This is a genomic window from Variovorax raffinosi, assembly GCF_051216615.1.
Classification (GTDB): domain Bacteria; phylum Pseudomonadota; class Gammaproteobacteria; order Burkholderiales; family Burkholderiaceae_C; genus Variovorax.
Genome location: NZ_JBPJZR010000021.1, coordinates 54491 through 95829, shown reverse-complemented (window position 1 = coordinate 95829; position 41339 = coordinate 54491). Strand labels below are relative to the sequence as shown.

39 protein-coding genes (1 of these 39 cut by a window edge) are annotated in these 41339 nt (G+C 66.1%); 28 read left to right on the top strand and 11 right to left on the bottom strand.

Annotated elements, in window-relative coordinates:
* Window positions 1–522 precede the first annotated feature (522 nt).
* The gene (locus ACSFB7_RS36325; RefSeq protein ID WP_435477181.1) at window positions 523–1065 is read right to left on the bottom strand and encodes a hypothetical protein; all 543 of its coding nucleotides are present in this window, start codon (window positions 1063–1065) and stop codon (window positions 523–525) included.
* 122 nt (window positions 1066–1187) lie between these two features.
* On the opposite strand from ACSFB7_RS36325, the gene ACSFB7_RS36320 reads away from it, so the two are divergent.
* Window positions 1188–2168 (top strand): LysR family transcriptional regulator, encoded by a 981-nt coding sequence (locus tag ACSFB7_RS36320; protein WP_435477180.1) that lies wholly within the window; start codon window positions 1188–1190, stop codon window positions 2166–2168.
* Between the two features lie 114 nt (window positions 2169–2282).
* Here the strand turns inward: ACSFB7_RS36320 and ACSFB7_RS36315 are convergent, their stop codons facing one another.
* Complete coding sequence (locus tag ACSFB7_RS36315) at window positions 2283–2456, bottom strand: hypothetical protein (RefSeq protein WP_185546153.1); 174 nt, start codon at window positions 2454–2456, stop codon at window positions 2283–2285.
* A 125-nt stretch (window positions 2457–2581) separates the two neighbouring features.
* On the opposite strand from ACSFB7_RS36315, the gene ACSFB7_RS36310 reads away from it, so the two are divergent.
* Window positions 2582–3388, top strand: a complete 807-nt coding sequence (locus tag ACSFB7_RS36310; protein WP_435477179.1) for a metallophosphoesterase — start codon at window positions 2582–2584, stop codon at window positions 3386–3388.
* Window positions 3389–3603: 215 nt separating this feature from the next.
* Entirely contained in the window at window positions 3604–4974 is a 1371-nt protein-coding gene (locus tag ACSFB7_RS36305; protein WP_435477184.1) for an amidase, read from the top strand.
* Window positions 4975–4984: 10 nt separating this feature from the next.
* Here ACSFB7_RS36305 and ACSFB7_RS36300 read toward each other — a convergent pair whose 3' ends face one another.
* The gene (locus tag ACSFB7_RS36300) at window positions 4985–5602 is read right to left on the bottom strand and encodes a TetR/AcrR family transcriptional regulator (RefSeq protein ID WP_435477178.1); all 618 of its coding nucleotides are present in this window, start codon (window positions 5600–5602) and stop codon (window positions 4985–4987) included.
* Between the two features lie 96 nt (window positions 5603–5698).
* Window positions 5699–6433 (bottom strand): GntR family transcriptional regulator, encoded by a 735-nt coding sequence (locus ACSFB7_RS36295; RefSeq protein ID WP_435477177.1) that lies wholly within the window; start codon window positions 6431–6433, stop codon window positions 5699–5701.
* Between the two features lie 262 nt (window positions 6434–6695).
* Between ACSFB7_RS36295 and ACSFB7_RS36290 the strand changes: the two genes are divergently transcribed.
* From ACSFB7_RS36290 to ACSFB7_RS36255, 8 genes are all read left to right on the top strand, one after another.
* On the top strand, window positions 6696–8027 hold the full coding sequence (locus tag ACSFB7_RS36290) for an aromatic ring-hydroxylating dioxygenase subunit alpha (RefSeq protein ID WP_435477176.1): 1332 nt from the start codon (window positions 6696–6698) through the stop codon (window positions 8025–8027).
* Between the two features lie 11 nt (window positions 8028–8038).
* Complete coding sequence (locus tag ACSFB7_RS36285) at window positions 8039–9508, top strand: glutamine synthetase family protein (protein ID WP_435477175.1); 1470 nt, start codon at window positions 8039–8041, stop codon at window positions 9506–9508.
* 25 nt (window positions 9509–9533) lie between these two features.
* The gene (locus tag ACSFB7_RS36280) at window positions 9534–9857 is read left to right on the top strand and encodes a 2Fe-2S iron-sulfur cluster-binding protein (protein ID WP_435477174.1); all 324 of its coding nucleotides are present in this window, start codon (window positions 9534–9536) and stop codon (window positions 9855–9857) included.
* Between the two features lie 106 nt (window positions 9858–9963).
* A complete protein-coding gene (locus tag ACSFB7_RS36275; RefSeq protein ID WP_435477173.1) occupies window positions 9964–11160 on the top strand; it encodes an ABC transporter substrate-binding protein in 1197 nt (398 codons plus the stop codon).
* Between the two features lie 62 nt (window positions 11161–11222).
* Window positions 11223–12083, top strand: a complete 861-nt coding sequence (locus ACSFB7_RS36270; RefSeq protein ID WP_435477172.1) for a branched-chain amino acid ABC transporter permease — start codon at window positions 11223–11225, stop codon at window positions 12081–12083.
* Window positions 12080–13045, top strand: coding sequence for a branched-chain amino acid ABC transporter permease (locus tag ACSFB7_RS36265; RefSeq protein WP_435477171.1), 966 nt, complete (start codon window positions 12080–12082; stop codon window positions 13043–13045). Before ACSFB7_RS36270 ends, ACSFB7_RS36265 begins: the two co-directional genes overlap by 4 nt.
* Complete coding sequence (locus ACSFB7_RS36260) at window positions 13045–13812, top strand: ABC transporter ATP-binding protein (RefSeq protein WP_435477170.1); 768 nt, start codon at window positions 13045–13047, stop codon at window positions 13810–13812. The genes ACSFB7_RS36265 and ACSFB7_RS36260 overlap by 1 nt, the downstream gene beginning before the upstream one ends.
* Window positions 13805–14530 carry an ABC transporter ATP-binding protein gene (locus ACSFB7_RS36255; RefSeq protein ID WP_435477169.1) on the top strand — a complete coding sequence of 242 codons (726 nt, stop codon included), beginning with the start codon at window positions 13805–13807 and terminating at the stop codon, window positions 14528–14530. Before ACSFB7_RS36260 ends, ACSFB7_RS36255 begins: the two co-directional genes overlap by 8 nt.
* A gap of 342 nt (window positions 14531–14872) precedes the next feature.
* On the opposite strand, the gene ACSFB7_RS36250 is transcribed toward ACSFB7_RS36255, so the two are convergent.
* The 4 genes from ACSFB7_RS36250 to ACSFB7_RS36235 form a co-directional block, all read right to left on the bottom strand.
* Complete coding sequence (locus ACSFB7_RS36250) at window positions 14873–16030, bottom strand: ABC transporter substrate-binding protein (RefSeq protein ID WP_435477168.1); 1158 nt, start codon at window positions 16028–16030, stop codon at window positions 14873–14875.
* A 120-nt stretch (window positions 16031–16150) separates the two neighbouring features.
* Complete coding sequence (locus ACSFB7_RS36245; RefSeq protein WP_435477167.1) at window positions 16151–17512, bottom strand: cytochrome-c peroxidase; 1362 nt, start codon at window positions 17510–17512, stop codon at window positions 16151–16153.
* Window positions 17512–19080: a metallophosphoesterase gene (locus ACSFB7_RS36240; RefSeq protein ID WP_435477166.1), complete on the bottom strand. Its 1569-nt coding sequence runs from the start codon at window positions 19078–19080 to the stop codon at window positions 17512–17514. The genes ACSFB7_RS36245 and ACSFB7_RS36240 overlap by 1 nt, the downstream gene beginning before the upstream one ends.
* A 124-nt stretch (window positions 19081–19204) precedes the next feature.
* A complete protein-coding gene (locus ACSFB7_RS36235; protein WP_435477165.1) occupies window positions 19205–20782 on the bottom strand; it encodes a phospholipase D family protein in 1578 nt (525 codons plus the stop codon).
* Between the two features lie 76 nt (window positions 20783–20858).
* Here ACSFB7_RS36235 and ACSFB7_RS36230 point away from each other — a divergent pair, with 76 nt between their 5' ends.
* The 3 genes from ACSFB7_RS36230 (at window position 20859) to ACSFB7_RS36220 (ending at window position 25389) form a co-directional block, all read left to right on the top strand.
* The gene (locus ACSFB7_RS36230) at window positions 20859–22088 is read left to right on the top strand and encodes a nucleoside recognition domain-containing protein (protein WP_435477164.1); all 1230 of its coding nucleotides are present in this window, start codon (window positions 20859–20861) and stop codon (window positions 22086–22088) included.
* Window positions 22089–22564: 476 nt separating this feature from the next.
* Window positions 22565–22834, top strand: coding sequence for a hypothetical protein (locus ACSFB7_RS36225; protein ID WP_435477163.1), 270 nt, complete (start codon window positions 22565–22567; stop codon window positions 22832–22834).
* 503 nt (window positions 22835–23337) lie between these two features.
* Window positions 23338–25389, top strand: coding sequence for a hypothetical protein (locus ACSFB7_RS36220; RefSeq protein ID WP_435477162.1), 2052 nt, complete (start codon window positions 23338–23340; stop codon window positions 25387–25389).
* Window positions 25390–25892: 503 nt separating this feature from the next.
* Here ACSFB7_RS36220 and ACSFB7_RS36215 read toward each other — a convergent pair.
* Window positions 25893–27902, bottom strand: coding sequence for an alkyl/aryl-sulfatase (locus ACSFB7_RS36215; protein ID WP_435477161.1), 2010 nt, complete (start codon window positions 27900–27902; stop codon window positions 25893–25895).
* 110 nt (window positions 27903–28012) lie between these two features.
* On the opposite strand from ACSFB7_RS36215, the gene ACSFB7_RS36210 reads away from it, so the two are divergent.
* The 3 genes from ACSFB7_RS36210 to ACSFB7_RS36200 are packed head-to-tail and all read left to right on the top strand — an operon-like array spanning window position 28013 to window position 29969.
* Window positions 28013–28924 (top strand): LysR family transcriptional regulator, encoded by a 912-nt coding sequence (locus tag ACSFB7_RS36210; protein WP_435477160.1) that lies wholly within the window; start codon window positions 28013–28015, stop codon window positions 28922–28924.
* A gap of 41 nt (window positions 28925–28965) precedes the next feature.
* A complete protein-coding gene (locus ACSFB7_RS36205; RefSeq protein ID WP_187113213.1) occupies window positions 28966–29475 on the top strand; it encodes a flavin reductase family protein in 510 nt (169 codons plus the stop codon).
* A 14-nt stretch (window positions 29476–29489) separates the two neighbouring features.
* Window positions 29490–29969, top strand: a complete 480-nt coding sequence (locus tag ACSFB7_RS36200) for a BON domain-containing protein (protein ID WP_435477159.1) — start codon at window positions 29490–29492, stop codon at window positions 29967–29969.
* A 36-nt stretch (window positions 29970–30005) separates the two neighbouring features.
* On the opposite strand, the gene ACSFB7_RS36195 is transcribed toward ACSFB7_RS36200, so the two are convergent.
* Window positions 30006–30344, bottom strand: coding sequence for a DMT family transporter (locus tag ACSFB7_RS36195; protein WP_435477158.1), 339 nt, complete (start codon window positions 30342–30344; stop codon window positions 30006–30008).
* Window positions 30345–30532: 188 nt separating this feature from the next.
* On the opposite strand from ACSFB7_RS36195, the gene ACSFB7_RS36190 reads away from it, so the two are divergent.
* Both ACSFB7_RS36190 and ACSFB7_RS36185 read left to right on the top strand, forming a co-directional pair.
* A complete protein-coding gene (locus ACSFB7_RS36190; RefSeq protein WP_435477157.1) occupies window positions 30533–31441 on the top strand; it encodes a DMT family transporter in 909 nt (302 codons plus the stop codon).
* An 8-nt stretch (window positions 31442–31449) separates the two neighbouring features.
* On the top strand, window positions 31450–32379 hold the full coding sequence (locus ACSFB7_RS36185) for a glutaminase (protein WP_435477156.1): 930 nt from the start codon (window positions 31450–31452) through the stop codon (window positions 32377–32379).
* 3 nt (window positions 32380–32382) lie between these two features.
* On the opposite strand, the gene ACSFB7_RS36180 is transcribed toward ACSFB7_RS36185, so the two are convergent.
* Entirely contained in the window at window positions 32383–33375 is a 993-nt protein-coding gene (locus ACSFB7_RS36180) for an SDR family oxidoreductase (RefSeq protein ID WP_435477155.1), read from the bottom strand.
* Between the two features lie 95 nt (window positions 33376–33470).
* On the opposite strand from ACSFB7_RS36180, the gene ACSFB7_RS36175 reads away from it, so the two are divergent.
* The 9 genes from ACSFB7_RS36175 to ACSFB7_RS36135 all read left to right on the top strand — a co-directional run.
* Window positions 33471–34418: a LysR family transcriptional regulator gene (locus ACSFB7_RS36175; RefSeq protein WP_435477154.1), complete on the top strand. Its 948-nt coding sequence runs from the start codon at window positions 33471–33473 to the stop codon at window positions 34416–34418.
* Window positions 34415–34903: a hypothetical protein gene (locus ACSFB7_RS36170; protein WP_435477153.1), complete on the top strand. Its 489-nt coding sequence runs from the start codon at window positions 34415–34417 to the stop codon at window positions 34901–34903. Before ACSFB7_RS36175 ends, ACSFB7_RS36170 begins: the two co-directional genes overlap by 4 nt.
* Window positions 34904–35308: 405 nt before the next feature.
* A complete protein-coding gene (gene urtA / locus ACSFB7_RS36165; RefSeq protein WP_435477152.1) occupies window positions 35309–36502 on the top strand; it encodes an urea ABC transporter substrate-binding protein in 1194 nt (397 codons plus the stop codon).
* A 13-nt stretch (window positions 36503–36515) separates the two neighbouring features.
* Entirely contained in the window at window positions 36516–37418 is a 903-nt protein-coding gene (gene urtB / locus ACSFB7_RS36160) for an urea ABC transporter permease subunit UrtB (RefSeq protein ID WP_435477151.1), read from the top strand.
* Window positions 37419–37422: 4 nt separating this feature from the next.
* Entirely contained in the window at window positions 37423–38484 is a 1062-nt protein-coding gene (urtC, locus tag ACSFB7_RS36155) for an urea ABC transporter permease subunit UrtC (RefSeq protein WP_435477150.1), read from the top strand.
* A gap of 29 nt (window positions 38485–38513) precedes the next feature.
* Entirely contained in the window at window positions 38514–39281 is a 768-nt protein-coding gene (gene urtD / locus ACSFB7_RS36150; RefSeq protein WP_435477183.1) for an urea ABC transporter ATP-binding protein UrtD, read from the top strand.
* A gap of 17 nt (window positions 39282–39298) precedes the next feature.
* On the top strand, window positions 39299–39988 hold the full coding sequence (urtE, locus tag ACSFB7_RS36145; RefSeq protein WP_435477149.1) for an urea ABC transporter ATP-binding subunit UrtE: 690 nt from the start codon (window positions 39299–39301) through the stop codon (window positions 39986–39988).
* Window positions 39989–40034: 46 nt separating this feature from the next.
* Window positions 40035–41072, top strand: coding sequence for an aliphatic amidase (locus ACSFB7_RS36140; RefSeq protein WP_187113202.1), 1038 nt, complete (start codon window positions 40035–40037; stop codon window positions 41070–41072).
* A 20-nt stretch (window positions 41073–41092) separates the two neighbouring features.
* Window positions 41093–41339: the 5' end (the start) of an alpha/beta fold hydrolase gene (locus tag ACSFB7_RS36135; RefSeq protein WP_435477148.1), read on the top strand. The gene runs 764 nt beyond the window's last position; the window shows 247 of its 1011 coding nt (coding positions 1–247); it begins with the start codon at window positions 41093–41095; its stop codon lies off the right edge, out of view.

Sequence of the window (41339 nt, the reverse complement as noted above, 5' to 3'; positions counted from 1 at the left end):
CGTCAACTTTCGAAGACTTTTTTCTCAACCGCCTAGCCGCTCGCTCCGAAGAGACTTGAACCACCAGACACGCTTTGCAGCGCGATCAGCTGAGCCCACGAGTATATGACAGTTTTTCGAATCAGGTCAACTTTCGACGACTTTTTGCATTCAGGCGACCGAAGCCCAGAGATCCCGCCTGGAAGCCGCTCCGGAATGGCGTCCAAACGGGCAACTTCGTCGCTCCACATGCATCCGCCCGTCCCGCCGCAGATTTGCGTTCATCGGGAAGTGAATCCAACGAGGTCGAGCAAGCGCCCCAACGCAAGTCCGCCGGCCAACTGAGCTGAGGTGGCGACTGACGACGCCTCTACAGCGACAGCCCTGCCCTACTCACCCCGCAATGTCTCTATATATAGAGGACTCGCATGCGCTCCCAGCATCTCCCGAAACGAAAGAGAGATTCCCCTTATCCAGTACAACGTAGCAAACAACAAAAAAGCCGCCCGAAGGCGGCTTTCTATTGAGCGCATCACTGCTTGCTTAGTAATAGCGCGAGTTGTTCATACGGCGCATCGCTTCATACAGCGTGGGCATGCGCACTTCCTGCGAACGGCTGCTCATGCGGGCCAGTGCGTCAACCTTGGCAACCTCAGCAGCAGATACAGTGCCGTCCGATTGCTGGCGCCACACAGCGGCCTGCAGTTCTTGCATCACGCGCGGATCGCTTTGCGCGGTTTCCAGGAAACGGGCGTCAGCGCGGGCCGAAGCACGACGCTGGGCGGCGGCGCGCCAGGAAGCGGCAAGACCGGTCTTGCGCACCGAACCTGCGAACAACACGAACATGGCGATGGCCGCGACGCAGAACACGGTCCAGGCAGCGAGCAAACCGCCTTCGTTCCAGTTCGTCACGAGCGAATCGGTCACCACCAGCACAGCCGCGGCAATGGCGACGATGAACAGGGCGATGAGCGGACGTGCGCCGTTGGCGCCGGCGCGTGCGGCCTGGATCTGGCCGAAGAGCACTTCGGCGCGACGCACGCCGGGGTGGACAGTAGGTTGGTCAACGTGAACGAAGCTGGTCATGGTGCATCCCTCCTGGGAGAGTGAAAAATCAGTGGTGGCAAAGAGTGCCGATGGGGTGATATTAGGGGTTACCCTAGTGTTTTTCCACTTTATCTTTCTGATGTTTATCATTCACAGCACTGATGGATGTCAATTTCCGCACACTCGACCTCAACCTGCTTCGCGTCTTCGACGAGGTGATGGCAGAGCGCAATCTCACGCGCGCCGCCCGCAACCTGTCGATCACCCAGCCGGCCGTGAGCAACGCACTGCGGCGCCTGCGCGAAGTCCTGGGCGATGAGCTGGTGCGCCGCTCCGGTGCCGGCGTGGAGCCCACCCCGCGAGCGCTGGCCCTCTGGCCGACCGTGCGCGACGCCCTGCGCCAGCTCCAGCACACGCTGGCGCCCGGTGAGTTCGATGCAGCCATCGCCGACACCACCTTCCTGCTGGCCATGGCCGACGCCACCGCAGCCGAGCTGATGCCCGGCCTGGTGCAGATTGCCGAAAAGGAAGCGCCCGCCATTTCCCTGCGCGTGCTGCCCCTGACCACGCGCGACCCACGCCGCATGCTGGAACTGGAAGAAGTGGACATGGCCGTCGGCTACTTCCCCGCGGTGATCGCCAGTCTGGCTGCGCGCGGGCAGTCCGGCGTGGGGGTGGCGTTCGAGACCCAGCGGCTCTATCTGGGCCAATATGTATGTGTGATGCGCCGAGACCATCCGCTGGCGAGTGCGCCGCTGACGCTCGACAGCTACTGCGCCGCGCGACATCTGCTGGTGAGTTTTTCCGGACGGCCCTATGGCTTCATCGACCAGACGCTGGGCGCCATGGGGCGCGAACGACGCATCGTGGTGACGGTGAACCAGTTCTTCACGGCCGGCCGGGTGGTGGCCAATTCAGACCTGCTGACCGTGCTGCCACGCCACTTCGTGACCGTAACCGGCATCGACGACCGGTTGGTGCTGCGCGACCTGCCCTTCGACCAGCCGCCGGTGCATGTGGATGCCGTCTGGCACCGGCGCGCCCAGCACGGGCATGCGCATGAGTGGTTGCGCACCGCGCTGTTGCGCTCGGCGGCAGCGGCTTTCGCCGGCTCAGTGCTTGGGCAGAAAATCCCGCAATAGACCGGTCTCTATTCGTGAAACACCGAGGAACCGGCTTCGCCGGGCCTCAGGTGTTGCCCCCGGTAGGGGTTGGCGCGCGCGACACGAAGTGCGCGCAGCCTGGGGGCGAGTCAGTTACCTGACGACGCTGAGCCAGGCGCTGGCTGCGGCGCGCAGTTCCTGCGCGTGGTGAGCTCCGCGGCCGGCGCGAACGTCGGCGCTTTCCATCAGGGCGGCCGCGTGGCTGGCGGGGGCGTTGACGGGCGTGGAGCGGAAGAAACGGGCCACTTGGGCGATGAGGCTGAACATGACAGTGCGCGGCTTTTGGCTGCGCTGGAGTGGTTGATGCTCCAAGATTAAGGGTTATCCCTAACAAAACAAGCCCCACCTTATGCACTTGATGCATGGGGCAATTCACCTAGACTGGCCCGACGATGAAGCTGCAACTGCTCTCCGACCTGCACCTGGAGTCCCACCCCCACTTCCGTGCCGAGCCTGTTCCGGGCGCCGACATGCTGATCCTGGCGGGCGACATCGGCTCCTACCAGCAAGGCTCCCGCCTGACCGATACCGACTTCGGCCTGGGCCGCTTTTCACCCCGCAACGGCTGGCCGGTGCCCGTCGTCTACGTGCCGGGCAACCACGAGTACGACAACGTCGACTTCGACGAAACCCACGAGCGGCTGCGCACGCTCTGCGAAGAGCTGGACATCCTCTGGCTGGAGCGCGAAACCCGGGTGATCGACGGCATCCGCTTCGTCGGCACCACGCTCTGGGCCGACTTCGACGCGCTGGTCGAGCCCACCGACGGCCTCGCCGATGCGCTCAAGAAGCGCGGCAAGGCGATGCGGGCGGCCGATTTCTATCTTGAAAAAGCGGCCACCATGCGTAACGGTGAGCTCTTCCTGGCGGCACAGCTTCGCGAACAGGCGCTCGCCTGCCAGGCCTGGCTGGAGCAAGCGCTGGCCGAGCCCTTCGACGGCACCACGGTCGCCATCACCCATTTCGCGCCCAGCCTTGCGAGTGCCGATCCGCGCTACGGACTGACGCCCGGCACGGCCGGTTTCTGCAATGCACTCGACGAACTGCTGCCCCACGCCAAGCTGTGGCTGCACGGCCATCTGCACAGCCCCTTCGACTACATGAAGAACGGCTGCCGCGTGGTGGCCAACCCGCTGGGCTACAAGCGCAATGGCGAGCAGGAAGGCTTTCGCCCCGACCTGCTGATCGACGTGCGCTGAACCACGCCGTAACCGGCCGCAACCCACGCGCCATGCCGGCTGTGTAGACTGCCGCGAGCCCATCCATCCCCGGGGAGAGCGCCATGACACAGCAGCAGCAACAACAACGCCGCACCTTCCTGCAACACACGGCCGGCGCAGCCGCGGCGGCCGGCATGCTGTCGCTGCTGCCCAAGGCGCTGGCGCAGCAAACGCCCGACGCCGCCGGCAAGGCGATGGGCCAGTTATCGATGGCCGAAATGTCGCGCCGCCTCGCGGCCGGCACGCTCAGCAGCAGCCAGTTGGTGGAAGAAGCACTGGCCGCGATCCAGAACCCCGCCGGCGAAGGCGCGCGCACCTTCATCCAGGTGCACGCCGAATCGGCCCGCGCCGCCGCCGCCCGGCTCGACACCGAGCGCAAGAGCGGCCGCCCCGCCGCCTCGCCGATCGCGGGCATCCCCGTCTCGCTGAAAGACCTGTTCGACGAAGCCGGCATCACCACGCTCGGCGGCTCGACAGTGCTGGTCGGCCAACCACCGGCAGCGCGCGATGCGGTGGTGGTCGAGCGGTTGCGGCGGGCCGGCGCGATCATCATCGGGCGCACCAACACGGTCGAGTTCGCCTACACAGGCCTCGGCATCAACCCGCACTACGGCACGCCGAAGAACGTCTACGACCGCGCGACCGGCCGCATCCCCGGCGGCTCGACCTCGGGCGGCGCCATCTCGGTGGCCGACGGCATGGCGGCCGGCGCCATCGGCACCGACACCGGCGGCTCGCTGCGCATTCCTTCCGCACTGAATGGCCTGGTGGGCTTCAAGCCCACGCAGCGCCGCATTCCGCTCGACGGCGTGATGCCGCTGTCGACCTCCTTCGACTCCGCCGGGCCGATGGCCTGGACGGTGGAAGACTGCGCCCTGCTCGACGCGGTGCTGGCCGGCGAGCTGCAGCGTCCGCTCAAGGTGCCGCCGCTGCGCGGCCTGCGCTTCGCAGTGCCCAAGACCTTCTTCCAGGACGACCTGTCGCCCCAGGTGGCCACGGCCTTTGCCGCCGCGCTGTCCAAGCTCTCGGCAGCCGGCGCCACGATCACCGAGCTGCCCATGGCCGAGTTCGCGAAGGCCCCGACCATCAACCCGCGCGGCATGATCACCGCCGCCGAGGCCTTCACCTGGCATCGCGAGTTCATCAAGACCGGCGCGGCCAAGTACGACCCACGCGTGCTGGCCCGTATCAAGACCGGCGAAACCATCACCGCGCCCGACTACCTGCAACTGCAGGCGCTGCGCCGCCAGTTCATCCGCTCGATCAACACGGCCGCCGCCGGCTACGACGCGATGCTGATGCCCACCACGCCCGACATCGCACCGCCCATCGCCGAAGTGCTGAAAGACGACGACACCTATTACCGGATCAACGGCCGCATGCTGCGCAACCCGTCGGTGGTGAACCTGTTCGATGGCTGCGCGCTGTCGGTGCCCTGCCATGAAGTGGGCGCGGCGCCGGTCGGCCTGATGGTCGCCGGCATCGGGAACACCGATCACCGGTTGCTGGCGGTAGGCGCGGCGGTGGAAGCCGTGGTGACGCCGCGGCGCGCTCTCAGCAGCTGAAGCGCTTCATTCAGCGCGTGGCCAGGCCGTCGAAGCAGGTCGCGAGCACCAGTTCGACGATCTGCTCGTCGCTCTGCAGGCCGCCCGCCTTGAGAAAACCGAGCACCGGATCGCAGGCGCGCGCGAACAGCGTGTAGAGCACGGCAATCGCCGGCAGCTTCGGGTTCAGCGTGCCATCGGCCTGCGCGGCCTGGATCCAGCCGCCGAGCTGGTCGCTGATCGTCACGAGGCGGTCGATGTAGCCCCGGTTGTTCATGAGCGCGGCGCGCAGGGTCGAGTTCTGGTGCGGCAGCGAAGGCATCTCGCCGGCCAGTTGCACCTGCATGGCCCACTGCACCACGGCGCGCAGCTTGGCGATCGGCTTGTCGCCGGCCGGCACCGAGGCCAGGAAGTCCAGCGTGCGCTGCATGATCCGCACCATCGCGGCGGCGGCCAGGTCTTCCTTGCTCGGGAAGTGCTTGTAGAGGCTGGCCTTGGCGATGCCGACCGAGGCGGCGACCTCGTCGACCGTCATCGACTCGAAGCCCTTTTCGGCCAGCAGGCGGTTCGCGGTCTGAACGATGGCCTCCTCGCGGGCCAGCAGCATCTGTTCCTTGAACGAGGTCTTGGCGGGGGCGGCGGCATTCATGCCGGAAATTCTAGTCTTGGGCGTCGCCGACCAGACGGGGCGGATGCCGAAATACCTTCCGGTCTTTTACAGACCGACCAGTTGCACCCGATGAACTCAGGCGTTGCGGCCCTTGGAGACGAGCCGGATGCCCGGCATCAACTCCGCCGCCAGCTCCGGCCGCTCCAGCGCGTAGTCGAGGTTCATGCGCGCGATTTCCACGTGCTCCTCGCCCAGCGCCTGCGCACGCGAACCCTGGCCGCGCTCGATGGCCTGCACCATCGCGTGGTGCGTGCGGTGCGCCTGCCGCATCCATTGCTGGCCCTCTTCCATCGACGACTGCATCGGCAGCATCGCGCTCGGCGCGGCGAAAGGCTGGCCGCCCAGCATGTCCATCACCCGCTTGAGCGCGAGATTGCCGCAGCCCTCGAGGATCAGCTTGTGGAAGCGGTCGTTCATCTCGACGTAGGCCGCGTAGTCATCCAGCTCCATGCTGGGCTTGTTGACCGCCCGGTCGCCGTCTTCCAGGCATTCCTTCAGATCGCGCAGCAACTGGCGCGAGGCGCCGTCTTCGGCCAGCAGGCGCGCGGCAAAGCCTTCGATCACGCCGCGCACGCGGATGGCGTCGGCCACTTCCTGCGAGGTGAATCGGCGCATCTGGTAGCCGCCGCTGGGCGATTGCTCGATCAGCCCTTCGTGTTCGAGGCTGGCCAGCGCCAGGCGCACCGGCGTGCGCGAAGCCTCGAGTTTCTCGGCGAGCGGGATCTCGGCCAGCCGCTCTCCGGGCACGAATCCGCCCTTGAGAATCAGGTCGCGCAACTGCACGAGCACGCGGGATTGTTGGGAGTCCATCGGCGGATTCTAGGAGACGCGCCCGACACTGCACGCAGCATATTTACTCTGGCTCGGTTGTTGCATGCACTCCATCGCAACAAGTGTCAAAAACACACGCTACGCTCAGCGTTTACCCGTATTTATACGTTTCCCCGCCCCGATTCGGGGCAAAAACGCCGATGAAAGTTTGACCCGGATCGAGGATCACCAAGACAATGCATACAGTTGCATGCAATGCCTGCAAGCCTCTTTCCAAAGAACCCACGATGGAGCCCGCACGATGATCAGCGCAGAGCAGAACGATTTCATCACCCGCGTCGGACGCGACGCCCCGGCCGGCAAGCTGCTGCGCCGCTACTGGCAGCCGGTGGCCCTGGTCGACGAGCTGGCCGGCCCGCGCCCGGTCAAGCCGGTGAAGCTCATGGGCCAGGACTTCGTCCTGTTCCGCGATGAAAGCGGCCAGCTCGGCATGCTCGATCGCGACTGCCCGCACCGCGGCGCCGACCTCGCCTTCGGCCGACTGGAGAACGGCGGCATCCGCTGCGCCTTCCACGGCTGGCTGTTCGACGCCAAAGGCAACTGCCTTGAAACGCCCGCCGAACCGCCCACCAGCAAGCTGTGCAGCCGCATCAAGCAGTCGGCCTATCCGGTGGTCGAGAAAGCCGGCGTGGTCTTCGCCTACATCGGCGAGGGCGAGCCCCCGGCCTTCCCCGACTTCGACTGCTTCGTTGCGCCCGACAGCCACACCTTCGCGTTCAAGGGCCTGTTCGAATGCAACTGGCTGCAGGCGCTCGAAGTGGGCATCGACCCCGCGCATGCCTCGTACCTGCACCGCTTCTTCGAGGACGAGGACACGTCGGAAAGCTACGGCAAGCAGTTCCGCGGCGCCTCGGCCGACTCCGACATGCCCATCACCAAGGTGCTGCGCGAATACGACCGCCCCGACATCAGCGTGGAGCCCACCGATTACGGCTTCCGCCTGAAGGCGCTGCGCAAGCTGTCGGAAGACACCACCCACGTGCGCGTGACCAACGTGGTGTTCCCGCAGGCCTTCGTGATTCCGATGAGCGCCGAGATGACCATCTCGCAATGGCATGTGCCGGTCGACGACACGCACTGCTACTGGTATGCCATCTTCACCAGCTTCACCGGCCCGGTCGACAAGCAGCAGATGCGCGACCAGCGCTTGAAGCTCTACGAGCTGCCCGACTACACCTCGCGCAAGAACAAGCGCAACAACTACGGCTTCAGCGTCGAAGAGCAGCTCACCGAAACCTACACCGGCATGGGCGACGACATCAACGTGCACGACCAGTGGGCGGTGGAGTCGCAAGGCGCCATTCAAGACCGCACGCGCGAACACCTGGGCAGCACCGACAAGGGCATCATTGCCTACCGCCGCCTGCTGGTGAAGGCCATCGACGCCACCCTGGCCGGCGAGAGCGCCCCCATGCTGATCGACGCCGCGCAAGCCAGCGCCATGACCGGCCCGCCGTCCATCGACGGCATCGGCAATGTCAGCGACGAAGCCGCCACCGAGACCTACTGGCAAGAGGCCGACCGCGCGCGCCGCCTGAAGTCCGACTGGGCCGCCGCACGGCTCGCCGCCTGAGCACGCACGCCATGAGCAGCAGCAATAACAACAACGGCAGCAACAACAAGTTCGTCGACCGCTTCGGCCTCTGGTCCGACGACCAGCATGCGCAGGCGCGCGAGTTGGTGCGCCGCATCGACAGCGGCGAGGTCGACGTGGTCCGCTTCGCCTGGCCCGACCAGCACGGCCTGCTGCGCGGCAAGACGCTGGTTGCCAGCGAGGCGCGTTCGGCCCTGTGGGAGGGCGTGAACCTCACCTCCACGCTGCTGGCCAAGGACACCTCGCACAAGACCGTGTTCCCGGTGTTCAGCGCCAACGGCGGCTTTGCCATCGAAGGCCTGCAGGGCGGCGCCGACTTCACCATCGTGGCCGACCCCGCCACCTTCAAGGTGCTGCCGTGGGCGCCCCGCACCGGCTGGGTGCTGTGCGACGCCTACATGGCCGATGGCAAGCCCTGCCCCTTCGCGACGCGGCAGATCCTGCAGCGCGCGGTGCGCCAGCTCGATGAGTTCGGGCTCGACTTCATCGCCGGCCTGGAGGTGGAATTCCACGTCTTCAAGCTAGAAGACGCGCGCATGGGCCTGGCCGATTCGGGCCAGCCCGGCGAGCCGCCGCGCGTATCGCTGCTCTCGCACGGCCACCAGTACCTGACCGAGCTGCGCTACGACCGCGTCGATGAACTGATGGAGCTGCTGCGCTCCAACCTCATCGCGCTCGGCCTGCCGCTGCGCTCGCTCGAAATCGAGTTCGGCCCCAGCCAGTTCGAGCTGACCTTCGGCCCCACGGCGGGTGTGATGCCGGCCGACACCATGGTGCTGCTGCGCAGTGCCATCAAGCAGATCTGCCAGCGCGCCGGGCTGCACGCCACCTTCATGTGCCGCCCGAAGATTCCGAACGTGATGTCCAGCGGCTGGCACCTGCACCAGTCGCTGCGGCGCAAGAGCGACGGCGTCAACGCGTTCATGCCCGAGGCCGAAGGCCAGACGCTCAGCGACATCGGCATGCACTACCTCGGCGGCCTGAAGGCGCACGCCTGCGGCGCCGCCGCGCTGGCCAGCCCGACGATCAACGGCTACCGGCGCTACCGACCCTTCTCGCTCGCGCCCGACCGCGCGATCTGGGCACGCGACAACCGTGGCGCGATGCTGCGCGTGCTCGGCGGCGTGGGCCAGAGCGCCTCGCGCATCGAGAACCGCGTGGGCGAGCCGACGGCCAACCCGTACCTGTACCTCGCGTCGCAACTGTTCTCGGGCCTGGACGGCATGCGCAACAGCATCGACCCCGGTCCCTCCGCCGATGCCCCGTACGAAACACCGGCCGAGCAACTGCCGCGCTCGTTGAGCGACGCCCTCGCCTGCCTGCGCCGCGACGAGATGCTCAACAAGCAGATGGGCAAGGTCTTCATCGACTACCTGTGCCACATCAAGGAAGCGGAAATCGCCCGCTTCAACCTCGAAGTCAGCGAGTGGGAACACCGCGAGTACTTCGACATGTTCTGAACGAGCCCCAGCAAGCAAGCAAGCAATGCCCACGATCCACTACATCCTCAAGGACGGCACCACGCGCGAGGTCGACGCCAAGGTCGGCGCCAGCGTGATGGAAACCGCCATTCGCGGCAACGTGCGCGGCATCGATGCCGAATGCGGCGGCTGCTGTTCCTGCGCCACCTGCCACGTCTACGTGGACGACGCCTTCATCGACCTGCTGCCGCCGCCGGACGACATGGAAATCGCCCTGCTCGACGCCGTCGCTTCCGAGCGCAAGCCCGGCAGCCGCCTGAGCTGCCAGCTCAGCGTGACCGCCGCCTTCGATGGCCTCACGGTGCGCGTGCCCGATACACAGGTTTGACGGGCGGCTCGGGCATCATCGCCCGCTGCTGCACATCCGGTTACACGACAGCAGCGCCCGACGGGGCGCATCCATTCCACCTGAAAGGCCTTTTCAAATGACGCCAATGACGATGACCAAGAGAACCATCCTCTCGACCCTGCTGCTGGCGAGCTTCGGCGTGCTCGGCATGTCGGCTGCACAGGCTGCCGACGAGCCCCTGCGCATCGGCCTCATTGCCACCTACTCCGGCCCCTACGCCGACTACGGCCGCCAGTTCGACGCCGGCATCGCGCTCTACCTGAAGGAGCACGGCGGCAAGGTGGGTGGCCGCACCGTCGAGATCATCAAGAAGGACACGGCCGGCCCCGCGCCCGACGCCGCCAAGCGCATCGCGCAAGAGCTGATCGTGCGCGACAAGGTGAGCATCCTCACCGGCCTGGACTTCAGCCCCAACGCGTACGCCGTGGGCGCCATCGCCACGCAGGCCAAGATCCCGACCATCGTGATGAACGCCGCTTCGTCGGCCATCACCACCAGCTCGCCGTACGTGGCGCGCCTGTCGTTCACCGTGCAGCAGGTCACCGACCCGATGGCGCGCTACATGCTCAAGCAGGGCGTCAAGGACGCCTACACCGTGGTCGCCGACTACGCCTCGGGTGTCGATGCCGAAACCGCGTTCAAGAAGACCTTCACCGCCGGTGGCGGCAAGGTCTCGGGCGAAGTGCGCACGCCGATGAACAACCCCGACTTCTCGGCCTACGTGCAGCGCATCAAGGACGCCAAGCCCCAGGCCGTGTTCTTCTTCTTTCCCTCGGGCGTGATGCCGCCGGCCTTCCTGAAGGTGTGGAAAGAGCGCGGCATGGAACAGGCCGGCATCAAGCTCTTCGCCACCGGCGAGGCCACCGACGACAGCTACCTCGACGCCACCGGCGACGTGGCACTCGGCTTGGTCACCAGCCACCACTACTCGTTCGCGCACCCCTCGCCCAAGAACCAGAAGTTCGTGAAAGACTTTGCCGCCGACAACGGCGCCAAGCTGCGCCCGAGCTACTTCGCCGTGACCGCCTATGACGCGATGGCCGCCATCGACCTCGCGCTCGCCAAGACCAAGGGCGACGCCAGCGGCGACAAGTTCATGGAGGCGCTGAAGGGCCTGAGCTTCGAGAGCCCGCGCGGCCCGATCGAGATCGATGCGGTCACGCGCGACATCGTGCAGACCGTCTACATCCGCAAGACCGAGCGCGTAAACGGCCAGTTGGTGAACGTCGAGTTCGACAAGTTCGACCGCGTGAAAGACCCGGCCAAGGAAGCCGCCAAGTAAACAGCCAGCCGGCAAGCAAGCAACCCGGGCCGCAAGGCCCTGGCAGCAGCGACGGGAAATCCATGGGAATCGTGATCTTCGACGGGGTGGCCTACGGCATGCTCCTGTTCCTTATCGGGGTGGGCCTGTCCATCACGATGGGGCTCATGAACTTCGTCAACCTCGCGCACGGCAGTTTCGCGATGGTGGGCGGCTACGCCGCGAGCGTGCTGATGAACCAGTGGGGCGTGGGCTTCGGCCTCTCGCTGGTGGCCGCCTTCGTGGCGGCGGCGCTGGTGGGCGCGGTACTGGAGTTCGTGTTCTACCGCCGGCTGTACCGCGCGCACCCGCTCGACCAGGTGCTGCTGTCGATCGGCGTGGTGTTCGTCTCGATCGCGGCCTTCACGTATTTCTACGGCCCGACGATGCAGCCCTTCACGCTGCCGCCGGCGCTCGACGGGCAGGTCTCGCTGCTGGGCCTTGAAGTGGGCCGCTACCGGCTCTTTTTGATCGGCTGCGGCGTGGCCGTGCTGATCGCATTGCTGCTGGGCCTGGGCAAGACCCGCTACGGCGCGATGGTGCGCGCGGCGGTGGACAACCAGCGTGTGGCGGGCGGCACCGGCATCAATGTGCAGCGCCTGTTCTTTTTGACCTTCTCGCTGGGCTGCGGCCTCGCGGGCCTGGGCGGCGCGCTGAGCCTGGGCATGCTGGGGCTGGAGCCGTCGTTCCCGCTCAAGTACCTCGTGTACTTTCTGATGGTGGTGTGCGTGGGCGGTGCGGGCACCGTCACGGGGCCATTCATTGCGGCGCTGCTGGTCGGCATCGTCGACGTGGCGGGCAAGTACTACCTGCCTGAAGCGGGCGCCTTTCTCATCTACGTCGTCATGATCGTCATGCTGCTGGTGCGACCGAACGGCATCGTGGCGAAGAAGGGGCTGGCATGAAAACCTTCACCGCTTCCCCCGCGCAACTGCGCCTTGCCGAAGCCCTCTTCTGGCTTGCGCTCGCGTCGAGCTTCTTCCTGCTGCCCGACAAGCTGACGCTCATGAGCCAGATCATGATCTTCGGCTTGTTCGCCGTGTCGCTCGACATGGCACTCGGCTACGCCGGCATCCTCACCGTCGGCCACGCGGCCTTCTTCGGCGCGGGTGCGTATGCCGCGGGCCTGCTCGCCAAGTACGGCTGGAGCGAGCCCTTCACCGGCCTCGCGTTCGCGCTCGTCGTCAGCGGCCTGCTGGGCTATGCGCTGAGCTACCTCGTGGTGCGCGGCGCCGACCTCACGCGGCTGATGATCACCATCGGCGTGGGCGTGCTGCTGTTCGAGGTGGCCAACCGGCTCTCGGGCATCACCGGCGGCACCGATGGCTTGCAAGGCGTGGTCATTGCGCCGGTGCTCGGCCTCTTCGACTTCGACCTCTACGGCAAGACCGCGTTCGGCTATGCCTTCGCCGTCGTGCTCGCGATGTTTTTGCTCGTGCGGCTGGTGCTGCGCTCGCCCTTCGGCCTGGCGCTGCGCGGCATTCACGACAGCCGCAAACGCATGCTCGCCATCGGCTCGCCGGTGGAAGCACGGCTGCGCATGGCGTATGCCTTCTCGGCCGCGGTGGCCGGCGTGGCGGGCGCGCTGCTGGCGCAGACCACGCAGTTCGTCGGCATCGAGTCGCTCAGCTTCAACCGCTCGGCCGAAGTGCTGATCATCCTGGTGCTCGGCGGCACCGGGCGCCTGTACGGCGGAATGATCGGCGCCATCGTCTACATGCTGGTGCACGACTGGTTCGCGGACATGAACCCGCAGTACTGGATGTTCTGGCTCGGCATCTTCCTCATCGCGGCCGTCATGCTGGGCCGTGGCGGCATCATGGGTGCGCTGTCGCGCTTCGTTCGCACGGGAAAGAAGGCGCGATGATGAGTTCATCCACCACGCACACCCTGCGCACGCAGGGCCTGGGCATCCGCTTCGGCGCCTTCCAGGCGGTGAGCGACGTCAACCTCTCGCTCGAACCTGGCGCGCGGCAGGCGTTGATCGGCCCCAACGGCGCCGGCAAGACCACGCTCATCAACCTGCTGACCGGCGTGTTCAAGCCCACGAGCGGCAGCATCCAGATGGGCGATCGCGACATCACGTGCCTGTCGAGCGACAAGCGCGCCCGCATGGGCCTGGCGCGCACCTTCCAGATCAACACGCTGTTCCCCAGCCTCACGCCGCTGCTGTCGGTGGTGCTGGCGATCAGCGAGCGCGAAGGGCTGGGCGCCACCTGGTGGCGGCCGCTCACGGGCTGCACGGCGGTGTTCGACGAAGCGCATGCGCTGCTCGGCACGCTCAAGCTCGACAGCCTCGCTGATGTGCCCGTGGCCGAGCTGGCTTATGGCAAGCAGCGCCTGCTCGAAATCGCACTCGCACTCGCGGCCAAGCCGCGCATCCTGCTGCTGGACGAACCGGCGGCCGGCGTGCCCGAGGACGAAAGCAGCGAGCTGTTCGAGGCCATCGCGGCGCTGCCGAGCGACATCAGCGTGCTGTTCATCGAGCACGACATGAAGCTCGTGTTCCGCTTCTCGCGCCGCATCTCGGTGCTGGTGGGCGGCCGCATCCTCACCGAAGGCACGCCCGCCGAAATCGGTTCCGACCCGCGCGTGCGCGAGGTGTATCTGGGAAGTTCGCATCACCATGTCTGAAGCAGTACTCGCCTTCGACCACGTCACGGCCGGCTACGGCAATGCCGTTGTGCTTGACCGTCTCGACTTTTCGCTGCAGCAGGGCGAAAGCCTCGCCATCCTCGGGCGCAACGGCGTGGGCAAGACCACGCTGCTCGAAACGCTGATGGGCAACACCCGCGTGATGCAGGGCGCGATCCGCTGGTGCGGCGCCGACATCACGCGCTGGCCGTCGCATCAGCGCGTGCGCGCGGGCCTCGGCTGGGTGCCGCAGGAGCGCGAGGTGTTCCCTTCGCTCACCGTGGAAGAAAACCTCACGGTGATCGCGCGGCTGGGCGGCTGGAACTTGAAGCGCGTGTACGACTTCTTTCCGCGCCTGCGCGAGCGGCGCGGCAACTACGGCAACCAGTTGTCAGGCGGCGAACAACAGATGCTGGCCATCGGCCGCGCGCTGATGACCAACCCCAAGCTGCTGTTGCTCGACGAGCCGATGGAAGGCCTGGCGCCGATCATCGTGGAAGAGCTGGCCGTTGCGATCCGCCGGTTGTGCGAGTCGGAAGGGCTGGCGTCGATCGTGGTCGAGCAGCATCCGGTGCTGGCGCTGGAGATGACGCACAAGGCCATCGTGCTGGAGCGCGGCACCGTGGTGCATGCGGGGCCCAGTGCGGCGCTCGCATCCGACAAGGGTTTGCTCGAAGGGCTATTGGGCGTGGGGATTGCTGAAGAGCAGGCTGACTGATTGGCCTTGTGGCGGCGTTGGCGCTGCTGTTGGGGGCGGGTTCGGGTTCATTCAGGGCGAGTGCGAATGACACCGGGTGCTCCCCTCCGCGAATGTCCCCCGGGGCGCTGCGCGCCCCTCCTCCTTTATTTCGCTGCGGGGAACACCCGGCGTCATTCGCACAGGACACGCTGCTGGTGATCTCGCGATCAACCACTGCTCTGTCCAGCGCTCGCGCCGATACGGGGCTCTTTTTCGCGAAATAAAGGAGGAGCGAAGCGGGGGACATTCGCGAAAAAGAGCACCGTGTCGGCGTGAGCGTCGCCCTGAATGAACAGCAGCGCCGTTCAGCCAGCGACGCAATCAGCTCAGCATCTGCCCACGGCTACCGATCACCGCCACGTCCACGAACTGCCCGCCTTCGCGGTTGGTACGGCCGTAGTTGATCTTCACCCCGCCCAGGTCGAAGTTCTCGATGCTGGCCAACCCCGACATCACCGACGCACGCGTGAGCGAACCGGCGCGGCGCATGCCTTCAGCGAGCACCGCCGCGTTCATATAGCCCTCAAGGCTGGTGAGCGAAAACTCCTTGACGCCGCTGGCCACCATGTCGGCCTGGTAGCGGCGAACGATCTCGTACTTGGTCGAGTACGGCGACGGCACCACGATCACAAAGCCCAGTCCGCGCGCCAGGTCACCCATGGCCGCGAGCGCGCTGGCCGTGATCGACAGGCCGTACGCCGAGCTGCTGTTGCCCGCGCCGCGCAGCGCTTTCAAAAATACCGGTGCCGTGCCCGCGAGGCCGACCACCACCACCTGCGGCTTGGCCTTGGCGATGGCTTCGGCGGCCGGGCCCACTTCCATGCTGGTGGTGTTGGGCGTGGTCGCGATCACGGCCGGCTCCAGCTTGGCCTTGGCCAGTGCGTTCTTGAACGCCGCCAGCACCGACTGACCCAGCGGATCGTTCGAGTGCACGAGGCCGATGCGGCTCTGGCCCAGCACGGCCGCCGTGCTCACGAGCTTGTCGACTTCCTGGTCGTAGTTGGCCCGCACCCAGAAAGTGTTGGGCGATGTCTTCTTGCGCAGCGCGATGGTGCCGGTGATCGGGCCCACCACGGCCATGCCGGGCACCGCGTCCATCACCTCGGCCGTCTGGCGCGTGCCGAGCGGGTGCACCAGCGCGAGCACCGAACTGTCTTTCTCGAAGGCCAGCGCGTTGGCCTTGGCCACTTCGGGCTTGAAGGTGTCGTCGGCCATCACCAACTCGACCTTGGTGCCGTTGATGCCGCCCGCCTTGTTCAGCGCGGCAAAGAACGCGCTCGACCCCTGGTACAGCCCCTGGCCGTTGGCCTTCTCGACGCTGCTGTTGTCGAAGGTCGCCCCGACGCGAACGGGCCGGTTCTGCGCCAGCGCCGGAAATCCCAGACCCGCGGCAGCAGCGGTTGCGGCCAGCCCGGTCAGCGCACGGCGACGGCTGGTGGAAAGCGGCGCAATCGATTCGCGCGGCACGGGAACGGTCATGATCGAAGTCTCCAGAAGACGGTGACAAAAGTTCACATTTGAGCTAGAAATGTAACGCGCATTGTGGCATCGGCGATGACAAGCCGCCACCGCCCGGCCGGGCCGGCTGCATGCGCGGCTCTACTTGCCGGCCGGCTTCGACGCCGCTGTTTCCATCGGCGGCATCGCGGCCACGTAGGGCGCGTCGGTCAGGGTGCGCAGGAAGGCGCTGATCTCGTCGATCTCCTCGTCGCTCAGCGCGGGCGTGCGGCCGGGGCGCCGGTTCATCGGCGTGGAATTGACGTTGATGTTCGCGCGGTAGGCGGCCGGCACGTCGTCGAAGGTGCTCTTGCCGTGATACCACTTGGCGGGGTCGGTCGAGCGCGTGGCATAGAACGCCACGGCGTCGCGCAGCGTGGTGAACACGCCGTTGTGCATGAAGCTCTGGCGCACCGCCACGTTGCGCAGGCCCGGCGTGCGGAAGTAGCCGCACCACTGGTCGGGCTCGGGCCAGCGCAGTTGCGCGGCCGTGCGGCACAGGCCGTTGTCGAAGCGGCGCGGGTTGCGGTTGGCGGGCAGCGACAGGTTGCGCGGCACCGCGATCGCGTCATAGCCGAAGTCGGTAAAAAGCGAACGCTCGGGCCGGCTCGCGGTGTCGGACAGCGTGTGGCACGACATGCAGTTGCCCTTGTCCGGGTTCTTGAACAGCGCCAGGCCGCGCATCTCCTGCGGGCTCAGCGGCGTGCGCTTGCGCAGGTAGTCGTCAAAGCGCGAGCTGAACGGCGCCATCTCGTCGCTTTGCAGAAACGCCTGCAGCGCCAGCCCGATGCCCTTGATCGCGCGCTCCGGGTCGCGCAGCACCTGCGGCCCGAAGGCCAGCGACATCGCGGGCGCCAGGTCGGTGCCGCGCAGCTTGTGCAGCAGGCTTTGTGGCGACGTGTTGTTCATCTCGTCGGGATCGAACAGCGGGCCGCGCGCCTGCTCGGCCAGCGTGTCGGCGCGGCCGTCCGCGAACAGGCCGCCGAAGGGTGACGCGAAGGGCGCATCGTCGTCCTGGTTGAAGTGCCGCCTTGGCACGTAGCGCACGTACAGCAGCGACGGCGCGGTGCGTACGCTGAAGTGGCCGGGGCGGCTGCCCTGCGGCGTGCGCGGCCCGGCCAGCGATGCTGCGTTCAGGGTCGAGGTGAAGGCGCGCAGCGGATCATGGCAACTGGCGCACGACGTGCCCTGCGGCTGCGACAGACGCGCGTCGAAAAAGATCCGCTTGCCCAGCGCGGCCAGCGCCGGGTCGGGCTTGAAGACAGCCTCGGTGGAATCGATGCGCGCGGCGATCTTCGGCGTGGGGCCGATGCGTTCGATCACCACGCTCGGCGGCCCGCCGGGGTTGATCTGCACGTTGCTGTTGTCGGACGCGGCGATGGCGCCGCCCATCCACCCGGCGCAGGCGGCCAGCAACGCCAGACCGCCCCCGATCAGGCTTCGCTGGCGCGCCGAGCCGTCCATCACGGCGTGAGAAAGCCGGTCTTGTCGCAGGCCACGGTGCGACCGGTCTGCGCGCAGGTGGCCAGCAGCTTGCCCGCCACGGTGTAGGCCTTGAAGGTCCAGCCCACGCCGGGCGCGGGCTTGCGCTCCATCAGCATGAAACCGAAGCTGTTGTGATGCGTGATGCGGTCGATGGTCACGCCCGGTGCGGGCGTGGCGTCGCTGGGCAGCGGATCGGCCAGCGCCACGTCGAGGTTGTCGCCGCCGTTGCCGGTCACGATGGTGGCCGGGTGGTCGGACGAGAAGTTCAGCGCCTGGAAGTCATGCACATGGCCGTGCAGCGCCACCTGCACGCCGGCCGGGTAATAGGCCTTGGCGTTGATGCTGTTCATGACCGACTGCAGCGCGAGATTGCCCGGCGCCGGCTTCTGGCCCGCGATTGGCGCGAACGCCAGGATCGGGTGGTGGTTGGTGAACATCGTGGTGGTCATGCCAGGCTTGGCGGCCATCGCCGTCACAGCCTGGAACTGCTTCTGGTAGGCGATGAACTGCGGGTCGTCCGTCTTCAGCGCCGAAGCGCCGGCCTTGGCCGAGTCGAACACGATGAGCTGCGAGCCGGAGCCGAGCGCGACGGCGTACGGGTCGGCGTAGTTGCCGGTGTTGTCGTTGGCCGGGTCATTGCACGAACTCTTGTCGGCGTAGGCACGCGTATCGAGGAAGCGGGCCCAGCCCTGGCCGGCGCGCGCGCATTCCTCGTGGTTGCCGCGCACCACGATCCACGGTGCCTTGGCCAGCAGCGGCGCGGCGGGCGCGAAGAAGTCGGCCTGCCAGGTGTCCCAGCCGTAGCCCCACGGGCTGTCCTTGCAGCCGGCGATGTCGCTCGGACACCCGTTCTCGCGGTAGTGGTAGTCGCCGATGTGCAGCACGAGGTCGGGGTTGAAGCTCGCGCCCGTGGTCGCGATGGATGCGAACGGCCACGCAGTGGTGTCGTTGCAAGGCTGGAAGGCATTGCCGGCCTTCTTCATGCGGCATCCGGTATCGGCCAGCACCAGCACGCGCTGCGGTTCGGCCTTGGGCAAAGGAAGCGTGCGGCTGCCGATGGCGGCCTGCTTCGCGTCGGCCGGCAAGGTCGTCTCGCAGGTCGACACCGGGAACGCGGAGGGCTTCGAGTCGACCGGGTCGCTGGCCGTGGTGCGCAGCGCTATCGTGCCGGCGCCGATGCGCAGGGTCATGCGGGTCGTGTTGCCGTCCACCGTCAGCTGCGGGCATGCGGCATTGGCATCGGCCGTCGTGGCGGACGCCGGTGCGGAGTAGCTGGTGATCGCGCGCGCGATCACGGCGTTGTTGCCGCCGATCTCGACCCAGGTGGCCTGCAGGTTGGCGTCGGCGCTGGCGGCGTCCGGCGCAGGAGGGGGTGGCGGCGCGACGGCGGCGGGCGGCGGTGGCGGAATGATCGGCAGGCTATTGCCGTTGCTGCCGCCATTGCACCCCTGCAGGAGCACGGCAACCGCCAGCCCCGTGAGTGCGGCGAGCGGGCGCAGGCGCCGCGAAACGGGCAAGGCCCACGGCAAGGTGAACACGGCGTGCATATCGGAATCCCTCTGGTTGTTGTGCGTGGTGGGACGCCGAAATCTAGAGGGGCAATGTGCAAGCCTGATTACAGGCCATGTCAGGCCTTGCCGCGCGAGCCCGCGCGCGACGCGTGGCCGGCTGCTACAGCAGCTCTTCGCCCACGATGGGCAGCAGCAGCCAGTTCTTGAAGCGCAGCCACAGGAATTCGCCGGGCTCGTCTTCATGCACGATGTCGCCGCCGGCATCGTCGTACTCCAGCCACTGCACGCGCCGGCCGTCGGGGCCCAGGCGCAGCCGGTAGCCCAGGTTGACGCGGTCGCCGCTCATGAGCTTGTCGTAGTCCTGCACCAGCTCCGGGCTGTCGATGACCACGCCCATCTCGGTGTTGACGGCGGCCGAGCGGTGGTCGAGGTTCATGGAGCCGACGAAGAAACGGTCGTCGTCGATGATCGCGAGCTTGGCGTGCAGCCGGCTGATCGACTTGCCGAAATCACCGAAGCGCCCCGAACGCCCGCTGAGCGTGGGCGCGATCTCATAGATGGTCACGCCGATCTTCAGCATGTCGGCGCGGTAGCGCTCGTAGCCCGCATAAGCCAGCGGCTCGTCGGTGGCGCCCAGCGAATTGGTGATGACCGTGATGCGCCCGCCACTCGCAATGGCCTTCTTCATCATCGCCATGCCGCGCGCGCCCGGAATGAAATACGGCGAGCCGATCTTGACCTCGCGCTTGGCCGAGTTGATGACGCTCAGCGCGCCCTCGGTCACGCTGCCCTCGTAGGCCTCCTCGGCCTTGCGCGTGATCTTCTCGGGGTCGTCCACGAACAGCGTGGCCGGCGCCCAGTAGCGCTCGACATTGCCGCTGATGAGCTGCTGCCCCACCGGCGGCTTGTTCAGCACGTCGCGCTGGTGCATGGGCACGTCGGGCACGGCCGTGCGCGCGATGGCGTCGAAGCGCTTTTGCGCCTCGTCCACCGGCATGCGCAGTGGTGCGATGGTCTCGATGGGGCGCACGTGCGCGCTGTTCCAGTAGCGGTCGAAGCCTTCGGACATCTGGCGCACGACCGGCCCGCTGGAGAGCACGTCCATGTCGATGAAGTTCGCCGCCGTGCTGCGCATGAAGTATTCGTTGGCGATGTTGCGCCCGCCCGAGACCGCGAAACTGTTGTCGGCCACCAGCAGCTTGTTGTGCATGCGGTGGTTGATGCGGCCGAAGTCGGTCAGCGAGAACAGCAGCCGCGCCGACAGCGAATTGGCGCGCGAGGGCAGCGGGTTGAACAGCCGCACCTCGATGTTCGGGAAGGCCGACAACGTGCTGAACACCTCGTCTTCGCCGGACGTGTAGAGGTCGTCCACCAGCAGGCGCACCCGCACGCCGCGCGCGGCGGCTTCGCGCAGTTCCTTCAGGAACAGCAGGCCGACGTCGTCCTTCTGGATCAGGTAGTACTGCACGTCGAGCGATTTCTCGGCATGCCGCGCCAGCGAGATGCGGGCGTCGAAGGCAAAGGCTGCCTCGGGCAGCAGCCGAAAGCCCGACAGCGCCGTGGAGCCGCCCGGCGTGCCCTTGACGGCCAGTTGCCCCAGCTCGGTGTTCGCCACGTCGGTGATGGCCGTGACCACCGGGCGCGGTTGCGGCGGCGGCAGGCTCACGCATCCGGCCAGCCAGAAAGCGGCTGTGCCCAGTGCCAGGGCGGCAAGTCTGCGGACGATGGAAGCGACCATGGGCCGCACTGTAGCTCGCGCCGGCCCGGCAGGATTAGCGCCCTATGATCGGCCCGCACAAAAAAGGAAAAGAAACGTGCTCAACGGCTTGTGGCTGGGGTTCTTCGGGATGGCGGCGCTCGCGGCGCTGGGACGATGGCTGATCGGCGGCGATGCGACCGTGTTCGCGGCGCTGGTCGAAAGCCTGTTTGCGATGGCGCGGCTGGCGGTCGAGGTGATGGTGCTGCTGTTCGGCACGCTGACGCTGTGGCTGGGGTTCCTGCGCATCGCCGAGGCGGCCGGGCTGGTCGGCTGGCTGGCGCGGCTGCTCGGGCCCCTGTTCCGTCGCCTCATGCCGGGCGTGCCGGCGGGCCATCCGGCGCTCGGCCTCATCACCATGAACTTCGCGGCCAACGCGCTCGGGCTGGACAACGCGGCCACGCCCATCGGCCTGAAGGCCATGCGCGAACTGCAGCGGCTGAACCCCGATCCGGTCAGCGCCACCAACGCGCAGATTCTTTTTCTGGTGCTGAACGCTTCGTCGCTGACGTTGCTGCCCGTCACCATCTTCATGTACCGCGCGCAACAGGGCGCGCACGATCCGACGCTGGTGTTTCTGCCGATCCTGCTGGCCACGAGTGCGTCGACGCTGGTCGGGCTGCTGTCGGTGGCGTTCATGCAGCGGCTGCGGCTGTGGGACCCGGTGGTGCTGGCCTACCTGATTCCCGGCGCGCTGTTGCTCGGTGGCTTCATGGCGCTGCTGGGCACGCTGTCGGCGGCGGCCATTGCGTCGCTGTCGTCGTTGCTGGGCAACCTCACGCTGTTCGGCGTGATCATCGTGTTTCTGCTGGCCGGTGCGATCAGGCGCATCAAGGTCTACGAGTGTTTTGTCGAGGGCGCGAAGGAAGGCTTCGACATCGCGAAGAACCTGCTGCCCTACCTGGTCGCGATGCTGTGCGCGGTCGGTGTGCTGCGCGCTTCAGGCGCACTCGACTTCGCGCTCGATGGCCTGCGATGGCTGGTGCAGGCGGGCGGCTTCGACGCGCGCTTTGTCGACGCCATGCCCACCGCGCTGGTCAAGCCCTTCTCGGGCAGCGCGGCGCGCGCCATGCTGATCGAGACCATGAAGAGCCAGGGTGTCGACAGCTTCCCCGCGCTGGTGGCCGCCACCATCCAGGGCAGCACCGAGACCACCTTCTACGTGCTGGCTGTGTACTTCGGTGCGGTCGGCATCCAGCGTGCGCGGCATGCGGTGGCTTGTGCTCTGTTGGCTGAACTGGCGGGGGTTGTTGCGGCCATCGCGGTCTGCTATTGGTTCTTTGGGTAAGGCGTTCGCCGTCGTTCAGGGCGGCGCCCACGCCGACGGCGTGCTCCCCTCCGCGAATGTCCCCCGCTTCGCTCCTCCTTTATTTCGCTGCGGGGAGCACACCGTCGACGTGAGCGTTCAGCGCAGTCAGTGAACTGGCACGGCACGACACGGCACCCGTGAAGTCAGCGCGCGGCGCATTGCGGAAGCTGCATTTGTTGGCGGTCGCCGAGACTTCGTGCCGCGCGAAATCGCCATTGCGCTGTGCTCTTCTCTAAAGTGGTTGCCCCTGTCACTCAAAACCCCAACAAGGGGACACGGAAGGCGCCACACACACAAAGCATTGAATGTTTGAAGGCTGCTTGCCTCGCGGCAGGTTGTCGGTGCGAAAGCAGCGATGCAAATGCGAGGTATCAAAAGGCGACGGCCGAGGCGTTATCAGCACCCCGACCGTCTAACCAAAGACGTGCAATCACCTCAAAAGGAACCGCACAAAAATGGCTACCAAGACTATAGCCCGGCCCCGCACGCCGGTAGCTTCCGAAGACAACGCCCAAGACCCGGCGGATCTTCTCGAAAACACCCTCTCTCAACTCGAAGCCCTGCTGTGGGTCTGCCACGGGGAAGACATCGACTGGTGCAGCGGTGAAGGGCCTCGACAACTGGACAACCTGCTTTGGCTTGCGGCAGAACTGGCGCGCAAGGCCAGGGAGTTTTTTCAGATAAGCGAGAAGGCGCGACGCGCAGCGCCTGAGACCGGCGGTTAGCGGCTGGTCTGCGGGCCGCGTGTTTCGCGGCCCGCTCTGGCGAACGGGTTCTTTGGAGTACGACGGCTGAAGCCTTTGTGATGGAGGGAATTCGGTGCGGTTGAGGTTGCCTGTGGGGTAGGCCTTGGTGGCAGCCATGCGCTCCGTGCTGATCGTCGACAGACGATGCAAGCGGCTGCTTTGCAGCGGTTGCCGACATCGCACGGCCGCGCGCGAATGGGTACTATCGACCAGAAGCAGACAGTCGCCCGTCAGCACCGTGTGTTCGAAGATTGCATGCCGGATCGCAAGGCGCGAGAGCCAGACGTAGGCCCGAACATCATCATGATGGCGTTGTGGGGGCGCTCGATGTCCGGCTGTATGCTGGGGTAGGTGGCCGAGAGCTTCGAACTGCACTGAAGAACCCTCGGGCTGACACATGGTGGAAGTCGATCATGCGCTCGGCTAGAAGAATCGAAAGCCTCGCCCACTCGGGGCTCTCGCGTTGAAATACTGGAGCCACCGTGGGAGAGTTCGCAAAGCGCGTCCGCGCCAACAAGATTCAGGGCCCCCTGCGCAAAGGGTTCAATCCGCAGGCGTGGGCCAGCGCGCTTGAAGATTGTGGAAACCAACCCGAAGATCAGCGCCTGCATGCTGCCGGCCTCGAAATCAACAAGAAGCTATCCACCATTCGCGCCAATCTCAAGATTTCGACGAACAACGATCTCAACGCGACAACCAAGGTCCGTGCCCTTGTCGCGTGCTCGAACCACGACTACCGGATCCTCTCCGATAGGACGCCTGAGGTGCTCGAAGCGGCCACAGCCAAGCAAGTCGAGAACGGCGATGGCGAACCAGTGTTGATGCACAAGCTCATGGCGACAAAGGTGCGCCTCCCAGGCGGGGCTTCATATTCCCCGGACGCCGTCGCGGAGGGCTTGGTCGACGGCCTGCAGGTTCCGCTCCGCGTGATCCTCGAAGAGGACCCCAAACTCTCCGGGAACCTTCAAGTCTCGCTGGACTGGCGCGAAGCCATGTTTGAACTGAACCTCGGCCTGCTCTACCTACTCGCAGAAGATCTCTGGAACGACTGCGTTTGGAACGGCTATGAGCTGCAGGTCGAAGAAGGGTTGCGAAAGTTTCGCCCGACGAAACCGCGGTGGCAGGCGCGATACGCTATGGGACGAGCACGCGGGCGAAACCTTGCGGTCGAATTCATGAAGCAAGCGCTCGACGCTCAAAGTCAGTTCCCGCCGTTCGAGAAGGCGTTTCGGCCCGTTGTCGAAGATGTGAAAAGAATCGAAAAGATGGGGCGCCGGCAACAGCTTGTGCTCACGAAGACAGAAGACAGTTCAGAAGAACACAAGTACTTGCTTGCCCTCCGGGCCTACGCCACTGAGGACTACTACGAAGACTTGCTGGCAATGCCGCGCAAGGAGCTCGCAGGACTGACACTCGCAGACGCGATGAACGCGTGGACGATCATCAGCCGCTGTTCCGATCTGTTACTCGGCGCCGTCAAGCAACGGCACCAGTACACCAAGGATGATGAAGAAGATGACGGATCGAGCTGGCTGCCAGCGTACGTGCCGACACTACAGCGCGATGCCCTGATCGAAGGGTTCATGCAAGGTGGCAACGTCTCTCGAGCTGGGGCGATCGCCCTGCTGGAGTTCATGACCTACCGCGGGCGACAGGGGCAGGAGCTCTGGGCCCAACCCCTCGTCCCTGTGGGCCAGCAAACGCTAACGCCCGTGTTCGGCGCCGCACAAAGTCCGAACCTGCGCAGGATCGTGGACATCTGGCTTCGGCAGCTTGGCATTGATCTCGCGTTGCGAGGCCCTGCGTTCGAAAAGCATATTCGTGCGAAAGTGGCGGAGTCTATCGAACAGTCGCCGAAGCTGGCCGCGGTCTCCCAGTGCCTCGACAAATCATTCAGCTTCACCGCCCCGGGCGAGCAGACCGAGGAAGTGGACGTCGTATTCAGCATCGGCAGGCTGCTCTTCCTCTGTGAACTGAAATGCATTCTGGACCCGACGGAGCCGAAAGCGATTGCAATGCACCGGGAGACTTTGACCGCTGCGGCGGCCCAGATCACCCGCAAGGCGGCGGCCGCGAACAAGCACAAAGGCGAGATTCGCAAGACCCTCGGCCGGGCTGGATTCCTCCTGCCGGAAAACTTTGAAATCTGCACGCTGGTTGTGACCAACGGCGCCACGCAGACCGGTATGCCGATCGATGGCGTCCCGATTGTCGACGAGCTAATCATCGACAAATTCTTCGCAGGGGAGCTTGTAGATGCACGCCTCGAGGATCATGAAGGAAATGTGTTGAAGGAGACGAAGACGATCTTCTACACAGACGAAGAGACGGCCCAAGAAGGCGCGCAGTACTACTTCTTGAACCCGCAGGCCATGGTGTTTCTCCGGCAAGGGATCAAAGTCGCCTGGTACCCCCTCCACCCAGTAACGGACGATGACTGGGCTGGCGCATTCGCCATGGTCGAATGCGTGCCCAAGCTGCCGGCACACGTCGAGGCCGAGGTCTTTGGGGCTGCAGCGCAGGAACCCAACTAGGCAGGAGCCATCAAGGGTTCTTGCGCGAGCTACCTCGGCCCTGAATGTATGGAATGCTTAGCGCCGCCGTCAGGACGGCTCAAGTGCTCCAGCACGCACGAGCTTTGCGAGCGTCCTAACTAAAAATCGCGTGGTGCGTGAGAAAACGGGGTGTGGACGTACTTCCGGGCGTTGTGATGTCTGCTCAGGGCCCTGTGCCGCCATAAACCCAACCGTCACGGATGTCTGCCTTGCGGTCTGAAGCGGGCACTGAATGCAGTCATGCCAATGTCGACCGACGCCAACGCCAGCCTCCGGCGTTTCGCTTGCCTAGCGCCCGTCGCTCGCGAATCCGCCGCAGCGGTCGAATCGCCAACGCCACAGCCGCGCTCATCGTGCACAGGGCACCGGGTGCTCCCCGCAGCGAAATAAAGGAGGAGCGAAGCGGGGGACATTCGCGGAGGGGAGTACCCGGTGTCCTGTGCACGCGCCCCGAACAAGAGCGCTCAAACCCTCCAGCCGGCTTACTTCCGAGGCTCGACAACAGGAAACATCAGATCGAAGTTATCGAGCATCCCAAGCAGCTCACCAAGCTTGGCCCGGTTGCCATCGATCTTCACCAACCCGGACTGCACCGCCTCCGGAAAAGTCGTCTGCTTCAACGTGATCGCGTCCAGCGTCGCACGGCTCAGCGTGACGGTTGCGTCCGCACCGGCCACCTGCAGGTCCTTCAGATGCGTGAGCGCCGAGTTCTCCAGCGTCAGCACGAACTTCTGGTTCGAGTCGGTGAAGTTCCAGTTGATCACCATCGTCTTGCCTTCGGCCTTGGCCGCGTTCAGCCGCACACCGAGGAAGTCGAAGAACAGTTCATTGCTCACCGCCTTGAGCGTGTCGCCGTTCGAGCTGCTGCCACCCGGAATCTTCGGCACGCCATTGCGCAGCTCCATCGCGCCCACCAGATAAGCGCTGCGCCAGGTCCCGGCCTCCGACTGGTAGCCCATCTGTTCGAGCGCATCGGCACCGAGTTCGCGCGCCGCGCGATTGGCCGGGTCGGCATAGACCACCTGGCTCATCGCACTCGCCACCCACCGGTACTCGCCCTTCTTGAAATCTTCACGGGCCCGCGCAACCACCGCGTCGGCGCCGCCCATGTACTCGACCGTCTTCTTCGCCTGCGCGACCGGCGGCAGCGGGTTCAGGTTCGCGGGGTTGGCGTCGTACCAGCCCAGGTACTTCTGGTAGACCGCTTTGGCGTTGTGGCTCAGCGTGCCGTAGTAGCCACGTGCCGACCATTCCTTTTCCAGGCTCGCCGGCATGCGCAGCGTCTCGGCGATGTCGGCCGGGGTGTAGCCCTCGTTGAGCAGGCGCAGCGACTGGTCGTTGATGAACTTGTACATGTCGCGCTGCTTCTTCATCAGGTCGACGATGCGCGCCTGCCCGGTGGTGGGCCAGTGATGCTGGGCGATCAGCACGTCGGTCTTGTCGCCGAAGGCCACGCGCGCCTCGTCGATGTATTTGGCCCACAGGTTGCCGTCGCGCACCTCGGCGCCGCGGATCGTGTAGAGGTTGTGCATGTTGTGCGTCACGTCCTCCGCCATGTTGAGCACGCGGAACTGCGGCAGGTACATGAGCATTTCCGCCGGCGCCTCGGAGCCCGGCACGAGCTGGAACACGATCTCCACGCCGTCGATGGTGCGGCGCTCGGTGGTCTTGTCGATGGTCGAGGTGGGCGCGATCAGCGTGATGCTGCCGCGCGCGAGCGCCTTGCCCAGCCCGGTGTCGACCTGCCCGCGCACGCCCGGCGGCAGCAGCGAGCCGAACTGGTACTGCGAGCGCCGGTTCATCGCGTTGCCCGCGAGGATGTTCTCGGCCACCGCCGTTTCCATGAAGGCCACGGGCGCGATCACCTGCACCTTGCCGGCCGCCACGTCGGCCTCGGTGGTCACGCCCTTCACGCCGCCAAAGTGGTCGGCATGGCCGTGCGAATAGATCACCGTGCCGACCGGCTTCTTCGGCCTGTGCTGGTAGTACAGATCGAGCGCGGCGCGCGCGGTCTCGGCGGTGAGCAGCGGGTCGATGACGATCAGCGAGGTGTCGCCTTCGACGATGGTCATGTTCGCAAGGTCGAAGCCGCGCACCTGGTACACGCGGTCGGTCACCTTGAACAGGCCATGGATGGCATTGAGCTGGGCCTGGCGCCACAGGCTCGGGTTGACGGTGTCGGCCGGCTCGTTCGCCTTCAGGAAGTCGTAGGGCTTCATCGTCCACACGGGGCGCGGGCCGGTGCCGGGCACCAGCGCATCGGGCACGGTGCCGATGAAGCCACGCGTCGCGTCCTCGAAGTCCTGGCGGTTGGCAAAGGGCAGCGTCTTCGCCATGTCGGCGTTGGCCTTCAGCGTTGCGGGCTCGGGCGGCTTGGGTGCGATCTGCTGTGCGGCGGCGGATGCGGCGCCCAGCGCGCAGGCCACGGCGAAAGCCACGGCACCAAGAGAAGGAGCGCCTGCCGGCGCGCGGGTCGAACGGTCACGGGTCATCGATGGGGCCTGTCTGGGGTTGGCTGTTGAGCGGAGAAGATTCATTCTCCGAAGCACAGGAACCATTGGCAAATGCAAAATATGACGTTCCTTTTTAACTAAACCGCAAAATGCAGTTGCGTCAGCTCCAGCACCTCCTGGCCCTTGCCGAGCAGGGCAGCTTCGGTCGCGCGGCGCAGGCGGTGCACCTGTCGCAGCCCGCGCTCTCGCGCAGCATCGACAACCTCGAAGAAGGCTTGCAGGCGCGCCTGATCGATCGCGCCTACGGCACCGTGCGCTTCACGCAGGCCGGTGAACTGGTGCTGGCCCGCGCCCGCGAACTGCTGGCCGATGCGCAGCAGATCGAGCGCGACGTGCTGCAGCTCGAAGGCCTGGCCATCGGCAGCCTCAACGTGGGGCTTGGCCCATTCGCCGCCGGCATGCTGGGGCGCGTGGCGCTGTCGCTCATGACCCAGCGCCACCCCCAACTGCTGATGCGCATGGAAGTGGCCGACACCACCACGCTGTGCGAGCGCCTGCACCGGCGCCAGCTCGACCTGTTCATTGCCGACACGCGCGACCTGAAGAAGCCGCCCGGCCTGAAGCTGGTGCGCCTGCCCAACGTGCCGGTGTCGTTCTTCGTGCAGCCGAAGCACCCGCTGCGCAAGTTGAAGCAGGTGACGCTCGAAAAAGCCATGGACTACCCCGTGGCCGGCCCCAACCTGCCGGCCGAGGTGGCGACGCATTTCGACAGGCAGATCAAGCGCACCGACCGCGGCGTCTTCAACGTGGTCTGCGACGACCCCGGCACGCTGCAACACCTGGCGCTGAACGCCAACGCGGTGATCCTTGCGCCCAACGCGCCGGCCCTGAACCCCGAGACCGAGTCGCTCGTGCCGCTGCCAATCGTCGGCTTGGCACGCATGCTGACGCACTACAGCCTGGTCACGCTGGCGGGGCGCACGCCTTCGGCCGCCGCCACCGTCTATACCCGCCTCGTGACAGAGTTGATGGACCCGGCCCAGCAGGGCGCCGGGCGCTGAGCCAAAATGACCCTCTTGCCTTCCACCGCCCTGCCCTTTCCGTGACCACTCCCCGCCGGGCCCAGCCGCCCACTTTTTCGCCTGACGAGTTTCGTGAAGCGCTCGGCATGTTCGCCACCGGCGTGACCATCGTCACCGCGCGCGCGGCCGACGGCACGCTGGTCGGCCTGACCGCCAACTCCTTCAATTCGGTGTCGCTCGCGCCGCCGCTGGTGCTGTGGAGCCTGGCCCGCGCGGCCGCCTCGATGGCCGCGCTGAGCACGGGCTCGCACTACACCGTCAACATCCTGGCCGCCAACCAGAAGGCGCTGGCCACGCGCTTCGCCACCAAGGACATCGACCGCTGGGCCGAGGTCGAGTTCACCGAGGGACTGGGCGGCGCACCGGTGCTGGTGGGCGCCGCGGCCAGCTTCGAGTGCTTCAATCGCAGCCGCTACGACGAAGGCGACCACGTGATCTTCGTCGGCGAGGTCGAGCGCTGCACGCGCGACGCCGGCGCCTCGCCGCTGCTGTTCCACGGCGGGCGCTTCTACACGGAACATCCCTTGTGAGGCACGCTGCGCTCATGTCCGTCCTGCTGCTTGCCGCGCAGACCGTCATGGCGCAGGAAGCGGCGGGGCCGCTCAAGCAGAACTGGTTCGACGACCCGTTCTTCCCCGTGTCATCAGGCCTGCCCGCATGCCCGATGCCCGAAGGGCCTTTCTATACCGCCGAAGAGCGGCGCATCCAGATCCACTCGCGGCTGGAGCGCGGCACCAGTTGCTGGCTCGCCGGCAAGTGCACCGACAGCAATGCCTACCGCTACGACAAGCCGCTCGCGCCCAAGGTGCGCGCCGCGCTGCAGGCAGTGCCGGGCGTGCGCGGCAGCAGCGTGTGGGTGATGGTGCAGCGCCGCTGGGTCTACCTGCAGGGCTGCGTGCCCAACGCCGCGCTGGCCAAGAAGCTAGAACGCGCGGCGCGCGCCCTGCCTGACGTCGAGGCCGTGGTGCCCGACCTGATGGTCGGCACACGCGGCAAGCCGCCGTATCCGCTGGCCGGCCCCTGACGCACTGCTGCTGCCGCTGCCGCGCGAAACGGCGGATCAGGCTTGCTGCGTTTCCAGGTTGAGCACGACCACGCCGGCAACGATCAACACGAGGCCGAGAGTCCGCGGCAGCGTCACCGCCTCGCCGAACCAGAGCATGCCGAGCGCCGCCGTCAGCGCCGTTCCGCAGCCCGCCCACACCGCGTACGCCAGTCCGACGTCGAGCTGCCGGATAGCGAGCGACATGAGCCAGATGGCCAGCGCATACGAAGCCCCGACCACCAGCGACGGCGCCAGGCGCGTGAACCCGTCCGCATATCGAAGCGCCATCGTTCCAGCCACCTCGGCCACGACACTGGCCGCAAGCAGCAGCCACGAGAAGGTCTGCAGACCCATGAGATACCTCCAGCACCCCGCACCTGTACCGGATGCGGGGCCGCGGGAAGGAGCGGTACCCGAGACGAAAGCCGATGCTAGCGGAGGCGATGCGGCACCGGTGCACGACAACGCACGCCACGCGCTACGATGACCGGCCCTGGGCCTTCCTGCCTTGCGCAAGACAGAGCCCGCCAGATGAGACACGAATGATCCAGCGCAAGACCCACCTCGACTCCCTCGCCATCGGCCTGCTGATCGCCTGTTGCGCGTTCTGGGGCCTGCAGCAGATCCTCATCAAGACAACAGTGGCCGAGGTGCCGCCGATGTGGCAGGCCTCGATCCGCATGATCGGCGCCACCCTGCTGCTGTGGCTGTGGTGCGCGTGGCGCGGCGTGCCGCTGTTCGAGCGCGACGGCACGCTGTGGCCCGGCCTGCTCGCGGGCCTGCTGTTCTCGGGCGAGTTCGCCGGCATCTACCTGGGGCTGCAGCACACCAGCGCCTCGCGGCTCACGGTGTTCCTGTACACCGCGCCCTTCTGGGTGTCGCTGCTGCTGCCGCGCTGGGTGCCGGCGGAGCGGTTGCGCGGCTTTCAATGGCTGGGCCTGTTCATCGCGTTCGCGGGCGTGGTGCTGGCCTTCAGCGAAGGCTTCGGCCACATGAGTTCGTCGCAACTGATCGGCGATGCGATGGGCCTGGCGGCCGGCATGCTCTGGGGGCTGACCACGCTGACGCTGCGCACCACGAAGCTGGCCACGGCCAGCGCCGAAAAAACGCTGTTCTATCAAGTGGCCGTGACGGCGGCGGTGTGCCCGGTGCTGTCGCTGGTGCTCGGCGAGCACTGGGGTTTTTCGTACTCGGCCTGGGCCTGGACCTCCATCGGCCTGCAGACGGTGATCGGCGCGTTCGCGAGCTACCTCACCTGGATGTGGCTGCTGCGGCACTACCCGGCCACGCAGATGTCGTCCTTCACCTTTCTCACGCCGCTGTTCGCGCTGGTGTTCGGCGTGGTGCTGCTCAAGGAGCCGCTCACGGCGCAACTGATCGTGGCGCTGATCGGCGTGGCACTGGGCATCGTGCTGGTCAACCGGCGCCCCGATACCCAACGCACTGCATGACCCCCGCCATGAAATTCCAGCCCATCCTCGACGAGATCGTCGCCACCCTGCGCCCGCAACTCGGCCAGGACGGCACCGTGGCCAGCTACATCCCGGCGCTGGCACGCGTCGATGCGCGGCAGTTCGGCATTGCGCTGCGCACCTGCGCTGGCGAAGAAGCGGGCGCGGGCGATTTCGAAACGCCCTTCTCGATCCAGAGCGTCTCGAAGCTCTTCACGCTCACGCTCGCGATGCAGCACGTGGGCGACGCGCTGTGGGAGCGCATCGGACGCGAGCCCTCGGGCAATCCGTTCAACTCGCTGGTGCAGCTCGAAAACGAACAGGGCAAGCCGCGCAATCCCTTCATCAATGCCGGCGCCATCGCGGTGGCCGACCGGCTCGTGAGCCAGGCGCTGGCCACCGGCGGCAGCGCCAAGGCCGACATCCTCGCGCTGATGCGCAGCCTGTGCGGCGAGCCTATCGGCTTCGACGACGAAGTGGCGCAGTCGGAAGCCGACACCGGCTTTCGCAACTTCGCGCTGGCCAACTTCATGAAGAGCTTCGGCAAGCTCGACAACGACGTCGCCACGGTGCTCGACGTCTACTTCCACCAGTGCGCGCTGCGCATGAGCTGCCGCCAGCTCGCACGCGCCGCCGCCTTCCTGTGCCGCGATGGCGCACACCCCATCGACGGCGAGCCCGAGATCACCGGCGAGCGGCAGACCCGGCGCATCAATTCGCTGATGCTGACCTGCGGCACCTACGACGCGGCGGGCGACGTGGCTTTTTCCATCGGCCTGCCCTGCAAGAGCGGCGTGGGCGGCGGCATCGTGGCCGTGGTGCCCGACAAGCTCACGCTTTGCGTGTGGTCGCCGGCGCTCGATGCGACCGGCAATTCGCTGCTGGGCATGAAGGCGCTCGAACTGTTCGTCGCGCGCACGGGCCTGTCGGTGTTCTAAGTTTTACGCGGTCACTGCCACCGGCGCAGTGCCAAGGCTGCCCATGCCGTCGAGCGCGGCTTCCACCGCCTCTTCGAGCGGCGTGTGCGGCTCGCGCCCGAGAAAGGCCACCAGCTTCGCGTTGTCCATCTGCACCGGTGTCTGCCACAGGTAGCGCATCTCGCGCATTTCGCGAAAGGTGGTGACGAAGGGCGAGGCCAGCGTGAGCAGCCACCACGGAAAGGCCGACACGCGCGGCGCTGGTGCACCCGTGCGGCGCGCCACCACCTTGCGGATCGCACCGCTCATGCGCGTGCCATCTGCGTCCCATTGGCCGGCCATGTGAAAGCGCGCGAAGGGCTCCAGCCTGTCGCGGCGCGCCAGCAGCTCGACCATGGTACGTGCCACGTCCGGCAGGTAAGACCACTGGTGCCCCATGCCGGGCCGGCCGGGGTAGCTCACGGCCTTGACCGGCAGCCCCGCCTTCACCAGCCCCTGCGAGAACCAGTTGTTGCCCGGCTTCGGGCCGAAGAAGTCGCCGGCACGCACGATCAGCACGCGGACCCCGCCTTCGCGGCTGGCGTCTTCAAGGCGCTTTTCCATCTCGACCCGGATCGCGCCCTTGCGCGTGACCGGGTGCTGCGGCGAATCTTCCTTCAGCAGCGGAAAGGCATCGGGGCCGAAGTTGTAGACCGCGCCCGGCAGCACGATGGTCGCGCCTTCGGCCTTGGCAGCGGCAATGGTGTTGTCGAGCATCGGCAGCACCAGCTGTGCCCAGCCCCGGTAGCCGGGCGGGTTGACCGCATGCACGATGACCGAGCAGCCCTTCGCGGCCTGTCGCACGGCCTGCGCGTCCATCGCGTCGCCGGCGAACCAGGTGATGCCGTCCCTTTTGCCTTCGGTGGCGCCGCGCTTGAGCGCCCGCACCTGCCAGCCCGCGTCGCACAGTTGGCGAGCCACCTCGCCGCCGATGCCACCCGTGGCGCCCAGAACCAGAACCGTGTCGTTGCGTGCCATGAAATGCTCCAGAACAGTTGTCGATGGGTGAATTCTGGAACCGGACGGGTTGGATTGGAATTGCCGAACATGAGCCAGCAGCTATACATTTATGCATGACTCCAGACATCGGCTGGGAGCTGTACCGCTCCTTCCTCAGCGTGCTGCGCGAGGGTTCTCTTTCAGGCGCGGCGCGCGCGCTGGGCATCACGCAGCCCACGGCCGGGCGCCACGTGGCCGCGCTCGAAGAAGCGCTGGGCGTGGTGCTCTTCACGCGCTCGCAGGTCGGGCTGCTGCCCACCGACATCGCGCTGGCGTTGCGCACCCATGCCGAGGCCATGGAAAGCACCGCCGCGTCGCTGGCGCGCGCGGCCACCAGCCAGGGCGAAGGCGTGCGCGGCGTGGTGCGGGTGTCGGCCAGCGAGGTGATCAGCGTCGAGGTGCTGCCGCCCATCGTCGCGCGGCTGCGCGAGGCGCATCCGGCGCTGAAGGTCGAGCTGGTGGCAACGAACCGCGTGCAGGACCTGCTGCGGCGCGAGGCCGACATCGCCGTGCGCATGGTGCGCCCCAGGCAAGAGCAACTGGTGGCGCGGCGCATCGGGCAGATCGAACTTGGCTTTCATGCGCACCGCGACTACCTTGCGCGCCACGGCACGCCGCGCAAGTTCGAAGAACTGTCGGACCATGCAGTGATCGGCTACGACCAGCCCTCGGCCTTCGTGCGCAGCGCAGGCAAGGCATTCAAGGGCTACGGCCGCGACACCTTCTCGCTGCGCACCGACAGCGACCTGGCGCAACTGGCGTTGATCCGCGCCGGTGCGGGCATCGGCATCTGCCAGGTCGGGCTGGCCCGGCGCAGCGACACGCTGGTGCGCCTGATGCCGCGCATCTTCTCGATGAAGCTGGAGACCTGGATCACGATGCATGAAGACCTGCGCAACAGCCCGCGCTGCCGCGTGGCCTTCGATGCGCTGGTCGAAGGATTGCAACAGTACGTGGGCGCGTCGGAACCGGCCAAGGCACAGGGGAAAATAGCCCGCGCACGAACCCAAAAGACCGAATGACAGACTCAGCAGACAACGACCTCCCCCTCCAGGAACCCCGCCTCTGGCGCGACGAACTCTGGACCGCCCGCGTCATCAAGAACGAAGAAGACGACGGCTGGGCCGTGGAGATGACCCGCCTGGGCGACCCCGAGCCCGCGCTCGTCGGCCCCTGGACGATGGGCCGCGACAAGAAGAACCCCAAGCCGCTCGACGGCCCCGCCTTCTCGACGCTGGTGAAGACCGCCGCCGAAGTCATCCGCCGCCACGAGCAGCAACTGCACGCCTCGCTCAACAAGAGCGTGACCGTCACCGCGCGCGACGACCGGCGCATCCGCGTGTCGCTGTCCATCGTGCCCGACGAGGACAACCCCTCGGCCACGCTCAGCGCGCACGACGATGACGACGACTCGGAACTGGCCAGCGTCAATGTCTCGCCCGCCTTCAAGCTCACGGCGTCCAGCGCCACGGCCTGGATCGAAGCGGATTTCGCACGTCCTCGCTGATCGCATCCACCGGAGACATTGCGCGCGAATAACACACGCCCTGCGCTTTCGCCAATTAGCGAAAAAGCGTATGTTCACACCGGGGTGAGTTGAGAAGAATCCGCCCCAACGAGCAATCGTTACCAGTCATACGACACCCGCTGCCAGTGCTGCCAGCGAGGCGTCGGGCAATAAAGCCCGAATCGGTTTCAACACCGGTTCGGGCTTTTTTGTTTTTTCGGTCGCAACGAAGCCTTTTCAAAACGGATGCGCGTCATCCGGGGGCGGAGCTTTGCCCGAAGAAAAACCGGTGACGTTCCAAGCTCGTTTGCAGGAGCCGCGCGGCGGGAGGAGACACCCAATGCACGGCTTCGAAGGTCGGATGTTCCTGATGACTCGCACAAACACAAAGCAAAGGAATTTGACATGACGAACCCCTTCAACCGCCGCCAGATCGTGAAGACCGGCGGCTCGATGATCGTGCTGAGCGCCGCGGGCAGCGTGGCCCGGCTGGCCGCCGCGCAGGACGGCAACACCGTGAAACTCGGCCTGCTGCATTCGCTCTCGGGCACCATCGCCATCGCCGAGGCCTCGCTGGTCGATGCAGAAAAGCTCGCCATCGAAGAGATCAACGCCGCCGGCGGCGTGATGGGCAAGAAGATCGAGGCCGTGGTGGAAGACGGCGCCAGCGAGAACCCGGTGTTCGCCGAGAAGGCGCGCAAGCTGCTGGAGCGCGACAAGGTCGCGGCCATCATCGGCTGCTACACCTCGGCCTCGCGCAAGGCGCTGCTGCCGGTGCTCAACCAGGCCAAGGGGCTGCTGTTCTACCCGACCTACTACGAAGGCCAGGAGCAGGACAAGCGCGTGTTCTATCCCTCGCAGGAGGCCACGCAATCGGTGATCGCGGCAGTCGAATGGATGGCGCGCGAGAAGGGCAAGAGCTTCTTCCTGGTGGGCTCCGACTACATCTATCCGCGCACCTGCAACAAGATCGCGAAGCCGGCCATCACCAAGGCCGGCGGCAAGGTGGTGGGCGAGGAATACGCGCCGCTGGGCCACACCGAGTTCTCCTCGATCATCAACAAGATCAAGGCCGCCAAGCCCGACTGCATCTACAGCACGGTGGTGGGCGGCTCCAACGTGGCGCTCTACAAGCAGCTGCGCGCGGCCGGGCTCGATGGCGCCAAGCAGGTGCTGCTGTCCACCGTGGTGTCGGAGAACGAGATCGAGGGCATCGGCAAGGACAACGCCGCCGGCTACTACGCCTGCATGGGCTACTTCCAGAGCATCAAGTCGCCGGCCAACGAGAAGTTCGTGAAGGCCTTCAAGGCGAAGTACGGGCAAGACCGCGTGATCGGCGACCCGATGGAGGTCGCCTACAACTGCGTGTACCTGTGGAAGGCGGCTGTCGAGAAGGCGAAATCATTCGACGTCGACAAGGTCACGGCCGCCGCGGCCGGCGTGGAACTCGATGCGCCCGAAGGCACGGTGCGCGTGCACGCCACCAACCACCACGTGTGGAAGAAGGTGCGCGTGGGCCGTGCGCGGCCCGACGGCCAGTTCGACATCGTGTGGGAATCGCCGCAGCTGGTCGAGCCCAACCCCTTCCCCAAGGTCTGAGCCGGACGCCGACATGAATTTCGACATCGCGGTGATGCAGGTCTTCAACGGCGTGAGCCTGTTCACCATCCTGCTGCTGATGGCCATCGGGCTGGCCATCGTCTTCGGCCTGATGGGCGTCATCAACATGGCGCACGGCGAGCTGATGGCGCTGGGCGCCTACATGACCTACCTGGCGGCGCGCTTCTTCGAGCACTTCGCGCCGGGCTGGATGGACCTGTACCTGTTCGCCGCGATTCCGTTCGCGTTCGGCGTGACCTTCGCGTTCGGCTATGTGCTGGAGCGCGGCTTCATCCGCTTCTTCTACGACCGGCCGCTGGACACCCTGCTCGCGACCTGGGGCCTGAGCCTCATGCTGCAGCAGGCCTACCGCTCGGTCTTCGGCGCGCAGGAAGTGAGCGTGCCGCTGCCCTCGTGGCTCGCGGGAGCGTGGGAACCGACGGCGGGCATCCAGTTGCCGCTGACGCGCATCTTCATCGTGGGGCTGACGGCCATCGTCGCCATCGGCGTGTACCTGCTGCTGTACCGCACGCCATGGGGGCTGAAGGTACGCGCGGTGACGCAGAACCGCGCGATTGCGGGCGCGGTGGGCATCGACACGCACCGCGTCGATGCGATGACCTTCGCGCTGGGCTCCGGGCTTGCGGGCATCGCGGGCGCGGTGTTCACGATGATCGGCTCGACCAACCCCGGCACCGGCCAGCTCTACATCGTCGACTCGTTCATCGTGGTGGTGTTCGGCGGCGTGCAGAGCCTGATCGGCACTGCGCTGTCGGGCTTTGCCATCGCGCAGTCGCAGACCTGGCTCGAATACCTGATGAGCGGCTCGATGGCCAAGGCGACCATCCTGCTGCTGGTGATCGCGGTGCTGTACTTCCGGCCCAACGGGCTGTTCGCGACGCGGTCGAGGAGCTGACGGCATGGGCATGAAGAAGCTTTCTCCCCAACGCAGGAGCGACCTCGCCGGCATGGCGGCCGTGTTGCTGCTGCTGGCCGTGGTGCTGCCGCTCACGCTCGACCCGTTCCGCCTGAACCTCGTGAGCAAATACCTGGCCTTCGCGTTCGTCGCGGTCGGCGTGGTGCTCACCTGGGGCTACGGCGGTGTGCTCAGCCTGGGCCAGGGCATGTTCTTCGGCCTGGGCGGCTACATGATGGCGATGTTCCTCAAGCTCGAAGCCTCCGCGCCCGAGCTGCCGGACTTCATGGTGTGGAGCAGCGTCGACCAGTTGCCTTCGTGGTGGATTCCCTTCCACTCGCTGGGCTGGACCGTGGTCGGCGTGCTCGCGATTCCGGCGGTGCTGGCGTATGTGTTCTCGTACGCCATCTTCAAGCGGCGCGTGAGCGGCGTGTACTTCGCGATCGTCACGCTGTCGCTGGCGCTCACGCTCACCGTGGTGGTGATCGGCCAGCAGGGCGACACCGGCGGTGCCAACGGCATCACCGATTTCCGCACGCTGCTGGGCTGGGACATCACGGGCGACGATGCCAAGCGCGTCATGTACTTCGTCGAGGTGCTGGCCATCGCGCTGGTGATGGCGGTGTCGCTGCTCATCGTGCGCAGCCGCTTCGGCAAGATCCTGATCGCCATCCGCGACCGCGAAGACCGCGTGCGCTTCAGCGGCTACAACACGGCGCACATGAAGGCCTTCGTGTTTGCGGTGGCGGCGGTGCTGTCGTCCATCGGCGGGGCGTTCTACAGCCTGCAGGTGGGGCTGATCGCACCGGGCGTGATCGGCGTGGTGGCCTCGGTGGAAATGGTGATCTACGCGGCGGTCGGCGGGCGGCTGTCGATTCCCGGCGCGGTGATCGGCGCGCTGCTCATCGGCTTTCTCAAGTCGTACCTGTCGGAGACCTTTCCCGAAGGCTGGCTGTACTTCCTGGGCGCCGTCTTCATCCTCGTGGTGTGGGCCATGCCGAACGGGCTCGCGGGCCTGGGCCAGAAGCTGCTGGCGCGCCGGCGCGGCGCGGAGGCTGCGCCATGAACGCCACGATGACCCTGCCCCACAACGGCATGCCGCAGGCGGCCACCGGCTTCTCGCACTCGAACGAGCAGATCCTGCGCGTGGAAGACCTCACCGTGTCCTTCGATGGCTTCAAGGCGGTGGACGGCCTGAGCCTGTCGGTCGAGCGCAATGAGCTGCGCGTGATCATCGGGCCGAACGGCGCGGGCAAGACCACGCTGCTGGACATGATCTGCGGCAAGACCAAGCCGAGCGCGGGCCGTGTGCTGTTCAACGGCCAGGACCTGGGGCGCCTGAATGAATACGAGATCGTGCGCGCCGGCGTGGGCCGCAAGTTCCAGACGCCCTCGGTCTACGAAGACCTCACGGTGCTGGAGAACTTCGAGATCTCGCTGCCGCGCATGCACGGCCTGCTGCAGTCACTGACCTTTCGCCGCACGCCCGCGCTGCGCGAGCGCATCGATGCGATGGCCGAGCAGGTCTTTCTGAGCGATCGCATCAACCACCGCGCCGGACAGCTCAGCCACGGACAGAAGCAGTGGCTGGAGATCGGCATGCTGCTGATGCAGGAGCCCGAGCTGTTGCTGCTCGACGAGCCCGTGGCCGGCATGAGCCCGCGCGAGCGCGAGCAGACCGGCGACCTGCTGCGGCGCATCTCGGCGGGCAAGTCGGTGGTCGTGATCGAGCACGACATGGACTTCGTCAAGCGCATCGCGCACCGCGTGACGGTGCTGCACCAGGGGCGCGTGCTGAGCGAAGGCACTGCCGCCGAAGTGCAGGCCGATCCGCGCGTGATCGACGTGTACCTCGGCCATTGAGCGAAGGAGTCAATCAGATGCTCGAAGTCTCCGAACTCAACGTGGCGTATGGCGAATCCCACGTCATCCGCGATGTGTCATTGCGCGTCGCGCCCGATGAAGCGGTCGCCATCATGGGCCGCAACGGCATGGGCAAGACCACGCTGCTGAAGTCGCTCATCGGCCTCTTGCCCGCGCGTGGCGGCAGCATCCGCCTGGGTGGTGCCGACATCACGAAGCTGCCGAGCTACCAGCGCGTGGCGCAGGGCCTGGCCTTCGTGCCACAGGGGCGCATGGTGTTTCCGTTTCTCACGGTGGAACAGAACATCCTGTCGGGTGCCGCGAAGTCGGGCCACCGCACGGTGCCCGACTACCTCTACAGGTTCTTCCCGGTGCTCAAGGACATGAAGCAGCGCCGCGCCGGCAACCTCTCGGGCGGGCAGCAGCAGATGCTGGCGATTGCACGCGCGCTGATCTCGGAGCCGAAGCTGCTGATCCTCGACGAGCCGACCGAGGGCATCCAGCCTTCGATCATCAAGGAGATCGCGCAGACGCTGAACGTGCTGCGCGCCGAGCGCGGCTTCGCCATCGTGGTGTCGGAGCAGGTGCTGAGCTTCGCGCTCGACCTGGCCGACCGCTTTCTCGTCATCGACCGCGGGCGCCTCGTGCACGACGAAGCGCGCGCGACGCTCGACCAGGACAAGGTCAGGTCTTTCCTGACCGTGTGAGACCCCTTCCCCATTTCCCCTTCAACCACCCTTCAGGAGCAGCGTCATGAGACATGGTGATATTTCGAGCAGCAACGATTGCGTTGGCGTCGCGGTCGTCAACTACAAGATGCCCCGCCTGCACACCAAGGCCGAGGTGCTGGACAACGCCCGCAAGATCGGCGAGATGCTGGTCGGCATGAAGCGGGGCCTGCCGGGCATGGACCTGGTGGTGTTCCCCGAGTACTCCACGCACGGGATCATGTACGACACCAAGGAGATGTACGACACCGCCGCCACCGTGCCCGGCGAAGAGACCGAAATCTTTGCGGACGCCTGCCGCCGCGCCAACGTGTGGGGCGTGTTCTCTCTGACCGGCGAGCGGCATGAGGAGCATCCGAACAAGGCGCCCTACAACACGCTGATCCTCATGAACAACAAGGGCGAGATCGTCCAGAAGTACAGAAAGATCATGCCGTGGGTGCCCATCGAGGGCTGGTACCCGGGCGACTGCACCTATGTGAGCGAAGGCCCCAAGGGCATGAAGATGAGCCTGATCATCTGCGACGACGGCAACTACCCCGAGATCTGGCGCGACTGCGCAATGCGCGGCGCCGAACTCATCATCCGCTGCCAGGGCTACATGTACCCGGCCAAGGAACAGCAGATCCTGGTGTCGAAGGCCATGGCCTTCATGAACAACACCTACGTGGCGGTGGCCAACGCAGCGGGCTTCGACGGCGTGTACTCGTACTTCGGCCACTCGGCGCTGATCGGCTTCGACGGCCGCACGCTGGGCGAATGCGGCGAGGAAGAGATGGGCATCAACTACGCCGAACTGTCGATGGGCCTGATCCGCGACGCGCGCAAGAACGGCCAGTCGCAGAACCACCTGTTCAAGCTGGTGCACCGCGGCTACACGGGCACCATCAACTCGGGCGACGGCGACAAGGGCGTGGCGGCTTGCCCCTTCAATTTCTACACGCAGTGGATCAACGACCCCGAGGGCACGCGCGAGCGGGTGGAGTCGTTCACACGCACCACGGTCGGCACGCCCGAGTGTCCGATCGAGGGCATTCCGAACGAGCCCGCGAAGCATCGTTGAGCAAGGGGAACGCACAACCCATGGACTACGAAATCTTCGACCTCGGCGACGTCGTGCTGCAGCGGGGCGCGACCCTGCGCAACGCAAAGCTCGCCTACAAGACCTACGGCACGCTCAACGCCGACAAGAGCAACGTCATCGTCTACCCGACCTGGTACTCGGGCCAGCACTACGACAACGAATGGCTCATCGGCCCAGGCATGGCGCTGGACCCGGCGAAGTACTTCATCATCGTGCCGAACATGCTGGGCAATGGCCTCTCGTCGT

Coding starts and splice junctions, on each gene's coding strand:
- ACSFB7_RS36325 (WP_435477181.1), bottom strand. CDS start 1,065: ATGACCAGCTTCGTTCACGTTGACCAACCTACTGTCCACCCCGGCGTG.
- ACSFB7_RS36320 (WP_435477180.1), top strand. CDS start 1,188: ATGGATGTCAATTTCCGCACACTCGACCTCAACCTGCTTCGCGTCTTC.
- ACSFB7_RS36315 (WP_185546153.1), bottom strand. CDS start 2,456: ATGTTCAGCCTCATCGCCCAAGTGGCCCGTTTCTTCCGCTCCACGCCC.
- ACSFB7_RS36310 (WP_435477179.1), top strand. CDS start 2,582: ATGAAGCTGCAACTGCTCTCCGACCTGCACCTGGAGTCCCACCCCCAC.
- ACSFB7_RS36305 (WP_435477184.1), top strand. CDS start 3,604: ATGGGCCAGTTATCGATGGCCGAAATGTCGCGCCGCCTCGCGGCCGGC.
- ACSFB7_RS36300 (WP_435477178.1), bottom strand. CDS start 5,602: ATGAATGCCGCCGCCCCCGCCAAGACCTCGTTCAAGGAACAGATGCTG.
- ACSFB7_RS36295 (WP_435477177.1), bottom strand. CDS start 6,433: ATGGACTCCCAACAATCCCGCGTGCTCGTGCAGTTGCGCGACCTGATT.
- ACSFB7_RS36290 (WP_435477176.1), top strand. CDS start 6,696: ATGATCAGCGCAGAGCAGAACGATTTCATCACCCGCGTCGGACGCGAC.
- ACSFB7_RS36285 (WP_435477175.1), top strand. CDS start 8,039: ATGAGCAGCAGCAATAACAACAACGGCAGCAACAACAAGTTCGTCGAC.
- ACSFB7_RS36280 (WP_435477174.1), top strand. CDS start 9,534: ATGCCCACGATCCACTACATCCTCAAGGACGGCACCACGCGCGAGGTC.
- ACSFB7_RS36275 (WP_435477173.1), top strand. CDS start 9,964: ATGACGATGACCAAGAGAACCATCCTCTCGACCCTGCTGCTGGCGAGC.
- ACSFB7_RS36270 (WP_435477172.1), top strand. CDS start 11,223: ATGGGAATCGTGATCTTCGACGGGGTGGCCTACGGCATGCTCCTGTTC.
- ACSFB7_RS36265 (WP_435477171.1), top strand. CDS start 12,080: ATGAAAACCTTCACCGCTTCCCCCGCGCAACTGCGCCTTGCCGAAGCC.
- ACSFB7_RS36260 (WP_435477170.1), top strand. CDS start 13,045: ATGAGTTCATCCACCACGCACACCCTGCGCACGCAGGGCCTGGGCATC.
- ACSFB7_RS36255 (WP_435477169.1), top strand. CDS start 13,805: ATGTCTGAAGCAGTACTCGCCTTCGACCACGTCACGGCCGGCTACGGC.
- ACSFB7_RS36250 (WP_435477168.1), bottom strand. CDS start 16,030: ATGACCGTTCCCGTGCCGCGCGAATCGATTGCGCCGCTTTCCACCAGC.
- ACSFB7_RS36245 (WP_435477167.1), bottom strand. CDS start 17,512: ATGGACGGCTCGGCGCGCCAGCGAAGCCTGATCGGGGGCGGTCTGGCG.
- ACSFB7_RS36240 (WP_435477166.1), bottom strand. CDS start 19,080: ATGCACGCCGTGTTCACCTTGCCGTGGGCCTTGCCCGTTTCGCGGCGC.
- ACSFB7_RS36235 (WP_435477165.1), bottom strand. CDS start 20,782: ATGGTCGCTTCCATCGTCCGCAGACTTGCCGCCCTGGCACTGGGCACA.
- ACSFB7_RS36225 (WP_435477163.1), top strand. CDS start 22,565: ATGGCTACCAAGACTATAGCCCGGCCCCGCACGCCGGTAGCTTCCGAA.
- ACSFB7_RS36215 (WP_435477161.1), bottom strand. CDS start 27,902: ATGACCCGTGACCGTTCGACCCGCGCGCCGGCAGGCGCTCCTTCTCTT.
- ACSFB7_RS36210 (WP_435477160.1), top strand. CDS start 28,013: ATGCAGTTGCGTCAGCTCCAGCACCTCCTGGCCCTTGCCGAGCAGGGC.
- ACSFB7_RS36200 (WP_435477159.1), top strand. CDS start 29,490: ATGTCCGTCCTGCTGCTTGCCGCGCAGACCGTCATGGCGCAGGAAGCG.
- ACSFB7_RS36195 (WP_435477158.1), bottom strand. CDS start 30,344: ATGGGTCTGCAGACCTTCTCGTGGCTGCTGCTTGCGGCCAGTGTCGTG.
- ACSFB7_RS36190 (WP_435477157.1), top strand. CDS start 30,533: ATGATCCAGCGCAAGACCCACCTCGACTCCCTCGCCATCGGCCTGCTG.
- ACSFB7_RS36185 (WP_435477156.1), top strand. CDS start 31,450: ATGAAATTCCAGCCCATCCTCGACGAGATCGTCGCCACCCTGCGCCCG.
- ACSFB7_RS36180 (WP_435477155.1), bottom strand. CDS start 33,375: ATGGCACGCAACGACACGGTTCTGGTTCTGGGCGCCACGGGTGGCATC.
- ACSFB7_RS36175 (WP_435477154.1), top strand. CDS start 33,471: ATGACTCCAGACATCGGCTGGGAGCTGTACCGCTCCTTCCTCAGCGTG.
- ACSFB7_RS36170 (WP_435477153.1), top strand. CDS start 34,415: ATGACAGACTCAGCAGACAACGACCTCCCCCTCCAGGAACCCCGCCTC.
- urtA (WP_435477152.1), top strand. CDS start 35,309: ATGACGAACCCCTTCAACCGCCGCCAGATCGTGAAGACCGGCGGCTCG.
- urtB (WP_435477151.1), top strand. CDS start 36,516: ATGAATTTCGACATCGCGGTGATGCAGGTCTTCAACGGCGTGAGCCTG.
- urtC (WP_435477150.1), top strand. CDS start 37,423: ATGGGCATGAAGAAGCTTTCTCCCCAACGCAGGAGCGACCTCGCCGGC.
- urtD (WP_435477183.1), top strand. CDS start 38,514: ATGCCGCAGGCGGCCACCGGCTTCTCGCACTCGAACGAGCAGATCCTG.
- urtE (WP_435477149.1), top strand. CDS start 39,299: ATGCTCGAAGTCTCCGAACTCAACGTGGCGTATGGCGAATCCCACGTC.
- ACSFB7_RS36140 (WP_187113202.1), top strand. CDS start 40,035: ATGAGACATGGTGATATTTCGAGCAGCAACGATTGCGTTGGCGTCGCG.